Source organism: uncultured Gemella sp. (genome assembly GCF_963537375.1).
Classification (GTDB): domain Bacteria; phylum Bacillota; class Bacilli; order Staphylococcales; family Gemellaceae; genus Gemella.
The window spans coordinates 1-57671 of record NZ_CAUTDQ010000003.1 but is presented as its reverse complement, the minus strand read 5'-3'; the positions used below and the strand labels follow the sequence as shown (position 1 = coordinate 57671).

Sequence of the window (57671 nt, the reverse complement as noted above, 5' to 3'; positions counted from 1 at the left end):
TCTATCTACTGTATATTTTAGCTCATCGCTACCTTCCCCATTAGCCCTATTCTTTAGTCTTAAACCTTGAACACCTAATAGACTATGTAGAATCACCTCATTCGCTTCAGCAACATCACCAATAGTATTAATTCCAATATTCTTAAGTTTTTTTGTAGATGCTTTCCCACAACCGTGCATTTCACCAATATCCAAATTCCAAAGGATATCTTTGTAATTTTTTTTATTTATAATAGAAAATCCTAAAGGTTTTTTCAAATTCGAACCCATCTTCGCGAAAAATTTATTAAAAGATACTCCTACCGATGAAGGCATACCTAATTGTTTATATATTCTTCTTTGTATTATAGCTATTACCTTTATCGGTTCATGAAAATCACTTAAATCTATATATGCTTCATCAACCGAGACTATCTCAATCTTATCTGTATATTCTCGTACTAAATCAAAAATCATCTTTGATTCTTGCTGATATTTCTGCATATCAGGTCGAAGTATTTTTATGTTAGGGTAAATCTTTCTGGCGTCTCCTACACGCATAGTTGTCTTTATCCCTAATTTCCTCGCTTCATAATTAGAGGTTACAATTATTCCATGTCTAGTTTTCACTTCTCCTGCTATTGCTAAAGGTTTCCCTTTCAATTCAGGATTATATTTTTCTTCTACACTTGCATAAAAGCAATTCATATCAATATGAGCAATAACTTTAGACATTTTTTCACCCCTTTTAATAGACTAAAAACGGGAACAATAGGGTTTCTGTCAATTTAATTTCAAAACATTAATTGATCCCACCCTATTTTAATTTCCCGTTATGTTTTCATTATTAAACTAATGAAAAGTTAATTATTATTATTGGTTTTCTCTTAGTATTGTCATATAGTAAGCTAGATAACATACTTCTTATCTCAGCCTTAACAGCTGCACATTCTCTGATACTCTTAATTGGATTATTTTCTAAGTACTCGATTACTTTTTCTTCCGCTTCTTTAATCAGTTCCATACTTTTCTTAACATAGACGAAACCTTTTGTTTGAATAACTGGTTTACCTACTAAAGTTTTCTCTTTTTTACTAATTGCATATGAAGCTACGAAAATTCCATCGTTAGAAAGTAATTTTCTATCTTTTAGAACACTATCTTCTACATCACCAATTCCGCGACCATCGACTAATATGTTCCCTACTGGAATATTATTTTGTAAAGTTTTAGACTTACTTCCATTGATTTCCAAAGTTGTCCCTTTAGATAAGATGTGAATGTTCTCTCCAGCTACACCAGTTTCTGCAGCAATTTCTGCATGTTTGCGAAGGTTTCTAAATTCCCCTTGAACTGGAATAAAATGCTTAGGCATAAGCATGTTTAACATCATTTTTAGTTCTTCTTTTGTTGCATGGCTTGCAGCGTGTAGACGTTTAGAAGCTGTAACAACATTTGCTCCAAGTTTAACTAATAGGTTTAATGTTTGGAATAACATTACTTCCATATTTGGAGATGGTGTCGCAGCAACCATAATCGTATCTCCAGATTCAATCTGAATTCCATTAACTTTTTTCTCAGCGATATTTTTCATCGCTTCGATTGGCTCTCCTTGATCTCCAGATGAAAGAATACATACTTCATTTTGTGGATAGTCTTTTAATTCTTCAATTGAAATTAAGTTACTATCTTCAATTTGTAAGTAATTCATATTTCTTGCAGTATTGATAGATGCTTCAATAGCTTGACCTAAAAGTAAAATTTTTCTATTTTGAGCCAGTGCTGCTCTAACAATATGAGATATTGTTAAAAAGTTAGAAGCATAGCATGTTACAATAATACGTTTATTAGCTTGATAAAATGCATTATCAATTTGCTCAGCAGCTTCATTTTCAGGAACATTATATCCCTTAACATTAGCATTACTTGAATCACTTAGTAAAGCAAGAACACCTTTTTGACCTAGTGTACTAATTTTTACGATATCAGATTTATATTCTTTACTTACTGATTGGTCAAATTTAAACTCACCAGTATAAACGATATTTCCTTGACTAGTTTCAATACAAATACCTAAAGAATCAGGCATTGAATATGTTGTCTTGAAGAATGTAACACTAGCATTATTAAAATCATATTTATTATTATCTTTTACATAGTAAAACTTAATTCTTCTTTTTATTCCTAATTGTTTAAGGTGATTTTTTAATAAATCAATTGTTAACTTAGAACCATAAACAGGACATTTTAGTTTATCGATAATATAAGGAACTGCCCCCATTGAACTTACATGTCCATTTGATAAAAATATCCCTTTAATTTTTTGTTTATTTCTAACTAAGTAACTAATATCAGGTATAACAGCATCAATACCGATCATTTCTGTTTCAGGGAACATTAAACCTGCATCAAGAACATAAATTTCGTCACCGATTTCTACCATATACATATTTTTAGCTACTTCTTCTACCCCACCTAATGGAGTAATGCGAATTTTAGCTAACTTTTTAGATTTGTTTTGTTGAGATTTAGCTTTATTTACATTATTAATTTTCTGTACTACTTGTTTTGAGTTATTTTGTTGCTCTTTAGCCACAACTTTTTTTGAATTTTTAGGTCTAGTATTATTTTTCTTAGACGCTTGATTATTATTTTTCAGGCTATTGTTCTTTTGTAAATTTTTAGCAATACTTATTCCGTTATTACTCATTTTTTCCTCCTTGTAACATTGATTTTATTGGTTCGAAGTCTCTTCTATGAATTGGTGTAACACCATACTCTTTTAGGCCTTCTAAATGTTTCTTAGTTCCGTACCCTGCATTATTTTCAAAATCGTAGTTTGGATACTTTTTTGCATATTCTTTCATTAAATTATCACGATAAACTTTCGCTATTACTGATGCTGCTGCAATAGATACACTCTTCTCATCACCTTTTACCATACTAAAATTAGGTATAGGATAATTTTCAAATGGCATAGCATCTATAAGTAAGAAGTCTGGTTTAACTTCTAACTTTTCAACTGCTCTTTGCATCGCTATACGCGCGGCATTGTAAATATTATATTTTTCAATTTCAATATTATCAACTTCACAAATAGCATAAGCAACAGCTTCATTTTTTATCTGTTCGTATAGTGCTTCACGTTTCTTCTCAGATAATTTCTTTGAATCATTTAATCCTTCGAAATAGCTGTCTTTTTTTAGAATTACCGCGGCAGCAACTACTGGTCCAGCGAGCGGTCCTCTACCTACTTCATCTATTCCACAAATATACTTACATCCATTATTATAACATTTATTTTCGTAAAATGATTTTTTTTCATACTCTTTTTTATAAAAAAGTTTTTTCTCTTGCTTCTTAGCATAACTTAGTAGCAGTTTTTGAACTCCCGATCTTTCATCTTTTTTTAGTTCATTTAATATTTCCTCGGAAATGACTTCTTGGTTTAAGAGTTCTTTTACCTCACTAATTTTCATTTTGTTCCTCATTTTCTAATAAATCATTATAATTATCTAACGTAATAAGCCCAAACTTTTGTGTTCTAAAATCTTGAATTAATAGTTTAATTGTTGAATCGTAATCATAGTCTCCACCAATTTTTTTAAATCTTTTTTCGGCTACTTTTTCCATAATAAATACATTTTCATCATCACTATTAACATTTATCTTATACAAATTATTTAGATTCTCTAAATAATTTTCCTTTAAAAGCTCGATTAAATATAAACTAACATCATCAAGTGGAGTAATATCATCCTTTATAGAACCAATTAGACTTAATTTTTTACCAATTTCTTGATTGTCAAACTTTGGCATAAGTATTCCTGGAGTATCTAATAGTTCTATATCTTTGTTTAATTTTAGCCATTGTTGTTTTTTAGTAACACCAGGTTTATTTGCAGTGTTAGCTACATTTTTCTTAATCAGTTTATTTATAAACGTTGATTTCCCTACGTTAGGAACACCTATTACCATTGATCTAATTGCTCTAGGTTTAATTCCTTTTGCAACTTGGCGAGCTATTTTTTCTGCTAATTCTTCTTTTGCTTTATCGATTACTTTATTTAAGTTATTACTATTTTTTGCATCAGTATATACTACAGTATATCCTTTATTCTCAAAGTAATTTTTCCATTTTGCTGTTTCAGCTCTGTCACATAAGTCAATTTTATTAAATATAATTATCTTCTTTTTATCTTTAACAACTTCATCTAGGTACATATTATGTGAAGAAAGCGGACAGCGTGCATCTACTAACTCAAAAACTATATCTACTAGTTTCAGTTTCTCTTTCACTTCTCTTGTTGCCTTGGCCATATGACCCGGGAACCATTGAATAACCATAAATTTAACTCCTTATCTTTTTATTTTTTTAAATTTCTATTGTTTTATACAGTCTTTACTATTTTACCACATTTTCAAGTTTTTTTAACCTATTTTGATGCTAATTATTCGTAAAACATTAATATTTTCAAATTTTCCAATTCTATAATTAATATTTTATTTTATAGAAATAGAATAAAAATAATGGGAATGACTCAATAAAATCATAACTTCAGAAAAAATGATTTTGTTTGGTCATCCCCATTACAAATATTTATTTTCAAATTTTATATTTTAGTATTATTTAGATAACAAAATTAATACCAAAAACTTTTAGTTTAATATTACTTGTCTTAGGTCTTGTTTCAGGAAACTCAGAGACAAATACTATATAAATTACACTTCCTAATAAGTAGAATATTAAAGATGATTTATACCCCATATGATTTAATACAATACTCCACGTAAAATTAAATAAAGTGTAAATTGCATATCCAAAAGCCCAAAATATTCCGAACATTATAGTTAATCTTTGCGAATTCATCTTAGGTAGTTCGTACGGTATGTTTAAGTATATTGGATACTGAGAATACATGAAGAAACCTGATATTGCAAACATTATATATGAGATGATAGCACTTCTAGAAACACATAGAAGTCCAATCGCCATAAATCCTATCATTAATACTCCATGAATCATTAAAAATGGTTTTCTTCGAAAATCTAATCGTCTTGTAACTAGCAGACTAAAAAGCGTTCCAAACAATCCTCCTATTGTAACAGTTAATATCATTACTTCTGGTTTAAAATGAGTATTGTTCGCATGTTCTGCTATTACTCTAGGTAAAGATACAAGTGGCATAACATATAAGAATAAAAAGCCACCAAATCCTAACGAGAATACATAAATAAATCTATCTTTAAAACCATCAGCATAAGTGTATTTTTTCTCTTCAACTTGATGTATAGCTTCTTTTGATCTCATTAGAGATTCATACACAAAATGATTTGGGTGTTTCCATGTAATTGTTGGTTCAAAGTCTCGAGATAATAACAACCAAAATACAAGTAGTATTATACTAAAAATACTAAATCCTATCATTGTATATCTCCAGTCTACGATAAAGTATTTTTTAAATAATAGGAATAGTATCGCAACTAAAGCAGCTCCAATATTATAAGATGCTGTAATAATTGTACTCGTAATAATTTTTTTATCATTAGGAATGAATTTTGCGACAAATGAGTTAATAAAAACAATTATCATAGAGCCACCAAATCCCATTATCATTCTTGATATTGTATATAACCAATAACTATGTGTAAATATTGCGAAAAATGAAAAACATAAGCAAAATAATGCGATTAAAGCAGCCTTTTTAGGATGTAGTTTTATTAAAATAAATGCAGCTAATAAATTAGCAACAATTCTTGAAATAGTAATAGTATAGTTTACAACCTCAGATATTATGGGAGATACCTTCTCACCATTAAAATAATAGTCTGTAATCTGTTTTGATAAAGTAGAACCCGCCACCCAGTTAGTTGCAAATACTACATAAGCTGTAATAAGAATCGAAAACATGATAATCCCTTGCTTTCGAGTAGGGGAGTTAGATATTGTTTGCATAATATTGTACCTCTTTCTTTATTAAAAAATATTACAGGTCGACCTTGTTATATAACTGTTTTTTGGATGTAACTTTAGTTTATTACAAAAAGAGAAAAAAATCAAGAAAACCTTTTCTTTTACATAGATTTATCATAGAATATTTTCATATTTTCATAGATGAAAACATGAAAATGAATCTTCATAATTACTGAAAATTATTGCATTCTAATTAATTAAATTAAACAATAAAAATACAAACAAATATATAATCAAAAAAAAAATTACAATAATTTTTTATAAAAAACACTTTTAAAATCCCCTAAGTATATTTAACCTCTAAATATATACTTTTAAAATAACTAATCATACAGAAATACATCATTAATTGACAATTTCTTAACTCCTATATTTATAATTTAATAAACAAAATTCCCCTCTTACTAGATAATAATTTATCCAGTAAGAGGGGGACACCTCACTTCTATTGTGAAATTTATTCTTTTATCTTTTATCTACTTTCTTAACAATAGTATCACCAAGAATTTGAAGAGCAAATACTATTATTAATATTAACACTGTCGCAACAAATGTTAAAGTACTGTTATTTCGTTGGAAACCATCTAAATAAGCTAAGTTACCTAGTCCACCAGCACCAATAACTCCTGCCATCGCTGTTGATCCAACTAATGCTATCGCTGTAACAGTTAATCCTGAAATTATTGCTGGTAAACTCTCAGGAATTAAAACTTTCAAAATAATAGTAGTTTTTTTAGCTCCCATTGCTCGAGCTGCTTCAATTACACCTTTATCCACTTCACGTAATCCGATTTCTACTAAACGAGCGTAGAATGGTGCAGCTGAAATAATAAGTGCTGGAATTGCCGCTTGAACACCGATAATCGTACCAATTAAAGCCTTAGTGAAAGGAATTAATAATACAATTAAGATAATAAACGGAATCGCTCTAAAAATATTAACAATTGCTGTAACAACTGTGTAAAATCCACGTCCAAACGTACTCTTACTATTAGATGTTAAGTATAACAGTAATCCTAAAAATAAACCGATGATGAATACTACGATTAATGACTCAAAAGTCATAATAAGTGTTTCAATTGTTTTGTCTTGTACTTTATCCCAATTAACTCTTGAAAAATCAAACATTATAACACCTCCGTTAAAATACCTAGTTCATTTAATCTAGCTATTACTTTATCTGTATTTTCTTTCGAACCAATTAATTGAACGAACAGCGTACCTATATTTGCATTTGCTGTCTTATCAATGTGACCATTAATAATATTAAAATCAAAATCAATTTCTTTTATTAATGTACTAAGAATAGGTTTTTTCGAAGTATTATTGTCAAAGGTAAATTTAATAATAATACCGTCTGTGAATACTTTCTTCCACTCTTCGATGTTTTCTCTCTCTTCAAACTCCGAAGCAAATGAAGTTTGAGCTAAGAATTTCTTCGTAACTTCTTGTGTCGGGTGATAAAACACTTCAGAAACAAGACCATTTTCAGCAATTGTACCACCATCTATAACAGCAACTTTTGTACAAATAGTTTTAATTACATTCATTTCATGAGTAATTAGGACAACAGTTATGTTAGTTTTGCTGTGAATTTCTTTAATTAGATTTAATACCTCGGCAGTTGTTTCAGGGTCAAGTGCACTTGTCGCTTCATCACAAAGTAAGATTGAAGGATTACCCGCTAATGCACGTGCAATACCTACCCTTTGTTTTTGACCACCTGATAATTGAGAAGGATAGGCATTTAATCTATCTTCTAATCCAACTAACTTAGCCAATTCCTCTACTCTTTCTTTAATTTCAGTTTTTGATTTCCCTAAAATTTCTAATGGGAATGCAATATTTTCAGAAACCGTTCTACTCCATAATAGATTAAAGTGTTGGAAAATCATTCCGATTTTTTGACGTTTTAATCTACGTTGTTCTTCAGTTATTTTATTGAAGTCATCACCATCAATAATTACCTCTCCATCTGTTGCCACTTCAAGTCCGTTTAACAGCCTTACTAACGTACTTTTTCCAGCACCAGAATAACCAATTATACCGTAAATATCACCTTTTTCAACTTTTAAATTAATATCTTTTAGCGCATGAACTTTATTATTATAAATCTTATTTACTTTTTTTAATTCAATCATGTCTAGCTCCTTTCTCTTTTTAAAAAATAAAAAACACCCTTACTCCATCTAGGAATAAGGGCGTTATACGCGGTACCACCTTATATTTTACTTATTATAACTACTAACATAGTCTATCCTATAACGTGGATCGCCGAACAAAGTTTACAATTACGTTTACCTTATTAACCACTCGAACCATTTTCACATATTTCATATTATACCTTTTCAGCTTACGGTACTCTCTTTAAATATTACATATATTACTTATACGAGTATTGGTTTTTATTAATTTCTATTAAGTATACCATTATACTTTTATAGTGTCAAGTGTAATTTTTGAAATTATCCTTTGAAAATTCTGAAAATATTCCACTAATTTTCCAATTTAATATCATTCTCAACAAGGTAATCTCTAACTACTCTTGCCATATCATCTAATAGATCATCTAATTCTTCCCAGTTTTTAACTGTTGCACCACTTGCTAATGGATGACCACCACCAGCATATTTTTCTGCTAGTGTATTTATAACTGGGCCTTTAGAACGAAGTCGAACACGTACTTTATTCCCCTCATCTATTGCAAAGCACCATGCATATAGACCTTTTAAGCTTCTAAGTAAGTTTACTCCTGTTGAAACTTCTCCCGGATCAACACCGTATTTATCCATATCTTCTTTTGTAATTTTTAAATACGCAACTCCATCTTGATAAACATCATAATTTTCAAAAATGAACGCTCTAAATCTCATAATATTCTCACTGATAATTTCCATTTTATCTAATAATGCACTCATATTGAAATCATACTTTATAAGTTCTGATGCAACTTTTAGAGTATTATTTGAAGTATTCGGGAATAGAAATCTACCAGTATCTCCCACGATACCAAGATAAAGTAGTTTTGCCGCTTCATCATTCAATTTTACATTATATTTTCCGTTTAAATATGTATAAAAATTATATATTAATTCACTACAAGATGAAACCTCTGTATCAACTAAATTAATACTTCCATAATTATCTAATGGTGGGTGATGATCAATTTTAATTAAAAAGTTATTTTTAGTAAATAGTTTCCCATCAATTCTAGGAAAATTAGCCGTATCTGTTACAATAACTAAAGCATCTTTATAGTCTTCTTCTGTTACTTCTGAATTTTTGAACAAGAAGTCCAATGAAGGAGAATCCTTACCTACAGTTATTAGAGTTTTTTCTGGAAAGTTTTCCTTAATAATTTGATACATTGCCCCTTGAGAACCGTATGCGTCTGGATCTGGTCTTTCATGTCTATGAATTATAATCTTATCATTTTCTTTAATTTTTTGAAAAATTTCCTCATATAAATTTTCGTAGTTTGTATTCATCTAATTTCTTCTTTCTCTAATTTCTCTGGAATACTTGACAAGTTACCATTGCTTTTGCAACTAATTCTGTCTTATCATAAACTTCAACATCAAATTTAGCAGTTTTACGTCCTATATCTAAAATGTTTACTTTTGTTGTTATTGTTCTATCTAATGGTACAGATTTCAAGAAATAAAGAGTAGTATTTTGCATAAGCACTTCACTTCTATTGTAGTTATAGCTTGTAATATGAATAGATTCATCAATAATACTTAATAGAGCTGAGCTAGAGAATGTACCAAATTGATCTAACATTTGAGGAATAACTTTAACCTGTAATCCATCAGCTCTTGGAACTATACCTTTACGCATAATTTCATCAAATGTATCATTATTATGACCTTCTTGGAATCTATTATTCGTTAATAATGAGTTTATAACTATTTTTCTAGTAACCACACCAAGTAATGTATTTTTCGAGTCTATTACAGGCATTAATTCATATCCTTCAGATAGCATAGTATTAGCTACTGAAGATATAGGTGTTTCTAAAGTAGTAGTTGCTACTTTTCTTTCCATCACTTCTTTTATAAGCGCATCTTTTTCTTGTAAGAAAACGTCACGAGCTGTAACAATACCAACTAATTTACCGTATTCATTAATTACTGGATATCTAGTGTGACCTACTTTTAATTGTAAATCATACCAATCTTTTACAGTATCATTTAGATTTATTGTATATAGATTTTCAACTTTCATATAAATACTTTCAACCGTAATTATATCTCTCTTAATAATTTGGTCATTAGTTACACGGTTTATTAAATGAGTTACTGAAAAAGTATCATGTGGAGTAATAATTAAAGGTAAATTTTTACTATCAGCAAGTGCTTTAATAGAATCAGTTGGTACATATCCACCTGTTACTAAAATAGCACAACCTTTCTCCAGTGACATTTCAATAATTTTTGGACGATTCCCTATTATTAACAATGTTCCTTTGCGTATGTGTTGTCCTACTTGTTCAGAATCCATTGCCCCAATTGCGAAGTCTTGCACTATTTCATGAACTCCACCACGTCCTGCGATTAATTGTCCACTTACTATATTTACAATCTCTGAATATGATAATTTTTCTACATTATCACGTTCTTTTTTCTGAATTCTCACTGTACCGACACGTTCTATCGATGATACAAAACCACGATTTTCAGATTCTTTTATTGCACGATATGCTGTTCCTTCACTAACTTTCAGTTCTTTAGCTACTTGACGTACAGAAATCTTGCTACCAATCGGTAAGCTCTTTATATATTCTAATATTTTTTGGTGTTTTGATTTCACAATGATTCCTCCTTATATTTTTATTATAATACAAATAATTTATTTGTAACACATTCTATACATATGTAATTATATACTTTTTATAGAACTATTTCAAGATGAAAGAGGACGAAAAATAACTAATTTTACTTATTTTCCATCCTCTTTTATATTATTTATGTATATTTTCAACTTTGAAAAATATATTGAATATTTTTGAAAAATTTAGTGATACAGTTTATTTTTCATATTTTTACTATAACACCATTTTAATTCTATGATATTAATATTTTACGATTTTCTACCCGCAGGCATTTTTTTAGCATAACCTTCTTTATTTTCTTGCTTCACCCTTGCTATTACTAAAGCATCAGATGGAGCATTTTCTGTAACAGTAGTTCCGGCTGCAACTACAGCACCATCACCAATTTCTAATGGGGCTATTAAGTTTGAGTTACATCCTATAAATGCATCACTACCGATTTTAGTTCGATATTTATTTTTTCCATCGTAGTTAACAGTAATTGTTCCACAACCAATATTTGTATTGCTTCCTACTTCAGTATCACCTAAGTAACTTAAATGAGCTGTTTTAGATCCATCTCCATATGTAGTATTTTTTAATTCTACAAAATTACCTACTCTTACGTGTTGACCTAATTCACAATTATTTCTAATGTGAGAATATGGACCAACGCTAGTATAATCTCCAATTTTTGAATCGCTAATAGTTGAAGATATAACTTTTACTCCATTTCCTATCTGTGCATTTTCCAAGTATGAATTAGGTTTGATTTGACAGTCTTTTCCAATTACAGTATTAGATTTAATTGTAACGTTTGGATAAATTGTTGTATCACGACCAATTACAGCATTAGGTGCAATATATGTATTTGTAGGATCTACTAGAGTAACTCCTGCTAGCATATGTTTAGTATTAATTCTATTTCTCATAACATTTTCTGCATAAGCTAACGCTACTCTATCGTTTACACCAAATGTTTCATCGAAATCGTCACATAAATATGTTTCAATAATTTCTTTTTGTTCACGGATTAATGCTAGTACATCTGGAAGATAATACTCACCTTGATTATTATCATTCTTAACTTTTTCTAACATTTCAAATAATAATTTATTATCAAAGCAATAAATTCCTGAGTTAATTTCTTTTATTTTTTTCTCTTGTTCTGTTGCATCTTTTTCTTCAACAATTTTCACTAACTTTCCATTCACATCACGAATAATACGACCATAAGCAAATGGATCATCAGCTATTGCTGTTAATACAGTTGCTTTTGCATTTGTATTTTCATGGTGATCTAGCATACTATTAATAGTCTCTGGACGAATTAGAGGAGTATCTCCATACATTACAATAGTTGTACCCTCTTTATCTTTTAATTCATCTTTGGCTACTTTTACAGCATGAGCAGTTCCTAATTGTTCTGCTTGTAAAACAAACTTTGTTCTATCTCCTAGCACCTCTTTAACTCGTTCCGCACCATGACCAACTACAGTTATTACCTCTTGCATTTCTAAGTCATTAAGGCTATCTAATACAAGTTCTACCATCGTTCTATCACAAACTTTATGCAATACTTTATATAGTTTTGATTGCATTCTAGTTCCTTTTCCAGCTGCAAGAATTACTGCATATCTATTATTACTCATTTTCAACATCCTCTTTTTCTACTTGTCTTAATTTTTCAATAACATTCCCTAATTTCACATCGAAAGTTCCGTTAAATTCGTCAATATTTTCAATTTTTGAAAGATATAAGTAATCATCTTCGTGTTCTCTTGGCGAATCAAAACACTGTGTGATTATTACTTTACCAACAACATTAACATCAAACTCATTCATAAGACTTTCCATACCTGTAAGGACTCCCCCTCCACGCATGAAGTCATCAACTAATAGCACTTTTGATCCAGTATTTAAACTTCGTTTAGATAAAATCATTGTTTCTATTTTCTTGGTAGATCCTGAAACATAATTTATCGCAACAGTAGTTCCTTCTGTAACCTTATTATCTCTTCTTATGATAATTACAGGTTTATTTAATATTGAAGCTATGGCATAAGCTACTGGAATACCTTTTGTCGCAACAGTTACCACTGCATCCACTTCTTTATTTTTATAGACAGTAGCAACTACTCGGCCTAACTTATTCATTAGACTAGGATCACCTATTATGTCTGACATAAAAATATACCCACCTGCTAACAAACGATTTCCATCATTAATTTTATCAAGAAAACTACTTAGAATTTCTTTAGCATCTTCTTCTACTAAAGTCGGTGTAAAGATAACACCTCCACTTACTCCTGCTAAAGTTTTAACTTCTCCAATATTTTCTTCTTTGAAACCATTTTTTATTATATGTATATCCTCACTTATTGAAGATTTAGCTTGATTAAATTTTGAAACGAAATACGTTAATGGAATTAATTTATTCGGATTATTTAATAAATACTCCGTCATCACTACTATTCTTTCACTTCTCTTTAACTTCATCTTATACTCCTTACATTGTATAAACGGTAACTTTACCACAGATTATACAATCAATATATTTTATTCGTATATTATATGTATATAATACCACTATTGTTCGGAATAGTAAAGGGTATACAATAATTTTTAAGTTGATTTTAATTAACTAAACTTTTTATCACATCACCTATAGTAAAGAGAAGATAGCTTAATTAAACTATCTTCTCTTTTTCTTTTTATTTTTCTTTCCAAACTTCTAAAGTTCGTATTTGATTTTCTTCTACTTTTCTTACAACAAAAGTTAATTTATCAATAGAATATACAGCTCCAACTTTCGCTTCATATTTTTCTAAATAAATATACGCACCTATTGTATCAACTTCTTCATGTGGTAGGTGAGCATGGAATAATGCATTGACATCTTGGATTGGTACCCAGCCATCAATTAAATAATGTCCATTTTTTAATTTTTTAACTAAACTTTGCTCATCTTCATCGAATTCATCTCGAATTTCACCAGTAATTTCTTCAACTATATCCTCTAATGTAACTACTCCACTAGTTCCACCATATTCATCAGTAATAACAATCATATGCTCTCTATTTTGCTTAATAGTTGCTAATACTTGAGAAATCGGTGTATGTTCAAATATTTTTATAGCTGGTGTAATATACTCTTCTAAATCTTTAGTGTTTTCTAGCGGTTTATCAGCAAATAACAGTTTTTTAACATTTAAAATACCAAGAATTTTGTCTTTATCCCCATCTTCGATTACCGGGTATCTAGTATACTCTTCTTGCTTTAATTGTCTCATGATAATTCCTAGAGAGTCACTCATATCTATTGCTTCAACCTCTGTTCTAGGTGTCATAATTTCCTTAGCAATTTTATTATCAAATTCGAATACTCTCTCTACATAACGATACTCTACGTCATTAATTTGACCATGTGCTCTTGAAGATTTCATTATCGTTCTCAATTCTTGTTCACTGTGAATATCATCATGTTCAGATGCTGGTTCATATCCAAACATTTTTGCTATAACATTTGCTAGCGAGTTAAGCAACCATACTAATGGACGCATTACTTTATCAAACATATACATCGGCCAAGCAACTCTCAGACAAGTTGTTTCTGCAGATTGAATAGCTATAGTTTTAGGAACCAATTCACCTAAAACCACATGCAATAACGTCATAAATCCAAATGACACTACTAACGATATCGTATGTGTTACCGCCTCATTTAGATGTAATAACTCGAATATAGGATTAAATAATGAGTGGAATGTTGCTTCCCCTATCCAACCAAGTCCTAACGAAACAATCGTTATACCTAGCTGCGTAGCAGATAAATAATGATCCAATTGATCAACCATTACTGCCAAAATTTTTGCTGTTTTATTTCCAGATTCAACTAATTCATTTACCCTTGTAGGTCTAAGCTTAACAAGTGCAAATTCAAACATTACAAATATTGCCGAAGCAACAAGTAATAATATAATTATTAATATTTTAATTAAGATACTGAGATCCATATGGTTTTAATTTAACCTCTTTCCTTATTTTTTAGTCATTAATAAATAATTTTACTACATATAAACTTTTTTTTCAATTATTATACTATCTATAAGTTCTATCTCTATTTCTAATTTTTTAATAATTCTTATTGGTGGATATTTCCTCTTTCGAGTGATACTATATTAAGTAATTGAAAACGCTAAAATAGGAGATTACTATGAGCAACGAAATAAATTTCAAAAATTTTTGGTCTAAAAAAATAAACTACATTAATAATATTCACATCGACTATAATATAGAGCAGACCAAGTTTTCGAAATTTGAAAATATAGAATATTATAACTTAACTTTTAATAGCTACGATAATTCAAGAATCTACGCTAAATACATAAAAAATATTAAATTTAGAACCAAATATCCAAATAGACCTATCCCTATTCTATTTTATTTCCACGGATACCCCGCTTCGAGTAGAAACTGGTTAGAAAAATCTGCTTTTTCCTCTTTGGGGTATGATGTGGTTGCTATAGATTTTAGAAATCAAGGCGGTTTAAGTAAAGACAATGGAAGTTCCTCGCCTTCAGTGTTTGGTCACCTTACAGTAGGAATCGATGAGAGTATTGAAGATATGATATTTTATAAGAACATTTTAGATACTTTATTACTTTCTAGAATTATTACATCTTTCGAAGGAGTTGATTCTAATAATATTGTTACCTACGGAGCTTCTCAAGGTGGAGCATTTTCAATAATATTTGCTGCTTTAAATAAAAATGTAAAAAAATGTATAAGTCTATATCCTTTCCTTTCAAACTTCAAAGCTATTTATGAACTTGACAATAGAAATAATGCTTATACAGAATTTACCCATCATGCACGATGGTTTAACACAAAAGGAAGCAATACTAAAGACTTTTTAAACAATCTTTATTACATCGATACTATAAATTTTGCAAAACTTTTGAAATGTAATGTATTATTCGGAATTTCTAATCTCGACGTTGATTGTCCTATAGAAACCCAACAAAATATTTTTAATAATATAAAAAGTAATAAAAAAGTTATAGTTTATAAAAAGTACTATCACGAAAATATTCCAAGCTTCAATGATGAAGTAGTTAACTTCTTACTAAATAAATAATGGGAGTATATAATGAAATTAGAGAAATATAGAAAACTAAATTATACAGAACAATTATTGCATGTTAAACATCGATTTGTTCAATATAAAAAAATTAATTTTAAAGGAATAGATAATTCTAACATTGAATTAGATATAGTCACTCCAAATACCGATATCAAGGGAGTGATTATCGACTTTCCTGAATTTAAAGTAAAAAATAAAGATTACTTATCATTAACTAAATACAGTATGTTAGACTACGTTCTAGTGTCTTTACATATTAGAGCCCAAGCTGGAAATAGTGAAAACAATACTCCTTGTTCTCATTTTCCATTTTTAGATAATAGTTATGAGTTTCCATATTATAAGCTGGTATTTCAAGATGCTCTTGATACTCTACAAATTATTGAATTATTATTTCCGAATAAAGATATATATGCAACTGGAGTTGGACAAGGTGCTGCTATTTCCCTAGTATGTGCTAGTTATTACAATTCAATTAAGGAACTATTTATTTCTGATTGTTCTCTCTGTGATATAAAAAATACTTACATTCAAAATAAGAAAAATCCAATCTTTAGAAAATTATATAATTTTGAAATTGATTTTCCAGATCAAATAAACTATCTATATAAAACACTAGACTCAATTGATATACTTGATATTAGTAGCTCCGTCTCACAAAAAGTACACTATGGACTTTCATATCTAAGTCCTAAAACTCCACATTTTGCACAATTAAAATTAATTGAATCACTAAAAAATATTGAGATCCAGCATTATAAATTTTTAGATTATAAAAAAATATTCCAACATCAATTTGATGATTATATACTTGAAATACTTTCAAATAAATAAAAAAAGAATCGACAGAAAATAGAATTCCGTCGATTCATTATTTTTAATACGATTAGCTTAATCTACCTTTTAACTTCATGTTTTTAACAATTTTTTCAATAGAATTCACATAAGCAGCTTTTCTCATTGGGATATCAAATCTTTCTTTCACTTCCCAAATATCATTAAATGCTTTTGTCATAACTCTTGCTTGTTTTTCTACTACTTCTTCTTCTGTCCAGTAGTAACCTTGTAAGTTTTGTACCCATTCAAAGTAAGATACAGTAACACCACCACTATTTGCAAGAATATCAGGAATTACAACCACACCTTTTTCTCGTAATACTTTATCACCTTCTAATGTAGCAGGACCATTGGCTCCTTCTGATATAATTGGTGCTTTAATTAAACTTGCTTCCTTAGCATCAATTGCGTTTTCTAAAGCACATGGACAAAGAACATCTACATCTAATGCCCAAAATTCATCTAAAGTTAAACGTTTTGTATTTGGTAATTTATGGAATCTAACTTTATTATCTTTACATTCTTGAAGTTCAGCATATGATAAACCATCTTCACGATATACAGCATATTGAATTCCATCGTCATCACGTTCAGTTACAGCAACTACTTTAGCTCCAAAGTTTACAGCAGTTTTTACTGTATAGCTACCTACATTACCAAATCCTTGAACAGCAAACTTAGCTCCTTGTGTAGATTTCCCTAATTTTTCTAATGCCAATTTCGCAGCAAGAGCCACCCCATATCCAGTTGCTTGCGTTCTTCCTAATGAACCACCTAGTTCTAATGGTTTACCTGTTAAAGTACCAATTCCTTGCTCACCAGTAAGAACATTAAATTCGTCAATCATCCATGACATTATTTGACCATTTGTATTTACGTCTGGTGCTGGGACATCTTGTTTTTCACCTAGATACTTGTAGATTCCTCTAATGTATCCTCTAGAAAGTCTTTCCAGTTCACCTTTAGACAATTCTTTTGGATCTACGATAATACCACCTTTACCTCCACCGTATGGTAGGTTAGCAACAGCACATTTGAATGTCATCCAAATAGACAATGCTTTAACTTCATCACCTGTTACAAGTGGGTGAAATCTTAAACCACCTTTTGTAGGTCCGATTGCATCATTATGTTGTGAACGGAATCCTTTGAAGTATTTTACCTCACCATTGTCCATTCTAACTGGAATAGATATTTCAAAGAATCTTTGTGGATCTTTTAGTGATTCATATACCTCTTCTTTGTACCCTAAAACTTCACAAGCACCTTTAATTTGTTCTCTTGCATTAACCAATGGATTGTTATTCATAATTACTACATCTCCTTAAATTGTTATTTTACACTTTCAATGTAATTTCTTCTTAGTCAATTATATCAAATACAACATATTTTTGTAAACGTTTTTGTTCTTCGTTTTTCTTATTTATATTTTCAATTTCCAATGTGAATTTCTCATGAAAAAAGCTAGTGATAACAATATGTCTATCGTTATCACTAGCTTTTTATAACATTCAAAAAAACTATATGGAGAATGTTACTGTAAATTAATATAAGCTACCACTCTATTTTGCATCATACCATGAAGATCCGCTACTCGCTTCAGCTTTAAGCTGAACATCTAAATTAGCCGCTTCTTCCATAATTTTAATCATTTCTTTTGTAAACTCTTCTTCTATATCTTTATTTACATCGAAGATCAATTCATCATGTACTTGTAATAATAATTTTGCATCTACATTTGTTTTTTCTAAATACTCAAATACATTAACCATAGCTATCTTGATAATATCTGCAGCAGTACCTTGAATCGGTGAATTCATCGCAATACGTGCATTTAGATTGGCTACAATCTTATTTTTAGCATTAATATCCGGTAATGCTCTTCTTCTATTGAATAATGTTTCTACATAACCGTGTTCTTTTGCAAAATCTACAATATCAGTCATATATTTATCAACACCTTTAAATGTTTCTAAATATTTATCGATAAATTCTTTCGCACGTTTTCTAGTAATACCTAAATTATTAGATAAACCAAAATCAGAAATTCCATAAACAATACCAAAGTTAACAGCTTTAGCTTCTCGACGCATTGAAGATGTTACTTCATCAAGGCTCACTCCATTAACATCACTAGCTGTTTTAGTATGAATATCCACATCATGCTTGAATGCATCTATCATTCCTGCATCTTGAGCAATATGAGCCAATACTCGAAGCTCTATTTGAGAATAGTCAATAGATAAAATTACTCTATCATCAGAAGCTGGAACAAATGCTTTTCTAATTTTTTTACCTTCTTCGATTCTTGTAGGGATATTTTGAAGATTAGGATTTACTGAAGATAAGCGTCCTGTTTGAGCTAATGTTTGCTCATAACGTGTGTGAATTTTCCCTTCACGAGTGATATCTTTAACTAATCCTTTTGCATAAGTTGAGTTCAATTTTGTAATGGTTCTATATTCCATAATTAGTGGAATAATCTCATGACTATGTTGAAGTTGTTCTAACACTTCTACAGCTGTAGAATATCCAGTCTTTGTTTTCTTAATTGGTGGTAAACCTAAATCTTCAAATAACACAACACCTAGCTGTTTAGGTGAAGCAATATTAAATTCAGAACCAGCTAAAGTATAAATACTAGATTCCAATGTTTTAATTCTCTCGTCAAACTCAGCACTCATTTCCTCAAGAGCTTTCTTACTAACATGTATTCCTTCAAATTCCATATTAGCTAATACTTTAGCAACTTTAATCTCTATATCTTTATATAAGTCCACCATATTTTCTTCAGAAAGTTTTTCTTCCAGCAATGGTTTCATAAGTGAAATACTCTCTGCAATTTCTGCTATATACGGATTAATAACTTCTTGAACTGGCAAAGTTCGTTTCGCTCCCTTACCATATACTTCTTCGTCACTACTTATTATTTTCCCAAGATAGTTAAAGATGATTTTATCAATTTCAGTTTTTGCATTTACATCAATTAGATAAGACACTATTTTAACATCGAAAACTTCTCCGTTAATATCAACACCATTTCTCTTCGCTATAAATAAAATCTTTTTAAAATCATAGACAGTTTTAGCCAATTCACTTTGAAGATACTCTACTACAAATTCATTAGTGAAAAATTGTTCTTCACTAAAAATATAAGCTGTTCCTTCTTTGTAAACTACTATTCCTACCACATCTGAATTATGATAATCCTCTGTATAACACTCTACATGTAGAGCACTATCGGTAAAATCTATTTTCGTATTTTTATCCGCTAAAATAATATTAACTTCTTTTTCGGGAGCAGTCTTTCCTTCAGCTACTTCATCTGACTCTTCACTAAGATTTTCTTGAGATAATTTTCTTAAAAATGAAACAAATTCAAGTTTTTCAAACAGCTCTCTTTTAAGCTCTATATTCTCACTATAAGTTAAATCTTCTAACTTGTTATCGACTGGAACTTCTGTATAAATAGTTGCTAATTTTTTACTTAACAGGGCATCTTCTCGACCTTCTGTTAAACGCTCTTTTAGTTTTTTTCCACTAATATTGTCAATATTTTCTAATACATTTTCTACAGTTTTATATTCAGTTAATAGTTTTATGGCAGTTTTTTCTCCTACTCCAGCAATCCCCGGAATATTATCGCTCTTATCTCCCATAAGACCTTTCATGTCAACGATTTGTTCTGGAGTTAAACCATATTTCTCAGCAATAAATTCTGGCGTGTAATAATCAATATCTGTAACTCCGCGTTTAGTATAATAAATTGTTATATTTTCACTAGCAAGTTGCGTTAAGTCTTTATCTCCAGTTACTATTATTACTTCCAAACCAGCTTTCTCTGCAATTTTTGCATAACTACCAATAATATCATCCGCTTCATAATCAAAGTGTTCTTCATACTTTATTCCATATGAATCTAGAAGTTCTCTAACATAACCGAATTGCTCTACTAACTCACTAGGAGTTTTGTCTCTAGTACCTTTATACGCTTCATAACTTTGGTGTCTAAAAGTTTGTTTTCCTTTATCAAAGGCAACTAATGCATACTTCGGATTAGTATCTGCTAATATTTTTTCTAACATTAATGTAAATCCATAAACACTATTAGTATATAGACCTTTTTTGTTTTTTAAAGCTGGCATAGCATAAAAAGCACGATAACTTAAACTATTTCCATCTATTAATATTATCTTATCCATTTAAATCTCCTAATTTTAATTCTAGAAATTATAAAGAAGTACGAAACAAAAATCACATTTTTAAAAAGCGATGTTTGAGTCGCCCTCATACTATTCTTCATATATCACTATTATATATTTCTCTTTGTACTTCTACATGTATTATCTAATTATTGATTTTACAACAATTTATAAATTGTTTCTATCTTTTTCTTCCAAGAATGTCGCTCAATTTCTTCTAGTAAATAAGCTGGAATCTCTCGATCTTTTCTTGTTCTTTTTATCATAACTTCTAAAGCCCCTACTAGCCTTTCTACAAAAGCTGGTTTTTCTTTTTCTACAGCCTTATCTGTATCATAAATAGTTGGCATTTTTACATACTCAATTATCTCAGAATTATTTATTTTTTCTCCAAGAAATTCTATAAGCCCCTCTATCTCAGTAGCAACTACTCTAAGCCCGCTTCCTAATGCTTCTACTGCGATTAATCCCAGTCCCTCAAAATAAGAAGGTAGTATAAATATGTCTTTATCGCGCATAATTTCACCCAGATGAACTTGATCAACAGCATTATAAATTCTTATTCTCTTAGAATCACCGACTAGAGCTTCAACTCTAGGCTTATCTTCATCTTTTAAATTTCCTATTAATTCTAATTCTACATTATCATCTTTTTTTTCTAACAATCTAAAAGCTTTAATTAATTCGTAAAAACCTTTTGATTCGTCAAATTTTCCTGCATATAAAATTTTTACATTATCATGTTTATCATATTTTTCCTCAGGATAAAAAATTTTCTCATTATAACCTGCACCAATATTAACAATTTTTTCTACAGGATAATTATAGATATTAGATATTCCATCTATAACTCCACTACTTAATGCTAATATTTTATCTAGCTTCCCAAGACTTTTTACATATTTATCTTTCATTACAGGATTTTTTTCAGCTTGTCTTATATCCGTATTGTGACATACCCCTAGAACTTTTTCATTTTCAAAAACATCACAAACCATAGAACTCAAAATCCATAAATGATGTGTAATTACTACATCTGGTCTAAATTCTTCTCTAGCTTGTATTAACTTTTTACGAAATGTAGCTTGCCAAGATTCCATCATTTCATCAGTCATATTTTTATATAGTGTATTGTCATACGGCATAATATCACTCATACCAACAATTGGAAAACTAATATCTTCTCCTTGGAATTCAACCTCAAATTTTTCTTCTACAAAGTTAAAATTATACTCTGGTGTCGTAGCATAAATAGCTGCTTGCTCTACGTTAAATCCCTTTAATCCATCTATAACATTAGTAAAATATACGCCACTTCCTGTTTTTATCGGAAGCTGAGCTAACACATGTAAAATCCTCATAATTATTGTCCTCTGTTTCATATTTTCCATCATCTCTATTATAACCTAATTTATATATTTTTTATAGTAAACGTAATAAATAAATATAATAATACAAAAAATAAAGAGTAACTCATAAAATAAGATTTATTAAAAATCTATTTTATCAAGTTACCCTCAAGTTTGATCGAAAATTATTATAAACGATAACCTATCGTTTTAAAATCTCTATCCTCAAGCGCTACACGTTGCGGCTTCTTTTTCGTCTTGACTTTCGATATAATCATTTTTGTTATAAAATGCATTTCTATAACTAGTAGTACTAAACGGTTCAACTAAATTAATAATTGTATATCCATCTAAACCAAGTTTCTTACATACCGCTTTACTTAATTCAGGTTTATCACTATAAACAAAAATTTCTGAAGATTTATCTAATCTATCTAATACACTATCTATTTCCTCAGGTGAAACTTTAATTTCTTCATCACTTAACACTTCAGAACCAAGATTTAATAATTGTTTATTTTTACTTGCTGAAATACGATATTTGAATTCTGATAATAAGGCGTTACTATAAATAGCTTTTCCATAGTCATATTGTTTTATACCATCACCGATATGAAGTTTTGTGAAACCACGTTCTCTAAGCAATTTTTCAGTATTACGTGAAGTAACATCAACGACACAATATAAGATTATATCTTTATCTTTATAATCATCTAATACATCACTACCATTTTTGAAAAGTTTAATTGGAAGATTCACAGCATTTATAGCATGACCTCTTGCATATTCTTTTTGCCAACGAACATCAACTACTAAAGCTTCTTCGAATGTTTTCTTCTCAACATCAACTCCAGCAATTCTTCCTGGTTTTCCTTTTAGCAATTTAAGCCAAAATGCATATGCAATAATTAATAATACAATTACTATAATTAAGAATATTTTCATTATGTTTACTCCTTTCATCATATAATTATATTTTAGCATACATTTTGTATTTTTAATATTAAATTGTATTAATAAAATATTTTTTTGATTTTTTTTATAATAAGGAGTAAAATGTTGATATAGACAAAATTTTCGAAAGGAGATCTGGATGAGAATATCAAAAATTAGTAAAATTGAAAATAAAAATTTAAAAATTGAATCATCTTTATTAATTGATGGAATTTTAGTAGGTTTAGCTGCTGGAATTGTCGGTGCTAGTTACAGACTTCTTATTGGTTATAGTGAGAAACTTGTTCATTACACAGCCGACTTTATTAAAACTGGATTTATATATAAAATAGGTCTTTTACTAATTCTAATCTTACTTGCCTTGTTTTCTGGCTTTTTATTAAAACGTGAACCAATGGCTAGTGGAAGTGGAATTCCTCAAGTTTCTGCAGAAATTACAGGTAGATTGAATTCTAATCCTCTACGCGTTCTAATTTATAAAATAACTGGTGGATTAACGGCAAGTCTAGGTGGTTTATCACTTGGACGTGAAGGACCTTCAATTCAGCTAGGAGCAATGAGTGGTAAACTAGTATCTAGAATATTAAAAAAAGATAGTGTAAAAGAAAAGTATCTTATTACTTGTGGCGCTAGTGCTGGTCTATCCATTGCTTTTGGTGCTCCACTTGCTGGTGTTTTATTTTCTATTGAAGAAGTACATAAACAAATAACTAAAAAAATCGTTATTTGTTGCTTTAGCGCCGCTGTAGTTGCAAATATAGTTGGGCAATATATTTTTGGACTTACCGCTATATTCAAATTTCCCGAAATACCTTATGTTGAAGTAAGTATTTATCCTTGGGTTGTTTTATTAGGAATCTTATTAGGTTTATTTGGAACATTTTATAATGTTACTATAAAAATACTTTTCAAAATTTATGAATATTTCAAACTTAATATAGTATTTAGACCTCAAGTAGCATTTATAATCTCATTTGGACTATTTATTTTTTATCCAATAGTACTTGGTAGTGGTCATAGTCTAGTAGAATTTCTGATAGAGAATAAATTTAGCTTTATGTTTTTATTAACCTTATATTTCATAAAAACTCTATTTTCACTTGTTTCTTTTACATCAGGAGTCGCAGGTGGTATATTTTTACCAATATTGATACAAGGTGCAGTACTTGGAACATTGTTTAGTAACTTTTTTGACGCTAAATATACTGCATTATTCGTAATACTATCTATGTCAGGTTACTTAACTGCAATTGTACGAAGCCCAATTACTTCAATAATATTATTATTCGAAATGACTCAAAAACTAAATTACTTCCTACCCATCGCTCTTTGTTGTCTATTCGCATATATCACAGCAAATATACTTGGAACAAAACCTGTTTACGAATATTTACTTGAGCGCATTTTAACTAGTAATAAACTAGGAGACGATGAACTAGAAATGGAAGTAGAAATTCTAACTACTATATCAAACGATAGTTCATTAATAGGAAAAGAAATACGCGAAATCGATTGGACAAAAGGTGCTCTTGTTTCTCATATCGAGCGCTCTGGTCGTGAAATCGTGCCAAAAGGAAGTACAATTTTAGAAGCAAACGACAAACTTACCGTCATTATGCCAAAAGAGTGTGTAGATTTATTTTTAAAGCAATTTAGTGATTAAAAAGAAAATGAGCTAACTAAGATGCTCTAAATTTAAAATAGTTTATATAAAAATTCAAATATACCGTAGTTTATCGATATCTAATAAACTTTAAAGGAGTGACTCGACAAAATAACGATTTTGTCGAGTCACTCCCGTTTTTATCCTTATAATACATTAAAATGTTTTAGAGCATGAGTAATTCCATCATCATCTACACTAGTTGTGATATAATCAGCTATTTCTTTAACATTATCACCGGCATTTTCCATTGCGATACCAATTCCTGCATGTTTTAACATATCTATGTCATTTCCACCATCACCAAAAGCCATAGTTTCTTCTAATTTAATACCAAAATGAGAAATAATCGCATCAATTCCAGTATTTTTTCCCCCATCTTTTGGAATAACATCTGTAAAATGAGTTGTCCACCGAGCTGCTTTTGAATTAGGCATATAAGCTAAGAATCCCGCTTCTTCCTCTTCAGAGACAAATACATTAAGTTGATATATTTTTTCACTAACAGCCTTATCGTAAGCTAGTGGATCCTCTTTAAATCTTTCTGGATCTCCTAATTCATCTTCCAACCATTTAACTCGTGAGTTTTTCAAATTCATGAAAGCTCCATCTAATAAAGCAAAATCACAAGCTATATTATTCTCCTTAAAATAAGGAAGAACATTTTTTATATCATCTTTTGATAAAATCTTATCATTTAAAACTTCTCCAGATTCTAAATAGCAGTACTGTCCATTTATTGTAATGTATCCATCAAATTTAAAATCTAACAAATCATTTAAAAATGTCGTATGAAATGGTGCTCTTCCTGTAGCTATAAACATTTTAATCCCTTTTTCTTTTAACCTTCTTAAAGTATTTGCAGTATTTTCCGGAATAGTTTTAGTTTTAAAACTTCTTATCGTTCCATCAATATCAAAAAAAATCGCTTTTATATTCGTCATTCTTATTCTCCATATTTATTTAAATCAACTACACTATTTCTTGTTTTCAAATCATAACCAATTAATAGTTTCATTGCTGTCTCTTCTTTTTTTATAACATTAAGTAACATGCTAACTGTTTGCTTCGCTGCATCTTTTAAATCAAATTTTATAGTTGTTAACGGGGATTTCAATAAAGCAGATGAAGTATAATCCCCAAATGCAGCAACTGAATAATTTTCACCAACACTTAAACCTTCTTCTTCAAGAGCCTTCATAGCACCATAAGCTAGATTGTCAGTGGCACAAATTAAACAACTATCAGCCTTCAACTGTTCTATATTCTCTTTTACAACATCGTATGCTTCTTCCATACCAAAATTACTGATAAGTATATTTTTAGGACTTAAACCATACTTTTCTAAAGTTCTTACTACCCCTAATTTTCTATAGTAACCTACAGCAATATCATCTTCACTTACCCCTAAGTAAGCAATTTTCTTATGTCCACTAGCTAGAACATAATTTGTTAAATCTCTAGCAGCATTAAAATCATTATATTCAACACTATAAGTGTATTCCCCTTCCTGTCCTAACATTACAACAGGAACATCTACAGATTTTATTGTATCTTCATATGTTTTGCTCATCGTTGTTGGTAATAGGATTATTCCATCAACGTTCATCCTCGCTAACTTCTTAATATATTCCAATTGTTTATTTTCATCAAAATTAGCATTCATTATTAGTGTTTCATAATTATTTTCTTTTAATTCTTTATCTAGATATTTTAAAGTATTTCCACTTACAAAAGAATGTAAACATGGTACTATCACACCAATAATTTTGCTATCCGTACTTTTTAACGCCTTGGCAAAAGTATTCGGTGTATAATTGTATTTATCAACTATTTCTTTAATTCTTTCATGAGTTTCTTTTTTTAAATTTCCACCATTAAAATATCTAGAGACAGTAGTAGTACCTACTCCAGCCATTTTTGCTATATCTACTATTGTCAAATTCCTCATAGATTACCTCCTTAAGTCACAACTTTAATTATATACGATTAGAGTAAATAAATAAAGAATTATATAAGAACAATTTTAGAAAATATCTTCTATTATTTTTTATTATTTTATTGAATAGTACTTTATAAAACAATGAACAAAAAAATACAATAATCAAATTATTCTAATACAATTTCACTAGAACAAAACTCTGTATTTCTTATAAACATTGCTATGATAATGGTTATCTTTTCTAAAAATAATCTCCTAATTTATACCATAACATCTACAATATTAAACTGTACCATTACAGTGTTGAAGATTTTTGTTAACAGATTCACAAACACTATCAAACAAGCACTGAACAATATAAACATTTTTTTTGAAAATATTAAACAAAGCTCTTGAAATCCTTTTCCGAAAGTGGTATAGTTTACCTTGGAGGTATATTATGATAGTTCAATTAAAAAACGTATCAAAACAATATAAAGACGCTAACTTCAAACTAGAAAATATATCATTTGATATTAATAAAAAAGAAGTTATTGGAATTATCGGTAGAAATGGTACAGGTAAAAGTACAATTCTTAAAATGATTAATGGTATTGTTTCATATGATAGCGGAGATATTCTTTATAAAAACTCTTCTATTAAAAATATGGATGCAAGTACCCTTAGAAATACAAGAAAAAATCTAGCCTATATATTCCAACACTCTAATCTTATTGATAACAAAAGTGTATATTATCATTTAAGCTTAGTGTACAAATTAAATAAGGTTTCTGTTGATAAAAAGAAAATAGATGATATTCTTGAATTCATGAATATTACAAGACTTAAAAATAGTCTTTGTGGTAGCCTAAGTGGTGGAGAACAACAAAAAGTTGCTATCGCTATGGCACTGTTACAAGAACCAGAAGTTCTACTTTGTGATGAAATCAGTTCAGCATTAGATACTAATAGTGAAAAAGAAATATTTGCACTATTAAATAAATTGCGTACAACAACTGACATTTCAATAGTTATGATTTCACACAGCCTATCTTTACTTAAGAACTTTTGTGATCGTGTAGTAGTTATTGATGATTCTACAATAAAAGATATTGTCGTACCTAACAAAAATGCAAAAGACGATTACGACAGTAATTACTATAACTACGTAAAGGAGTTTTTATTAAATGATTGATTTATTTAAAACCAATTACGATGGTATTATGAAAGCATTTTGGGAAACAAACTATATGATGCTTTACTCAATGTTAACAGTATTTTTCATTTCCCTACCATTAGGTATTATGCTTTTTGCTTTCAGTCGTGATTATTTACTAAAAAATAGAGCAGTTTATGAAGGACTTAGCATTTCTCTTAATGCCCTACGTAGTGTTCCATTTCTAATATTTGTATTCATATTAATCCCTGTAAATAGATTTCTATTTAAAACATCATTTGGGAATATTGCAGCAATTCTACCTCTTACACTAGTTGGTGTAAGTATTTATGCTCGTTTCGTTGAACAAGCATTAATAAATGTTCCTAAAAAAATTGTAGATAGAGCTATAAGTATGGGGGCTACAAAAATTCAAATTATTAGATATTTCTTATTACCTGCCACAATGGATAACTTAATTTTATCATTTACCTATACTACTATTAGTTTATTAGCTTATACTACTGTAATGGGTGTAATTGGAGCTGGTGGTCTTGGAGAATTTGCCTTTAGATACGGGTATCAGGAGTACAATTATGATCTAATGTATTTAATAGTAATAATATTTATTATATATGTATTTATTATTCAATCTATAGGTTATGGATTAGCTAAACGTTTTACAAACAAGAAGGAGAAATAGATTAATGAAGAAAGTATTATCTATTGTTGCTAGTCTTTTAGCGCTTGTGCTTGTGTTAACAGCATGTTCAAGTAAAACTAGCGATAAAAAAGAAGAAAAACAAGAAAACAAAACAATTAAGGTTGCTGCTCATGTCCCACCATTTACTGACATGTTAGAATTAGTTAAAGAAGATTTACAAAAAGAAGGATACACTCTTGAAATTGTAAAAGTATCTGATAACGTTCAAGCTAACGTTGCTTTAGCAAACAAAGAAATCGATGCTAACTTCTTCCAACACGAACCATTCATGAAACAGTACAACGAAAAAAATAAAACTAACTTAGTTGCTGTGGCGAAAGTTTATAATTCTATCCCAGCATTCTACTCAAAAACTGTCAAAAACATTAAAGATCTTAAAGATGGTGCTGATGTAGCTATTCCATCTGATGCATCTAACATGGCTCGTGCATTAAGATTATTAGCTCACGGTGGATTAATTACATTAAATGATCCAAACAGCTATAACGTTACTGTAAAAGACATTAAAGATAATCCAAAACATCTTAAATTTACAGAAGTTGGTCTTTTAAACTTAAGTGATGCATATGCAGAAAAAGATTTAGTTTTCAACTACCCGACTTACATTGCTAAATTAAACCTTACACCAATGAAAGATGGACTTCTAATGGAAGACAAAGCTGACTTTACATACGCTGGTGTACTTGCTGCTCGTGAAGATAACAAAGACGACGCTAAAATTCAAGCAGTTAAAAAAGCTTTAACTAGTCAAAAAGTTAAAGACTTCTTACAAAAAAATTATGAAGGTAAAGCTACTGCAGCTTTCTAATAAATATATATTATTACTAATCCAAAATCTATATTATACAATCAACAACCTTACCTCTAAATAAAAAATATACTTAATAGGAGATATATAATGAAGAAAATAATTTCATTTATCGCTAGTTTAACAGCATTATTATTAGTTTTAACAGCTTGTTCAAGCAAAACTGAAACTAAAAAAGAAGAGAAGAAAGAACCTGTTACAGTAAAAGTAGCATCTCACACTTCTCCAATGACAGACATGTTAGAAATGATCAAAGAAGATCTTAAAAAAGACGGTTACAACTTAGAAATCGTTAAAGTTTCTGATAACGTTCAAGCAAACGTTGCATTAAACAATAAAGAAGTTGATGCTAACTTCTTCCAACACAAACCATTTATGGAACAATTTAACCAAAAAAATAATGCTCACCTTGTAGCTGTTCAACCTATCTACAATGCAACTGTAGCATTCTACTCAAAAACTCTTAAAGACATCAAAGATCTTAAAGATGGTGCTGATGTAGCTATCCCTTCAGATCCAACAAACTTAGCTCGTGCTTTACGTTTATTAGATCACGCTAAAGTTATTACTCTTAAAGATCCAAACAGCTTTACAGTAACTGAAGCAGATATCAAAGATAATCCAAAACACCTTAAATTCACTAAAGTGAGCTTACTAAACCTTAACGAAGCATACAACGAAAAAGATTTAGTATTTAACTACCCAACTTATATTTCTAAATTAGGATTAACTCCTGATAAAAACGGTCTAGCACTTGAAAAAGCTGATGATTTAACATTCGCTATCTCACTTGTAGCTCGTGAAGATAACAAAGACGATGCTAAAGTACAAGCAGTTAAAAAAGCATTAGCTAGTGAAAAAATTAAAGATTATATCAACAAAGAACTTAAACCAAAAGGACACGCTACTCCAGCGTTCTAATATAAAGTAAAAACACTTGGTAGACAATGTTTACCAAGTGTTTTTTTGATTTCACTATATATCTATATATTAACATAATTCCCCTTTTCAATACTGTTCTATCAATCGATAATACATATTTTACTATACTCTCAAATATCTATAATCCTTCTCTTGAACCCAAGTAAGATCAATATTTAATAACATACTACCATGTATGATTCTATTCGTTCATAAACAAAAAAAGAAACTGACTTTTACATCAGTTCCTTTTTATTAATTATCTTATTTGTGTAATTCTTTTTCGAAAGCTTCTCTAACTTGTCCTACTGAGAACCCGATGATTACTTGAATAGCTTTACCGTTACGAGAAACTCCAAGAGCTCCAGAACGTTTTAAGAATGCATCATCTTTAACTAAGCCTTCATCTTTAACATTAACACGTAATCTTGTTACACAGTTAGTAACGTCTACGATGTTATCTTTACCACCTAAACCTTCAAGAATGATAAGAGCTTGATCATCATGAGTAGCTGCATCATCTTTAACTTCTGGTTTAGCTGCTTCTTTACCTTTTTCACGGTACTCTTGTTTAGAGTAAAGTTTAGTTTCAGCATCTTCAGCTTCACGTCCAGGTGTGCTTAATTGGAATTTAAGGATTAAGAATCTAAATACTAAGAAGTAGATTACAGAGAATGCTAATCCAATTCCGATTTGAACGAACATTTGTGAAGAGTGGTGTTTGAACATTGGTAACCAGTTAAGAGCTAAGAAGTCGATTAATCCACTTCCGAAGTTACCTACAACTCCAAATTGATACATAGTTGCTGACATTAATGCACCTAATACTGCGTGAGTAGCGAATAACATTGGTGCTGCGAATAAGAATGTGAACTCGATTGGTTCAGTGATTCCTGTTAAGAAACCAGTAAGTGCTGCTGGGATTAATAACCCTGCTACAACTTTTTTCTTGCTGTCTTTAGCTGTTACATACATAGCTAAAGCTGCTGCTGGTAATCCAAATACTTTAGAGTTACCGTGTAATGAGAATCCACCTTGAGGGAATAACTCTTTTAATGGAGTTGAGCTTTGAGAGAACTCTTGAATGTGTTGTACCCAGTAAGCTGTGATTCCATTTTCTACTACTGCTGGTCCAAACATGAATGGTCCATAGATGAAGTGGTGTAATCCTGTTGGAATTAAAATTCTTTCTAAGAATGTGTAAGTGAATACTCCCGCAACTCCAGAAACTTTTAAGAATCCTTGTAAAGCAGCGATTCCTAATTGAACTTTTGGCCATAATAGAGCTGTTAAGAAAGCAGCTGGAATCATGATTAAGAATCCTACTAAGATTACGAATGTTGACCCTTGGAAAATTCCTAATAATTCAGGAAGTTTTTTGTCAAAGTATTTGTTGTGAATCCATACTGAGATAGATGCAATAACGATAGAACCGATGATTGAAGTATCTAGAGTGATTGCTCCAGCGATTCTTGTAATACCTGTAGGTAATTTAAGAGCAGGCGTTACATCTACACCAAAGAATTTGAATTGAGTTAAGAATCCGTTGATGAAGTAGTTATAAACCATGTAGATTAAGAACGCTTCTAATGCTGCACGACCATTTGCTTTTTTAGCAAGACCGATTGGAATACCAAGTGCGAATACTACTGGCATTTGGTTAAAGATAGTCCATCCTCCTTGCTCTACTACGAACCAGAAGTTGTACCAAAGAGTACCTTCTGTCGCGATGCTCCCTACTAGGTTAGGGTTTTTTAAGATTGAAGTTAATCCAACTACTAATCCGAAGAATGCGAATAAAATAGATGGCATTAACATCGCGCCTCCAAAGCGCTGAATTTTTTGTAACATAACATTTTTCCTCCTTTTTTTATTTTTCTGCTAATGTTACTTCTAAGCCATTATGATCAGAAATAATTGGATAATTTTCATCATTAAATATAACAAAACTTTCTTTTACATCTAATTTTCTATTAATAAATACATAATCCAATTTTTTCTGACACATAGAATCTTCCCAACCACTTATATTTTTATATACCGTAACTCCCCCGTCTTTTTTCTCGGCTAATTCATAAGTATCATATAATCCTTTATCAAGTATTCTCTTATAATCGTCTACTTGATGGAAATAATCTGTATTGAAATCTCCCATGAAAACTTTAAGATTCTTGTTATCTGTATAATTAATTAGGTTGCTAAGATTTTGATCTATGTCTTCCCCTTTACAAGTTGGCAAATTCATATGACAACTGTAAAATTCTACGATCTCATCATTTATTTTAAGATCGACTTTTAAAATTTTTCTCGATTCGATAGAAGTTACGGTTTGTTGTGCCGTACAGTAAAAGTCCTCTACGGCAACAACTTCACCTTTAGCAAGTATTGCTAAACCTTCTTCGAATTTATCAAATCCTATGTGAGAATAAGTCCAGTAGTAACTGTATCCTTCTTCTCCATATTCTCTAATTTTATCTAGTAATAATTTTCCGAAGTTATCTTCTTTAATTCCTTGGTAAACATCCTCACTATTAATCAATTGATTTACTTCTTGCATAGCAACAACATCGTATTTTTTCTCCACAATAGTTTTTGCCAAAATATTTAATTTTTCAAGTTGATTTTCTTCTAACCAACTATGTACATTAATTGTTAATAGTTTCATGCTATGTTCCCCACTTTTTTGTTTATTATTTTTTGTTCCAAATATCTTCGTTATATTGAGCTATTGTACGGTCAGATGAGAAGAATCCAGCTTTTGCGATATTCGCAATAACTTTTTTCAGCCATAATTCACGGTTTTCGTAATCTGCTAACATTTCTTCTTTCTTAGCGTAATATTCTTCAAAGTCAATAAGTGTCATGAACCAGTCTTTGTTAAGTAGTTCATTGTACAGTCTTTCTAATCTTTCTTTATTTCCTAGTTTAACTAAGTCTTTAGAAACGATGAAGTCTACAACTTCTTTAACACCATCTTTTTCATAGTATTCTTTAGACACATATCCTGCAGTTTCGTAAAGTTTAATGATTTCATCACTTTCTTTACCGAAGATGTAGATATTTTCACGTCCAACTAACTCGTCGATTTCCACGTTAGCTCCATCTAGAGTTCCTAGAGTTAAAGCTCCGTTTAACATGAACTTCATGTTACCAGTTCCACTTGCTTCTTTAGAAGCTAATGAGATTTGTTCAGAGATATCAGTTGCTGGAATTAATTTTTCTGCAACACTTACATTATAGTTTTCAACTAAGAATACGTTTAAGTATTTGTTTACTTCTGGATCATTGTTAATTAATTCTGATAGACATAGAATTAAGTGAATGATATCTTGAGCTATAATATATGCTGGTGCTGCTTTACCACCGAAGAATACTGTAATTTTTCTTTCAGGTAATTTACCATTTTTGATATCTAAGTATTTTTTAATTACATATAAAGCGTTCATTTGTTGACGTTTATATTCGTGGAATCTCTTAATTTGAGTATCGATAATACTGTTTTCATCTAATTCGATACCTTGAGTTTCTTTTAGGTATTCTTTAAGAACAAGTTTGTTCTCGTGTTTGATTTCTTCTAATTTAGCTGCTACTTCTTTACTATCAACAAATGCTAGTAATTTTTCTAATTTAGTTGCATCAGTTAAGTACTCGTCACCAATTAGTTCTTTTAAGTAAGCTGCTAATGGTCTGTTAGAAAATTCTAACCAACGTCTGAATGTAATACCATTAGTTTTGTTATTAAATTTCTCAGGATATAATTCATAGAAATGTTTTAATTCAGAGTTTTTAAGAATTTCAGTGTGTAGGTATGCAACCCCATTTACACTGTTAGAGAAGTGAATATCCATGTTTGCCATGTGTACTCTATCGTCTTTGTCGATGATTTGAATATCTTCACCTTCATATTTTTCTCTAATAACAGCATCTAATTGTTTGATGATTGTTACTAAGTGTGGCACTACTTCTTCTAAGTATGCTAATGGCCATTTTTCTAATGCCTCAGCTAAGATAGTGTGGTTAGTGTAACCAGTCATTTTTTGAACAATTGTGTATGCTTCTTCAAATTCAATTCCGTGTTTTTCAGTTAATAAGCGAATTAATTCAGGAATTACCATACTTGGGTGAGTATCGTTAATTTGAACATATGCATATTCGTATAAGTCGTGAACATTACTTCCTTTAGCAATTGCTTCATCCAAAATTAATTGAGCAGCATTTGATACCATGAAGTATTGTTGGTAAATACGTAGTAACTCACCATTTTTATCACTATCATCTGGATATAAGAATAATGTTAAGTTTTTCTCAATTTCAGTTTTATCAAATGAAATTCCTTTTTCAATGATACTGCTATCAATTGAATCAATATCGAATAGGTTTAGATAGTTTTTAGTATCTTTTTTGTACCCTAATACATCAATTCTTTTTAGTGTTGAAGTTAGGTTAAAGTTTTTGAAAGGTACTGTATATTTAACATCAGTATCTCTTAGCCATGAAGTATCTTCAATCCAGAAGTTTGGTTCTGCATGTTGTTCATTTTTAACAAACACTTGTCTGAATAAACCACAGTGGTAGTTTAATCCAACTCCATCACCATTGATTCCTAATGATGAAATTGAGTCGATGAAGCATGATGCTAAACGTCCAAGACCACCATTACCTAATGAAGGTTCTAATTCAGCTTCCTCTACATCACTAAGACGTTTGTTAGCTGCTTTTAATTCTTTTTCGATTTCTTCATAAATACCTAAGTTGATTAAGTTGTTTGATAAAAGTTTACCAATTAAAAATTCAGCTGAAATATAGTAAACTTTTTTCTTATCACTATTTAAAGCTTTTTTGTCAGCTTCATCTTTAACATAGTTTAATAATTGTTTATAAATTTCTTTGTTATCTAATGTACTAAGTTCTTTATTTGTTTTATCCAATACATATTTAGTAAATGTCATTTTATGCCCTCTCTCTCGAATATCTTACTGTAATATTTTTTAAAAATTCTTTTCTTTCGTCTGTTAAATCTTCTGCAAGCATTCTCCACTCCCAGTTTCCGCCAACTGTTGATGGAACATTCATTCTGCTTGTTGCATCTTTATCTAATAAGTCTTGCATTGTTACGATTGCATAATCACTTACTGAAGAGTATATTCCTCTAATCATCGCTTCAGTAATTGTTTCATCATCACGACGATTTAAGTATTCAGAAACTAGTTCTTGTTCTGATTCACTTAATTTTTCATACCATCCATTAACTACATCATTATCGTGCGTACCTGTGTAAGCAACACTATTTTGAGTATAGTGATGTGGACGATCTAGATTATCATCACCTGGGAAAGCGAATTGAAGAATCTTCATTCCAGGATATCCAGAATCATCTAATAATTTTTCTGCTTTCGCATCGATAAATCCTAGATTTTCTGCGATGATTGGTAAGTCTCCTAATTGTTCCTTGATTTTTTGGAATAATTCAATTCCAGGACCAGCTTCCCAAGTACCATTTACTGCATTTTCAGCATCTTTATCAATTTGCCAGAAATCAGAGAATCCTTTGAAGTGGTCTATACGAAGTACATCATAGATTTTAAAACTTTCTTGTACTCGATAAATCCACCATGAGAAACCTTGTTCTTTGTGTTTTGCCCAATCATAAATTGGATTACCCCAAAGTTGTCCAGTTGGACTGAAGTCATCTGCAGGACATCCAGCTACATAAAGTGGTTCATTGTTCTCATCAACTTTAAATAGTTCTGGCATTGTCCACATTTCAACACTATCAGCACTTACATAGATTGGCATATCACCAATGATTTTAACGCCTTTACCATTAGCATATTCTTTTAATGCTAACCATTGTTTAAAGAAGAAGTATTGTGTAACTGTGTAGTATCTTATACTATCTTGAAGCTCCGTACGATATTTTTCGCGTGCGGCTTTTTCACCTTTTTTAATATCTTCATCCCAGTGAATAAAACTTTGATATCCAAAACTTTCTTTAATTGCCATATATTCAGCATAATCAGCTAACCAACTTGAGTTATCTTTTTCAAATTTTTCTATTTCAGCTAATACATTGCTATATTTTGCAGTGTTAGCAACGGCTTTTTCTAAAATTGGTCTTCTAACTTCAAATAATAAAGCATAATCTATTTTTTCAGGATTTTCTCCAAAGTTAACATTTGAGTAATCACTTTCTTCTAATAATCCTTCTTCTTTTAATAAAGAAAAATCAATTAGATTTAAGTTTCCTGCTACTGCTGAAAAGCTTTGATATGGTGAATCTCCATAACTAGTTGTCGTAAGTGGTAAAATTTGCCAATATGTTTGTTTTGTTTCTTCTAAGAAGTCAACAAAATCATAAGCACTTTTACCGAATGTTCCTATACCAAACTCACCTGGTAATGATGTGATATGCATCAATACACCACTTGAACGTTTTGTCATCCTAATTCCCTCCGTCATACTTTTAACTTGTATTTACAAAATAAGTTTTTATAACTTAACAATAATTATTATAATAAAACACTTTCATTTTGTCAATAACATTTATGTACTTCTTTTTATTTTTTTCTACTACATATACGTAAATGTTACAATATGTATATAAGATGTACTTAACCCTTGCAATTCTTATCAACTACATTTATAATTAAGTAGGTAATTTTTAAAAGGAGATTAGTAAAGGTAAATCATATATGAGTAAATACAAACAGGTCTATAATGATCTCAAGGAAAAAATAGATACTCGTTTTTATAAGCGTAATACAGAATTGCCAAGTGAAAATGAGTTAGTAAAAGAATACGGTTATTCAAAAGATACTATTAGAAAAGCTTTGTCTTTATTAGAAATTAATGGTTATATCCAAAAGATTAAAGGTAAAAACTCTTTAATTCTTGGACACGGAAGAATAAAAAATAACTATTTAGGAAATATTAAAACTTCTTCTGAATTAAACATCGACGGTAAATACGAAATTAAAACTACACTTGAATCTCTATATATTGTTCAAGGCGAAAAGAAAATAATGGATATTTTTGATGCAGATGAGAATAATGATTTTTATAGAGTTAGCCGTAGTAGAACGATAAACGGAGAAAAATTAGAGTATGAAGTATCTTACTTCGATAGAAATCTTGTTCCATTTATTAATAAAGAAATCGCAGAATCATCTATTTATAAATACTTAGAAAAAGAATTAGGTTTAAATATCACCCACTCTCGTCGAGAGATATCTTTTAGACACGCTACTGACGAAGAAAGACAACATATGGATCTTGGTGAATATGATATGGTCGCAGTCGTCGAAAGTATTACTTATTTATCAAATGGAAACATACTACAATATGGAATACTTAGCTACAGACCCGACAAATTCACATTTGTAACAATGGCAAAAAGATAAACACGACTCATAAATTACGATTTTATAACAATCAAATTTATAGAGTCGTTTTTTTTATTTGCTGTTAATTTTACTTTTCAAATATTTTTAGTATGATGGCAGACGGTTTCATCTAACTTTAATTGTCGTTTAGACAATTAAAGTGGATATTACACCTTGAAATTAGGCCTGTAGTCCTAATTTCACCGATGGAACTTTGTTAAGTTCCATTTTCACCATTACAAAATATTTGAGTAAAATTAATAATAATAATTAAGATTTAATCATTATATTCTATATTTTTCTTACTGTTTTGTAGTAGCTGAAGTAAAACACACTTGTGTTTTACTGCGAGAAAATAAGACTACAGGCTTATTTTCTAACCGGAATATCCTTTTGAGATAACAAAAGATATGGAGGTGTCGCAAGCTACACTTAAAACAGGAAAAAGAAAAATATAAGAATTTACTTGCAGTTTCCATTTGAATATAAAAAACTGATAAAGGAAAGTCATTCCTCTATCAGTTTTTAATTTATTTAAGATTATTTTAATCTTTCTTCTAATTCTGCTTTTAATTCTTCAAATCCTGGTTTTCCAAGAAGTGCAAACATATTTTTCTTATATGCTTCTACTCCTGGTTGGTCGAATGGGTTTAATCCTTGCATATATCCAGAAATACCTACAGCTTTTTCGAAGAAGTATACTAAGTATCCGAATGTGAACTCGCTCATATCAGGAAGTTCTACTACAAAGTTAGGTACTCCACCATCAGTGTGAGCAAGAAGAGTTCCTTCAAATGCTTTAGTATTTACGAAATCCATAGTTTTCCCTGCTAAGTAGTTTAATCCATCAAGATTGTTATCAGCTTCTTTAAGCTCGATATCTTTATTTGGAGATTTAACTTTTAAGATAGTTTCAAGTAAAACACGACGTCCTTCTTGAACATATTGTCCCATAGAGTGAAGATCTGTTGAGAAGCAAACACTTGAAGGGTATAAAGCTTTTCCATCTTTACCTTCAGATTCACCATAAAGTTGTTTCCACCACTCATTGAAGTAAACCATTGATGGTTCATAAGATACAAGAATCTCAATTAATTTACCTTTTTGTTGTAAGATATTACGCATTACAGCATATTGGTAAGCAATATTTTTACTTAGATCTGGTGTTGATAGTTCATCTTGAGCTAATTTAGCACCAGCCATCATTTTATCAATATCAACTCCACTTACAGCAATTGGAAGTAATCCTACAGCAGTAAGAACTGTGAAACGTCCACCTACATCATCAGGTACTACAAATGTTTCATATCCTTCATCATCAGCTAATGATTTTAATGCTCCACGAGCTCTATCAGTAGTAGCAAAGATTCTTTCTTTTGCTCCTTCTTTACCATATTTTTCTTCAAGTAATTCTTTGAAAATACGGAATGCAATAGCAGGCTCTGTAGTTGTTCCTGATTTAGAGATTACATTTACAGAGAAGTCTTTTCCTGTAGTTTTTAAGTAATTTACTAATTCTTGAGTATAAGTTGATGAAATTGTGTGACCAACGAAGAAGATTTTTGGAGTTTTTCTTCCTTCTTCATAGAAGTTATAGAAGCTATCATTTAGCATTTCAATCGCTGCACGAGCTCCAAGGTACGATCCTCCAATACCGATAACAACTAGTACATCAGAATTGCTTTGGATTTTTTTACTAGCTTCTTTAATTCTAGCAAACTCTTCTTTATCATAGTTAGTTGGTAATTCTAACCATCCTAGGAAATCATTTCCTATTCCAGTTTTATTGTGTAATTGATCATGTGCAACTTTCACATAACCTTCCATATTTTTTACTTCTTGTTCGTTAAAGAAGTTTAGTGCTTTCGAATAATCAAAATTTAAGTGCATTTTTGTTCTCCTTTTTTTATTTTCACCTTTTATTATAAATCATTGTTGGCTTGTCGTCTATAATATAATCGTAAATTAATTCAGAAACTTTTTCTGCATTATGTCTAATCGTGTTATTATCAACGATTCCGACGTCATTATTTTTTATCAATTTAATTCCAAGTTCTTCTATTTTCTCATGATCGATTTTGACCGGTTCTTGTTTTTCTTTGTGATATTTCGATAAAATACTATCATCAAACTCACGAGAATTAGCAATAACCAAATCAAAAATATTCTCTCCTACATGCTTATTGATAGCTGTAATGTGTTCAGAAACTGTATAATTATCCGTCTCTCCATGTTGGGTCATAACATTACAAACATATATTTTCTTAGCTTTACTTTCTCTGATTTTATCAGAAACCTGAGAAATTACTAAATTGGGAATAATCGAAGTATACAAACTACCTGGCCCCATTATAATATAATCCGCTTCTTCGATAGCTCTTAATACATCTTCATTAGGTTTTACTCTAGAAGGTGTAATATACACATGATCTATTTCTCCACCAGCTTCAGTAATTGAAGATTCTCCTCTTATAATTTCACCTGTAGAAAGTACAGCATTTAAAGTCGCTATATCGTTGGTTGTCGGTAATACCGTTCCACGAACATTTAAAATTCTACTCATAACTTTTACTGCAGTTGAAAAATCCCCATGGATATCTGTCATTGCAGCAATCATTAAATTACCTACCGGATGACCTTTAACTTCACCACTATCAAAGCGATATTGGAACATTTTTTCTAGATACGGCTCTACATCAGATAATGCAGCAATAACATTTCTAATATCTCCTGGTGATGGAATATTCATATCACTTCTTATCTTTCCTGAACTACCACCATCGTCAGCTACCGTTACCACAGCTGTTATATCAAGAGGATATTTTTTCAACCCTCTTAAAAGAACAGATAACCCTGTTCCTCCACCTATAGTAACTACTCTAATTTTAGTTCTCATTCTTCTACCTACCCTTATTAATGTCGCGATGCTCTAGATAAACTCTATAACCAAGTTTTGAGATATCCTCATGCAATTTTCTCGCTATACTCACTGAACGATGTTTACCACCAGTGCATCCAACAGCAATTGCGACCTTGTCCCTTCCTTCATATTGATACTTATCTATCATATAAGTCATTAATTCTAGATATTTATCGTAAAACTCTTTAGTGACTTCATCATCAAAAACATAATCAAATACTTCACTATCTTGCCCTGTTTTTTCTCTAAGTTCATTTAGATAAAATGGATTTCTTAAAAATCGTACATCTACAATGTTATCCGCATCTATAGGTATACCATATTTATATCCAAAACTAGAAATTGTAATATGATAACTATCTTTTTTCTCAATACCAAAATCTTCTAAAATTTTCTTTTTAAGATCTTTAACCGTTGTATTTGTAGTATCGTAAATATAATTCGCTATACCTTTAATAGCATCCATATCTCTTCTTTCTTGAGTAATCCCCTCAAGAAGACTAAATTCACTAGATAAAGGATGATTTTTTCTGGTTTCTTTATATCTATTTACTAATACTTGGTCTTCACTATCTAAAAATATTATACGAACATCAAAATATTCATTTTGTTGTATTTTTCTTAATACTTCTTTTAAATCAACAAACAAAAGCTTGCTTCTAATATCTATGCTTATAGCTGTTTTATCTATTTCTTTTTCTTCAATAATTCTTAGAAAATCTTCTACAACAAGTCCCGGTAAATTATCTGTACAAAAATACCCCTGATTTTCAAAGACCTCTAACGCTGTATTTTTTCCTGCTCCACTTATTCCTGTAATTATGACTAATTTTTTCTTCATAGCTTCACATCCGTCTTTATAATAATATAAGTTTTATGGAATGATTTTTTTCAGTTTAACAAAGAATAAATAAACTGCTCCATTTCTATATTGTACACCATTTCTAAATATTTGTGTAGTATTTTAAAATTATAAAAAATAAACCTACCGTACAGATTTCCCGTACAGTAGATTTATTACTAATTATCTATTACCTCTACTAGCGTTGTTATTGTTATTGGTTCCTGAATTCCTTACACCTGGTTGTGCTCCATTAGAGTTACCTCCTCGTGATTGGGAATTACCGTTGTTGCCATTTTGTTGGCCATTTTGATTTGATAAATTACCATTATTATCTTCAGAGTTACTTCCATTACGATTATTATCATCGTTACCGTTATTATCGTTATTATTGTTATTGTTATTTCTATTTTTTTCTTTTTCTTCTTGGTTACGTTTATTTTGTTCTTCAATTTCTCGACGTTCACTATCAGAAATAACTTTAACTCCACCATTTATAGATCCAACGTTTTCTGGTACTTTAAATCCTTTAGGTGGGTGAATACGCACTATGTTTTGCATATTAATTCGATATAACGCTTGAGTTTTTTGAGTATCGTCTTGAGACAGATACTTCGTTGGCCCGTCAATAGCATCAAATCCTTGCCATACAGCCATCGTGTAATTACTCGTGTAACCAATTGTCCAAGAATCTTTAGCTGAGTCATTTATGTCAAATCCAAATTTTTGTGCTTCACCTTCACCAAATGTAGTTGTCCCTGTTTTCACCGCCATATCTGCTCCACTTATACGAGCGTTAGATGCAGTACCATTTACTACATTTCTTAACATTGAGGTCATAATATAGGCAGTTGATTCTTTGATAACACGTTTCCTATCATCTTTACTGAAACTCTTCACTTCAGAACCTTCACTATCATAAACCTTCTTAATAGCTTTCGGTGTTGCATAATATCCTCCGTTACTAAATGGTACATATGCTCCTGCCATTTGCAATGGTGAGAACCCATCTCCACTACCTCCAATTGGAGTAGTAATAGAATCATCTGTAAGTTCCATACCAACATTTGCAGCATATTGTTTTACCCTATTAAATCCAACTTCTTGGTATGTTTTAATGGCTGGAATATTATATGACCAAACTAAGGCATTATTTATAGTAATATTACCATGGAATTGTCTATCCCAGTTTTGAATTTGTGACCCTTGAAGTTTAGAGTCATTAACCGTATGATCAGATCCCCAATTTAGATACTCTACAGCAGGTCCGTAAGCTAGTATTGGTTTAATTGATGAACCAGGTTGTAATTTAGCTTGTGTTGCAATATTAAATCCATGGAATGTTTGTTTTTTACCTCCATAAAGAGCAGCTATTCCACTATTTTCGTTATTCAGTACAACCATAGCAACATTACTTGCTTGTTTTATTCCTGCATAGTTAGCATTTACACTTTCTGTTAAAGTATCTTGAATTTTTGAATCAAAGTTAGTATAAATTTTAAGACCTAAGTTTAATACATCACCTTCATAATCTTTAAATTCTTTACTATTTTTTAATTCATTTACAATTTGATTCATATATGAAGTATATTTCGAATCAAATTCACTTGATAATAGTACACGTTCACTTTCATCACGCTCTATTAATCCGTCTAATACATTAGTTTTTTGAGCTGCTGTTGATTCGGCTTCTGAGATTTTCCCATGATATTGCATTAAATATAGTACAGTATCACGACGAGCCTTAGCCGCTTCAGGATTATCATATGGATTATATGTATTAGGGTGTTGAGGTAAACCTGCTAAAAGTGCCATCTGTGGAAGTGTTAATTGATTTAACTCTTTTCCAAAGTAGTACTTAGAAGCTGTTTTTAATCCATATACTCCATCTGAATAATAAATTCTATTCACATACATTGTGAAAATAGATTCTTTATCATAGTTTTGTTCAAGTTTATATGCAAGATATGCTTCTTGAACTTTACGCTTCATACTCTTATTATCATCTAAAAATGTTCTCTTAATTAACTGTTGGGAAATTGTTGACGCACCTTGAGATCCAAAACCACTCGTAAGGTTTGAAAATACCGCTCCTACTAAACGTCTGAAGTCAACTGCTCCATGTTCGAAGAATCTATTATCTTCTGTAGCTAAAATTGCATCTTGCATTTTTGTTGGGATGTCTGATGTATTTAAATTTTCACCAATTTGGTTCCCTAATTTTGCTACCTCATTATTATTAACATCATAAACGATTGTTCTTGAGTTATTGTCTAATATCTTAGAGTCAAATGCAGGTGCTTGATAAATCCAAAATACACATAGTAGGAATAGTGATATAATAGCAACACTTGCTGCATATAACCCATATCTCAATATTTTCATCCATAAAGTTTTATTGGATTTTTTAGAATTTGGATTACTAATTCTATTTGGACCTAATGGGCGTCTTGACCCTCCTGGTCTTCCAGTTCCTGCTGATTGTTGAGCATTTCTTGGTCTTACAGGTGGAACTCCTTGTCTTTGATTAACATTACCTGCTCTTTGTTGTTGATTAGAAGATCCTGAGTTTTGTGCATTTCTTCTCATTATTTCTTCATTTGTTAATGGTCTTCTTTGTTGTCCATTATTCATCGGATTATTATTTCCTCTAGATATATATCCACCTGGCATAACACTCTTTCTTTCCTGAGAGTGTCTATCTCTTCTCGATAACCGACTATTATTATTTTCTGCCATAGTATATCCTCTCTTTTTCAATATTTAAACTTTCATTTAACTTTCATTTTGATTTGAACCCTTTTTTCGATATAAAATGGTACAATATACTACACTAATTTTAATGTATAATGAAAAAAAAATCAATTTACTTTGTATAATATTAACTATTATTTAATAATTTTGTAACATTTACAAAGATTCTTCTAATTATAATTTAGTTAATTAATACTTAATTTAAATTTTTTACTAATTAATATTACTAAATATAATTCAAAAAAGGGTAATTCATTGAGAATCACCCTTATATTCTGCTAATATAATCATTAATTATTATAGAAAAGTCTTAATATTTAAAATTACTAAATAACTCTATTTCTTCTTTAACATTTTACTTAGTTAACGCTACTTCTATATTACTAATAGCTGCTTTAGCTGCTGCAATTCTCGCAATAATAACTCGATATGGTGAACAAGAAACATAACCTAGACCAATTTTTGAACAAAGTAGAATTGATTTTTCATCTCCTCCATGTTCACCACAAATTCCTAGTTTAATATTAGGTTTTACAGCTTTTGCTTTATTAACAGCAATTTTCATTAATTCTAGCACTCCACTCTCATCTAAATGAACAAATGGATCTGACTCTAAGATATTTTTTTTCTTATAAATGTCGATAAATTTCTCAGCGTCATCTCTTGAATAACCAAATGTCAATTGGGTTAAGTCATTTGTTCCAAAACTGAAGAAATCTGCATGTTCTGCAATCTTATCAGCTACCACACAAGCTCGTGGTATTTCAATCATAGTTCCAACTTTATAATTAAAGTCGGCATTATATAACTGTATTTCTTTTTCAACTAATTCAACTATTTGCTCACGTAAAACTGCAAGTTCTTTTTCTAAACCTACTAACGGAATCATAATTTCTACATTAACTTCAATTCCTTCTTTACGTGCTCTAATCGCTGCTGAACTAATCGCTTTAGCTTGCATTAAATATATTTCTGGATAAGTTATTCCTAGACGACAACCACGGTGCCCCATCATTGGATTAAACTCAGCAATACTAGCAATTTTAGCTTCTAATTGACTAACACTTACCCCTATTTCCTCGGCAATAACTTTTACAGTTTTTTCATCTTTCGGTAAAAATTCATGAAGTGGTGGATCTAATAATCTTATGTTAACAGATTTACCTTTTGCTTCTTTAAAAATTTTATAGAAATCATCACTTTGAATTGGTTGTAATCTATCTAAGAATCTTATTCTTTCATTTGTATCTGAAGCTAGTATCATTTTTCTAACTAAGCTAATTCTATCTTCTTCAAAGAACATATGCTCTGTTCTACATAATCCAATTCCTTCAGCCCCGAACTCGAAAGCAACTTTTGCATCAACTTCATTATCAGCATTTGCTAATACTTTTAGACTTCTAATTTCATCTGCCCATCCTAAAAGTTTATTGAATCTGTCACTGAATCTAGCATCTATTTTATCAACTTCTCCTAGATAAACCTTACCACTACTTCCATCAACAGAGATTACATCTCCTTCTTTTAGCGTAATACCAGCAATTTTTAATGTTTTTTCATCATAATTAATAATCATGTTTTGGCAACCACATACACAGCATTTACCCATTCCACGCGCTACTACCGCAGCATGTGATGTCATTCCTCCGCGTAGAGTTACAATGGCTTCTGAGCTAACCATACCTTCAATATCTTCAGGTGATGTTTCTTCTCTTACTAATACAACAGGTTTTGTTTTCGCCGCTTCAACCGCTTCATGAGCAGTAAAATAAATTGCTCCCACAGCCGCACCTGGTGAAGCCGCTAATCCTTGAGTTAATTGTTGCGCTTGTTTCAATGATTTATCTTCAAATGTAGAGTGAAGAAGTTTGTTAATTTCTTCTGTACCTACTCTTAGAATAGCCTCTTCCTTACTAATAACCCCTTCTTCTACTAATGAAACTGCAACTTCAACAACAGCATTTGGTGTTCTCTTAGCATTTCTTGTTTGAAGAATATATAACTTACCATCTTCAATAGTAAACTCAATATCTTGCATATCTTTGTAGTGTCCTTCTAACTTCTTAGAAATCTCCACAAACTCTTTATATAAATGTGGCATATCTTCAGCAAGCACACTAATGTTTTTCGGTGTTCTAATTCCTGCAACTACATCTTCTCCTTGTGCATTAATTAGATATTCTCCGAATAATTCATCTTCACCAGTTACAGGATTTCTACTGAACGATACCCCAGTACCACAATTATCTCCCATATTCCCGAAGACCATGGCTTGAATATTTACAGCAGTTCCTAATTTATCACTAATATTATGAAGTCTTCTATATACTTTAGCACGATTATTATTCCAAGATTTAAATACCGCTTCAATAGCTAGCATAAGTTGTTCTTTCACACTCATCGGGAATTCACGACCTACTTCTTTTTTGTAGATTTCTTTGAACTCCTCAACAACTTTAAATAAATCTTTTTCATTCATATCGCTATCTTGTTCATAGCCATTTTCATTTTTCACTCGTGTTAAAACTTCTTCAAATTTATATTTCTCTACATCCATTACTACATCAGAGAACATTTGAATAAATCTTCTATAACTATCATAAGCAAAACGATAATTATTATTTTTCTTAGCTAAGGCAATAGTTGTTTCATCATTCAATCCTAGATTTAAAATTGTATCCATCATACCTGGCATTGAGAATACAGCACCACTTCGTACAGATACTAATAATGGATTTTCTATACTTCCCAACTCTTTACCAATAGTTTTTTCTAATGTTTCTAATTGTTCATTAATTTGTTTTAAAATCTCAGGTTTAATTCTTTCTCCATTTTCATAATAACTATTACAGCTTTCTGTAGTAATAGTAAAACCAGGAGGTACATTAATCCCTAATCCCTTCATTTCTGCAAGATTCGCACCTTTACCTCCAAGTAAAGATCGCATATCTTTATTCCCTTCACTGAAATTATAAACATATTTTTTTGTCATTTTAAAATTCCCCCATCACATTTTGTTACAGTATATAATTATTTCTTAAATGTTAAACTTCTAAGCCGCGTTCTCTCATTATCCCAATTATTAATTCTGCAGTTTCCTCAATAGCCTTATTTTGAACATCTATTATCGGACAACCAATTTTCCCCATAATTTCTAACGCGTACTCTAATTCTTCAAATATTTGGATTTCATCTGTGTAATCAGTATTTCCATCCACTCCTAAAGTTTTTAGTCTTTCTTCCCTCAACTTATTAAGTTGTTCTACTGAATTTGTTAAACCAATAATCTTTCTTTTTACTTCATATAATTGCTCTGGTAGTATTAAATCTTGAACAATAGGAACATTCATAACTTTAATGTTTCTATTTGCCAGATATAAGCTTAATGGTGTTTTAGACGTTCTTGATACCCCCAAAATAACAATATCCGCCTCTTTAAGACCATTGATATCCTTTCCATCATCATACTTCACAGCAAATTCCAATGCATCAACCCTTTTGAAGTACTCAGTTCCCATTTTCCTGTTTAAACCTGGATTCCCCTCAGATTTTATTCCAAGTTTATCTTCAAAAGTATTTAGCATTTCACTTAACAGATCTATAACTTTTATATTTTTTTCTAACCCTTTTTTCTTCACGTATTCGGCTAAGGCACTATCCACCAATGTTTGAACTATTACATCCCCATCATCTACATTCGACATAATACAATCTATTTTTTCTATCGTACAAACATTTGAATTCTTCAATACCTTAAAATCAGCTTTTCCATAAGAGAACTGCACTAAAGCTGCATCTACAACATCCTTCGCAGTATTCCCTATTGAATCTGAAATTATATGTACAGTTAACATATTATCCCTCCAGTATCTCTAATAATAATTTAATTAATGTAGTTTTTGAAATTTTTCCGACGATCACCTTGCCACCATCCTCATCTCTTACGACAGGTAAGCAGTCAATTTCATGTAAAATTAACTTCCTTAAGGCATCGCTAACTAATTCATCTTCATATATGTATATTACATTCGGTACACGTGTCATCGCTAGTACTATTGGAAGATTTTGACCGTCAGCATTCCTTGATAATTTCAACATATCTTTTCTAGATGTTACACCTGCAAGGTGATTATTTTCATCGACAATAAAGATTGTTCCTACATCATATATAAACAATTTAGATAATACATCTGAGAAATTCGCTGTACTTGTAGCCGTTATTGCTATCCCCATAACATCTTTAACTAATTTATTTTTTATTTCTTCACGTTGTTCTCCTGGTGAAAAGTTATAATTGTAATAGTACCCCACATTAGGTTTTGCTTCTAAAATTTCCAACATCCCTAATACTGCCAAATCATTTCTTAAAGTAGATTTCCCTATAGATAGCTTCTCGGCTATCTCATCACTTGTAATTGGCTCGAAATTCTTTACTATTTCAATTATAGCTTTATGTCTCTCAGTAAGTTTCATTGTTCCTCCTTCTTGTATTATATTTTTTATTATACAATATATTACACACTAATTCAATAGTTATATCGTATTAATGTGTAATAATAAATTCTATTATGTATAATTATTTCATTTTAAATGATATTTTTCCTACATTCCTATCCTACTTTATTACCAATATATTAAAATAGAGTTACTCATTGTCTATTTTATTTAAATTTAAATGTTTATATGATATAATTAATCTAATAATATATCGAGGTGAAAATTGTATGTCAAAATTATCAAAATTATTTGCAATCGGTACAGGTATAGCCGTTGCTAACTATTACTCAAAAAATCCAAACAAGGTTGAAGAACACGCTGAGTATGTTAAGAGAAAATCTAAAGATTATTACGGATACACACGTTGTATGATTCGCTACACTAAGAAAAATGGTGTTGAAGAAGCGGCAATCTACCTATATAACGACCTAGTAAAAAATCTTAAAAAAGCTAAAAACGCTTTAGAAAACAAATACAATAATGCTGTTGATTACGGAAAAGAATTATCTAGTAATGTAACAGACATTAAAGAACACGTATCTAGCGTAAAAGAATATACTTCAGAAGTTAAAGAAAACTTAGGTGACGCAAAAAAAATCGTTGAAGAATTAAAACCTTCAGTAGAAGCTTACAAAGAAAAAGCTCTTTCTTCTTTCGAAAAAATTAAAGATCAAGTATCAAATATTAAAAAAGACGTTAATGAAGCAAATGTTCAAGAAAAAGTTGAAGATTTCACTAACAAATCAACTGAAACACTAGATTCAGTTAAAGAACGCGTTGAAACTGAAGTTCTAAAAAATACTCCTGAACAAAAAGAAGAAAAATAATATAACGAGGATTTAAGATGAATCTATTATCCCTAAGTACTCTTCCTAATACAGGAGAAGCAGTTAAAAATTATGGTGCATACATTGGTATAATCATTATAATTGCAGTAATTTTCTTACTAATCTGGAGAAAAAAGAATAATAAAGATGATTAATAAACTCTAAGCTAGGTAAAACTAGCTAGAGTTTTTTTATTATAATTAATCTACATCTATTTACTACATAATGAATAAGAGAGTGACTCGATAAAATCTATACAATTTTCGAATCACTCTCTATTTTATTTTATACTATTTTAAATTATCTAATGCAGCTATTCTTTCTTTGACACTATCATATTGTTCTTGATATGTTGCTTGTTTTTCTTTTTCTTTAGCTACAACCGCTTCTGGAGCAGAACCTACAAATTTTTCATTAGAAAGTTTTTTGTTTACTCGATCTAATTCTTGTTGTAATTTTTCTAATTCTTTACCTAGGCGTTCTTTTTCTTTGTCTACATCGATTAAATCACTTAATGAAACATAGATTTCAGCACCTGGTAAGATACGACTAATATCAGTTTCACTTGCTTCTACTTCGCGTTCGATAATAAGTTCGCTAGGACGAGCAAATTTTTCTAAGTACGCACTACCACTTAATAGTACTTCTTTTACGCTATCTTGTGAGTATTTAATTTTAATAGGAATCTCACGAGACATTGGCGCATTCACTTCACTACGGATATTACGTACTGCAGTAATTACATCTTGGATGAATTGCATATCTTCAGTTTCTTTTTCGAACACTAGACTTTCTTCAACTTTAGCAAATTCACTAGTCACAATACTATCTCCTGTGTGAGGAATGTGTTGCCAGATTTCTTCAGTTACAAACGGCATAAACGGATGTAACATTTTTAGAGAAGCATCAAGTACATATACTAAAATAGATTTAGTTGTTTTCTTCGCAGTTTCATCTTCACCATTTAATGAAATCTTAGCAATTTCAATATACCATGAACAGAATTCTTCCCATACAAAGTTGTATAAAATACGGCTTGCTTCACCAAACTCATATTTTTCGAATAATCTTTCGAAATCTTCAATAGTTTTAGCAAGTTTTGTTAAGATATATTTATCAGCTAATGTTTTTTCTCCAGTTAAATCAATATCACTATATTCGAAACCTTCAAGGTTCATGATTACGAAACGAGAAGCGTTCCAAATTTTATTGATATAGTTCCAACTTGCTTCGATTTTCTCAGTTGAATAACGTAAGTCTTGACCTGGTGTTGAGTTAGTAGCTAAGAAGTAACGTAAGCTATCAGCTCCATATTGTTCGATTACTTCCATTGGATCTACACCATTACCAAGTGATTTACTCATCTTGCGACCTTGTTCATCACGTACTAAACCGTGGATTAAACAATCTTCAAATGGACGAGTACCTGTAAATTCTAATCCTTGGAATACCATACGAGCAACCCAGAAGAAGATGATGTCATATCCAGTTACTAGACAGCTATTTGGATAGTAACGTTTGAAATCTTCACTTTCTAAATCTGGCCATCCTAATGTAGAGAATGGGAATAATGCTGAAGAGTACCAAGTGTCAAGAACGTCTTCATCTTGAACATAGTTTTCAATATCTTTTGGTGGATTTACATCAACATAAACTTCACCAGTTTCTTTGTGATACCATGCTGGAATACGGTGTCCCCACCATAATTGACGAGAAATACACCAGTCCTGGATATTTTCCATCCAAGTATTTAATGTATTTTCAAAACGTGGTGGATAGAAGTTAACTTTTCTATCTTCATCTTTTTGATTTTCTAAAACTTTATCAGCAAGAGGTTTCATATCAACGAACCATTGTTTAGAAAGGTATGGTTCAACAACAGCACCACTACGCTCAGAGTGTCCTACTGAGTGAAGGTGTTTTTCAATCTTGAAGCATACTCCACTTTCTTGTAAATCAGCGATAAGAGCTTTACGACATTCGAAACGATCCATACCATTATACTTATCAGCGTGTTCATTCATAACAGCACCTTCATCCATAACGATGATGCGTTCTAAGTTATGACGTTCACCTACTTCAAAGTCATTTGGATCGTGTGCAGGAGTTATTTTAACTACTCCACTTCCGAAATCTTTTTCTACATATTCATCTGCAATAACAGGAATTTCTTTGTTTGTTACTGGTAAAAGAACTGTTTTACCAATATATTTTTGATATCTTTCATCTTCAGGGTGAACAGCAACCGCAGTATCTCCGAATAGAGTTTCAGGACGAGTAGTTGCTACTTCTAGATAATCCCCACTTCCATCAGCTAAGAAATATTTAAGGTGATAGAATGCACCTTCTACGTCTTTGTGAATTACTTCGATGTTAGATAATGCAGTTCTTTGAACTGGGTCCCAGTTGATAATTTTCTCACCGCGGTAGATTGTACCATTATTGTAGTGATCTACGAAAATTTTTGTTACAGCTTTGTTTAATCCTTCATCTAATGTAAATCTTTCTCTTGAGTAATCTAAACCTAATCCAAGTTTAGCCCATTGTGCACGAATATATCCAGCATATTCTTCTTTCCATTCCCATGCACGCTCTAAGAATTTTTCACGACCTAAGTCATAACGACTTAATCCTTCTTCACGCATTTTAGCTTCTACTTTAGCTTGTGTAGATATACCAGCGTGGTCCATTCCTGGAAGATAAAGTACATCAAATCCTTTAAGACGTTTGTAACGTGTTAACATATCTTGTAAAGTTGTATCCCAAGCATGCCCAATGTGTAATTTACCAGTTACGTTTGGTGGTGGAATTACGATTGTATATGGATTCTTTTTACTTTTATTATCAGCTTTAAAAACTTCTTTTTCCAACCACCAGTTGTAGCGATTATTTTCTACTTCGGTCGGATTATATTTTGTAGACATTTCAGTCATGACTGTTCCTCCTAAATTTTTATTTTATTATTAATTATTTCTACTTTTACTAATTTTATATTGGTGATATTTTTTTCTAGGTAAAAAAAAATAACCTCCATCCTTACATAAGGACGAAAGTTTCCGTGGTACCACCTTTATTCTAATTATAACATTAGCACTTAATAAGATTAACGCTCTAACCACGTTTAAAGCTACTTACTTTCACTCTAAATGCTCACCGGCTACTTCAAAGTCCTGCCTAGGAGAAATCTCTCAACCACTGATTTCTTTTCTGTATCCTACGGTACGCAAGAACTTTTACTTATCGGCTCATCGCATATATTTTATAATTAAAATATGTTTAATATAATAACATACTTTTTTTTATAATGCAAGTGAAATGAAAACTTTGTTAATACATATTAATTTATATCTCCCTTACCTATAATAAATTTGATATTTTAAAAAAATAATAGTACATTATCTTTAGATTAGAGGAGGTGCTAATATGCCAAACATTAAATCAAATAAAGAATTATGTAATAATTACAATGAAATCTCTTCGTTTTGTCATGAAACAGGTGAACCTATCTTTATCACCAAAAATGGTCGTGGAGATCTTGCCGTTATGAGTATTGATTTATTCAATAAATTCATGGGAAGATACGAACTATATCAACTTCTTGAGCAAAGTGAATCTGATTTTACAAACGGTCGTACCCTTACTTTTGATGATTCTATTAAAACCTTAAGAGAGGAACTAAAAAAAGTACTTCAATGACAAGAAATTTAATTCCATCATTGAAGTATTTTTTTAAATATTAATCTTCTTTTTTATTTTTCCATGCAGTTGCATTATCTAACTTAATTGGTAAGTTATCTAGGTAAAACTCTGGATCTTTTCCTTGTTTATGTTGTTTCACATAGTCTTTTAATACTACATAAACTACACCAGAAAGTCCGATAATCGCGATTAAGTTAAGTAAACTCATAATCCCCATCGATACGTCAGCGATTCCCCAAACTAGGTTTAAGTCCATTACACTTCCCACATACACGAAGATACATACGATAACACGATAAACATTTACAGCCCATTTTTTAGGAAGTAAGTATTGAATGTTTGTTTCTCCGTAGTAGTAGTTACCAATTACAGAACTATATCCGAATAAGAAGATTGCAACGATTAAGAAAATTGTTCCGATGCTTCCTACTTGTGAAGTTAAAGCAGCTTGTGTAAGTTGGATACCTTGTAACTTACCAGCTCCGTATTCAACACCAGGATATAGTAAAATTAAGAATGCTGTTGCTGTACATACTAAACATGTGTCGAAGTAAACTCCTAGAGTTTGGATAAATCCTTGTTTAGCTGGGTGTGTACTATCAGCTGTAGCGGCTGCGTTAGGAGTAGACCCTAAACCTGCTTCGTTAGTGAACATACCACGTTTAATTCCTAAAAGAATTGATGTTCCCATACCAATTACTCCACCACCTACTTGTTCAAGACCGAATGCTGATTTCACGATTTGAGCAAGAACACCAGGTAATTTGTCGATGTTAATAACCATTATAACTAATACGATAAATAGGTACGCTACTGCCATTACTGGTACTAACCATTGAGTAATTTTAACAACTTTTGTTACTCCACCAAAAATTACGAAAATAGTAAGAATTAATAAAGCAATCCCCGCAACATTTGAATTAATGTCATATACTTGTAAAGCTTGAGCAATAGTGTTAGTTTGAACAGAGTTAAATGCTACACCATATGTTATAGAAATAACAATCGCGAAAAGCACACCCATCCATTTTTGACCAAGACCTTTTTCCATATAGTAAGCAGGTCCTCCACGATAAACACCTTTTCTATCACGAACTTTATATACTTGGGCTAATGTTGATTCAGCAAAAGATGAAGCTCCACCAAAAAGAGCCATTACCCACATCCAGAATACTGAACCAGGTCCACCCATTGCAATCGCAATAGCTACCCCTGCAATTGTTCCAGTACCTACTCTTGACGCAGCTGAGATTGTGAACGCTTGAAAAGCAGAAACACCTTTTTGTTCTCCGTCCTCACCTACTTTAGGTTTTTCTGTAATAAGTCTGAACATTTCTTTAATGTAAGTAAATTGAACAAACTTAGTACTAAATGTAAAATAAATACCAGTTACCATTACCAACCCTATTAGGAAATAAGTCCATATAAAGTCATTAATGTTAGTCAATAATTCTAAAAATCTATCCATTAAGAGTCAACTCCTCGTTTTATTTGTTTTATTACGCTACCTATTATACTTTAAAAAACACTACAATTATAAATATACGTTAGAAAATCTAACATAAGACTATCTTAAATCAACTTTACTTTCAATATTTACTAAAAAACTATAGAAAATACTTAAAATCTTACATGAAAAATCCAGGAGCTTTAAACATTACATTCAAATCACCTGGAATTTTTCTCATTAGACATATTCAATTCTATTTATTTCTTCATTGTTGCTCGGTTGATAATCGCTGAAGCCATTATTCATGTTAGGAACAACTAATCTTCTACCTCTCGCTTTTAATATAGATTTTATTTCATAACTACTTAGCATGTTATAATCTAATTTTTCCTGAAGTACATATTCTCCACTTCTAATTCTAGCTCTAATGTCTGTTGCAGCAGCAAAATAAACAACCATAAAGACAATAGAGAATATAAGTTGCACTATTGAAAAAGTACTACTTAATGTGCTATTACTAGCTCCTTGAAATATAACACCACTAAAAGAAGATAAAATTGTCAGTGCTGCTTGGATTTACTATGCTACTCGTCTACCTTTTGTATCAAAGATTGGTAAGTACATTATAAATAACATAATAAAGTTAAATATATATGCAATTAATCCCGCGACTACTAATAATCCAAGTCCAGTAAATAATATGCCGGCATACTGTTCTGAAAAAACTTCAGTGGTATATCGCAACTCCACTAGTACCAACAGTAAAGCTCCTATTACAACTGAAGGAAGTGTGAATGTTAATAGATAAGCAACTCCCCAATTCCTCTTCCAAACACGCCCTTTATACTCTTTATAAATCCTATAAGTATTATAATATGGTATAAATGCAAGCCCTGATTTAACCCCAAGTATATCAAACATAATTTTTGAAAAAATAGCTGTAATAATATAACCGACTAAAACAAATATAAATAATACTATTCCAACAATAGCTAATACTTGACCTATCACATAATTATCTAAATTAAACATAAAAATCCCTCCTTTATTTCTTTCACCTTTATTATACTAAAAATCTTTATAAATTAATAGCAAAAAAAGAATGAAATTGTCTGAAAATACAACCTCATCCTTTACAATTATTTATGATAACTTGCTCCTGTTATTATACGGTAAGCTCTATACACTTGTTCAAGTAAAACAACACGCATCATTTGATGTGGAAACGTCATTCTACTAAACGATAATGCAAAATCACTACGTTTTTTCACACTATCAGTAAGACCGTAACTCCCACCAATTACCAATGCAACATCACTCTTACCTGTAAGCATTAAATTATCAATTTTTGATGCAAATTCTTCACTTGATAAATTCTTACCTAAAATTTCCAAAGTAATAACATATTGATTATCTTTAATTTTTGAAAGTATGTTATTCCCTTCTTTTTCCATCGCAAGAGCTATTTCTGAATCATTTTCTACCTTTACTTTTTCATCTGAAATTTCTATAGTATTTAACTTAATATATGCTCCAAGACGTTTTTCATATTCTTTTATAGCATCTCTATAAAATTTCTCCTTAACTTTACCTACACAAATCAAAGTTACTTTCATCAGAACCTCTTTCTATCTACACATCTTTGCCAAGAACAAATTTTTCAATAGCATAAGCGAAACCATCTTCATCATTTGACTTAGAAATAAAATTCGCCGCTTTTTTTAAAGTAGGATTAGCATTATCAACCGCAACTCCCATGCCAGCGAACTCAATCATGCTTAAATCATTAAGCCCGTCACCTAATGCCATTACATTCTCATTTGTTAAACCAAGTTTTTTACATAATGAATCTAATGATACTCCTTTAGAAATACCCTTATCGTTAATCTCGATAAAGAACGGTTTAGACATAGCAACCTCATACTCATCACCTAATTCAAGTACTAGTTTATCTTTCACTGCAACAGCTTCATCAGGATGTTTAAGAATTATTACCTTAGCTGCACCTTCTTTAATATCATCTTTCATATTTTCACTAATTACTAATTCTGCACTTACTAAACCAGACTCAATTCGTGCATATTCATTATCACGATTCGTAAGAACTTTCCCACCTTGATAAGTAAGAATATCACAATCATTCTCCAAAGCAACATCTATTAAGAACTTAATTCTCTCAGGAGATAAAAACTTCTCATAGATCACTTCATTCGTCTTAAGATTAGCAATTCTAGCCCCATTAAATGAAAGTAAGTAGTTATCATAACTATCAAGTTGTAAATCTTCTACTATACTCATCATTCCAAAATCAGGTCTACCCGATGCTAAAATAACTTTAATATCTTGTTTCTTACACTCTTCAATTACTTCTCTATTTTTCTTAGAAATCTCACGATCACTATTTAATAGCGTATCATCAATATCTGTAACAACTAATTTTATCATACAAAAGCTCCTTTAGTAGATTTCAATAAATCTATAATCTTATCAATTTATATATTTCACTTCTATACATTATATCAGATTACACTACTCTCTCATAGTGAAAAGGGAGTGACTCAAAAATCGCGATTTCGAAGAAATCGATTTTGACGAGTCACCCCAGCACAGTTTATTAGATATCTAAAAAGCTTTTATAAAGCGCATTTAGATATCAATAAACCACTGCATCTATGGATTTTCATATAAACCTTGTTAAAATTTAGGACTTTTGGGGCAGCCCCCTTCATTTTCCTCATTAAATCACTCTAATATTAGGTTTTTTCTAAAATTAACATAAAAAATAAGACTCAAAGCATTTTGTACCGACCCCAAAAAGTTAGACCAAAAAATCTAACTTTTTGGAGGTCGGTAT

The 57671-nt window shown here is 30.7% G+C and carries 46 protein-coding genes and 1 other annotated feature (1 of these 47 running past the window's edge); of the genes, 11 read left to right on the top strand and 35 right to left on the bottom strand.

Annotation, left to right across the window (positions count from 1 at the left end; genetic code table 11):
- The 12 genes from RYK99_RS01380 to RYK99_RS01325 all read right to left on the bottom strand — a co-directional run.
- Positions 1-714, bottom strand: partial view of a DNA polymerase IV gene (locus RYK99_RS01380; RefSeq protein ID WP_314989456.1) — the 5' portion only. The gene continues 495 nt to the left of window position 1, outside the view; 714 of the gene's 1209 nt are visible here — the first part of the coding sequence; its start codon is at positions 712-714; its stop codon lies beyond the left edge, outside the window.
- 112 nt (positions 715-826) lie between these two features.
- Positions 827-2689 carry a ribonuclease J gene (locus RYK99_RS01375; RefSeq protein WP_314989455.1) on the bottom strand — a complete coding sequence of 621 codons (1863 nt, stop codon included), beginning with the start codon at positions 2687-2689 and terminating at the stop codon, positions 827-829.
- A complete protein-coding gene (locus RYK99_RS01370) occupies positions 2682-3458 on the bottom strand; it encodes a ribonuclease HII (protein WP_314989453.1) in 777 nt (258 codons plus the stop codon). The genes RYK99_RS01375 and RYK99_RS01370 overlap by 8 nt, the downstream gene beginning before the upstream one ends.
- Positions 3448-4326: a ribosome biogenesis GTPase YlqF gene (gene ylqF / locus RYK99_RS01365; protein WP_271965400.1), complete on the bottom strand. Its 879-nt coding sequence runs from the start codon at positions 4324-4326 to the stop codon at positions 3448-3450. The genes RYK99_RS01370 and ylqF overlap by 11 nt, the downstream gene beginning before the upstream one ends.
- A gap of 283 nt (positions 4327-4609) precedes the next feature.
- Positions 4610-5935: an MFS transporter gene (locus tag RYK99_RS01360; RefSeq protein WP_314989451.1), complete on the bottom strand. Its 1326-nt coding sequence runs from the start codon at positions 5933-5935 to the stop codon at positions 4610-4612.
- A 483-nt stretch (positions 5936-6418) separates the two neighbouring features.
- Entirely contained in the window at positions 6419-7081 is a 663-nt protein-coding gene (locus RYK99_RS01355; RefSeq protein ID WP_314989449.1) for a methionine ABC transporter permease, read from the bottom strand.
- Entirely contained in the window at positions 7081-8094 is a 1014-nt protein-coding gene (locus RYK99_RS01350) for an ATP-binding cassette domain-containing protein (protein WP_314989447.1), read from the bottom strand. Before RYK99_RS01350 ends, RYK99_RS01355 begins: the two co-directional genes overlap by 1 nt.
- 354 nt (positions 8095-8448) lie before the next feature.
- Positions 8449-9441: a bifunctional oligoribonuclease/PAP phosphatase NrnA gene (locus tag RYK99_RS01345; protein WP_314989445.1), complete on the bottom strand. Its 993-nt coding sequence runs from the start codon at positions 9439-9441 to the stop codon at positions 8449-8451.
- Between the two features lie 16 nt (positions 9442-9457).
- Positions 9458-10765 (bottom strand): DRTGG domain-containing protein, encoded by a 1308-nt coding sequence (locus tag RYK99_RS01340; RefSeq protein ID WP_314989443.1) that lies wholly within the window; start codon positions 10763-10765, stop codon positions 9458-9460.
- Between the two features lie 270 nt (positions 10766-11035).
- Positions 11036-12418 (bottom strand): bifunctional UDP-N-acetylglucosamine diphosphorylase/glucosamine-1-phosphate N-acetyltransferase GlmU, encoded by a 1383-nt coding sequence (gene glmU, locus RYK99_RS01335; protein WP_314989442.1) that lies wholly within the window; start codon positions 12416-12418, stop codon positions 11036-11038.
- Positions 12411-13265 carry a pur operon repressor gene (gene purR / locus RYK99_RS01330; protein ID WP_003146651.1) on the bottom strand — a complete coding sequence of 285 codons (855 nt, stop codon included), beginning with the start codon at positions 13263-13265 and terminating at the stop codon, positions 12411-12413. The genes glmU and purR overlap by 8 nt, the downstream gene beginning before the upstream one ends.
- A gap of 215 nt (positions 13266-13480) precedes the next feature.
- Positions 13481-14782: a hemolysin family protein gene (locus RYK99_RS01325; RefSeq protein ID WP_314989439.1), complete on the bottom strand. Its 1302-nt coding sequence runs from the start codon at positions 14780-14782 to the stop codon at positions 13481-13483.
- A 200-nt stretch (positions 14783-14982) separates the two neighbouring features.
- Here RYK99_RS01325 and RYK99_RS01320 point away from each other — a divergent pair, with 200 nt between their 5' ends.
- Together RYK99_RS01320 and RYK99_RS01315 are read left to right on the top strand one after the other, a co-directional pair.
- Positions 14983-15906, top strand: coding sequence for an alpha/beta fold hydrolase (locus RYK99_RS01320; protein WP_314989438.1), 924 nt, complete (start codon positions 14983-14985; stop codon positions 15904-15906).
- A 12-nt stretch (positions 15907-15918) separates the two neighbouring features.
- A complete protein-coding gene (locus RYK99_RS01315) occupies positions 15919-16746 on the top strand; it encodes an acetylxylan esterase (RefSeq protein WP_314989436.1) in 828 nt (275 codons plus the stop codon).
- A gap of 52 nt (positions 16747-16798) precedes the next feature.
- On the opposite strand, the gene RYK99_RS01310 is transcribed toward RYK99_RS01315, so the two are convergent.
- The 4 genes from RYK99_RS01310 to RYK99_RS01295 form a co-directional block, all read right to left on the bottom strand.
- A complete protein-coding gene (locus tag RYK99_RS01310) occupies positions 16799-18058 on the bottom strand; it encodes a Glu/Leu/Phe/Val dehydrogenase (protein ID WP_314989434.1) in 1260 nt (419 codons plus the stop codon).
- Between the two features lie 253 nt (positions 18059-18311).
- Positions 18312-20951, bottom strand: coding sequence for a DNA polymerase I (gene polA / locus RYK99_RS01305; protein WP_314989432.1), 2640 nt, complete (start codon positions 20949-20951; stop codon positions 18312-18314).
- Between the two features lie 158 nt (positions 20952-21109).
- Positions 21110-22312 (bottom strand): glycosyltransferase, encoded by a 1203-nt coding sequence (locus RYK99_RS01300; RefSeq protein WP_314989429.1) that lies wholly within the window; start codon positions 22310-22312, stop codon positions 21110-21112.
- A gap of 213 nt (positions 22313-22525) precedes the next feature.
- On the bottom strand, positions 22526-23245 hold the full coding sequence (locus RYK99_RS01295) for a rhodanese-like domain-containing protein (RefSeq protein WP_314989427.1): 720 nt from the start codon (positions 23243-23245) through the stop codon (positions 22526-22528).
- 148 nt (positions 23246-23393) lie between these two features.
- Here RYK99_RS01295 and RYK99_RS01290 point away from each other — a divergent pair, with 148 nt between their 5' ends.
- Positions 23394-24917, top strand: a complete 1524-nt coding sequence (locus RYK99_RS01290) for a chloride channel protein (protein WP_314989425.1) — start codon at positions 23394-23396, stop codon at positions 24915-24917.
- 146 nt (positions 24918-25063) lie between these two features.
- Here RYK99_RS01290 and RYK99_RS01285 read toward each other — a convergent pair whose 3' ends face one another.
- Together RYK99_RS01285 and RYK99_RS01280 are read right to left on the bottom strand one after the other, a co-directional pair.
- Positions 25064-25861, bottom strand: coding sequence for a Cof-type HAD-IIB family hydrolase (locus RYK99_RS01285; RefSeq protein WP_314989423.1), 798 nt, complete (start codon positions 25859-25861; stop codon positions 25064-25066).
- Positions 25862-25863: 2 nt separating this feature from the next.
- Complete coding sequence (locus RYK99_RS01280) at positions 25864-26868, bottom strand: LacI family DNA-binding transcriptional regulator (protein WP_314989421.1); 1005 nt, start codon at positions 26866-26868, stop codon at positions 25864-25866.
- Between the two features lie 430 nt (positions 26869-27298).
- On the opposite strand from RYK99_RS01280, the gene RYK99_RS01275 reads away from it, so the two are divergent.
- The 4 genes from RYK99_RS01275 (at position 27299) to RYK99_RS01260 (ending at position 30447) form a co-directional block, all read left to right on the top strand.
- Positions 27299-28033 (top strand): ATP-binding cassette domain-containing protein, encoded by a 735-nt coding sequence (locus RYK99_RS01275; RefSeq protein ID WP_271987569.1) that lies wholly within the window; start codon positions 27299-27301, stop codon positions 28031-28033.
- A complete protein-coding gene (locus tag RYK99_RS01270; RefSeq protein WP_314989416.1) occupies positions 28026-28697 on the top strand; it encodes a methionine ABC transporter permease in 672 nt (223 codons plus the stop codon). The genes RYK99_RS01275 and RYK99_RS01270 overlap by 8 nt, the downstream gene beginning before the upstream one ends.
- A gap of 4 nt (positions 28698-28701) precedes the next feature.
- The gene (locus RYK99_RS01265) at positions 28702-29526 is read left to right on the top strand and encodes a MetQ/NlpA family ABC transporter substrate-binding protein (RefSeq protein ID WP_314989414.1); all 825 of its coding nucleotides are present in this window, start codon (positions 28702-28704) and stop codon (positions 29524-29526) included.
- A gap of 90 nt (positions 29527-29616) precedes the next feature.
- Positions 29617-30447: a MetQ/NlpA family ABC transporter substrate-binding protein gene (locus RYK99_RS01260; protein WP_314989412.1), complete on the top strand. Its 831-nt coding sequence runs from the start codon at positions 29617-29619 to the stop codon at positions 30445-30447.
- Between the two features lie 264 nt (positions 30448-30711).
- Here RYK99_RS01260 and RYK99_RS01255 read toward each other — a convergent pair whose 3' ends face one another.
- From RYK99_RS01255 to malQ, 4 genes are read right to left on the bottom strand one after another with little or no spacing between them, the layout of a single operon-like run.
- A complete protein-coding gene (locus RYK99_RS01255) occupies positions 30712-32298 on the bottom strand; it encodes an alpha-glucoside-specific PTS transporter subunit IIBC (protein ID WP_314989409.1) in 1587 nt (528 codons plus the stop codon).
- Between the two features lie 19 nt (positions 32299-32317).
- Entirely contained in the window at positions 32318-33112 is a 795-nt protein-coding gene (locus RYK99_RS01250) for an endonuclease/exonuclease/phosphatase family protein (protein WP_314989407.1), read from the bottom strand.
- 25 nt (positions 33113-33137) lie between these two features.
- The gene (gene glgP, locus RYK99_RS01245) at positions 33138-35396 is read right to left on the bottom strand and encodes a glycogen/starch/alpha-glucan family phosphorylase (RefSeq protein ID WP_314989405.1); all 2259 of its coding nucleotides are present in this window, start codon (positions 35394-35396) and stop codon (positions 33138-33140) included.
- A 1-nt stretch (position 35397) separates the two neighbouring features.
- Positions 35398-36888 (bottom strand): 4-alpha-glucanotransferase, encoded by a 1491-nt coding sequence (gene malQ, locus RYK99_RS01240; RefSeq protein WP_314989403.1) that lies wholly within the window; start codon positions 36886-36888, stop codon positions 35398-35400.
- 251 nt (positions 36889-37139) lie between these two features.
- Here malQ and RYK99_RS01235 point away from each other — a divergent pair, with 251 nt between their 5' ends.
- Complete coding sequence (locus RYK99_RS01235) at positions 37140-37847, top strand: UTRA domain-containing protein (RefSeq protein ID WP_314989401.1); 708 nt, start codon at positions 37140-37142, stop codon at positions 37845-37847.
- Positions 37848-38369: 522 nt separating this feature from the next.
- Here RYK99_RS01235 and RYK99_RS01230 read toward each other — a convergent pair.
- The 7 genes from RYK99_RS01230 to RYK99_RS01200 form a co-directional block, all read right to left on the bottom strand.
- Positions 38370-39719: a glucose-6-phosphate isomerase gene (locus RYK99_RS01230; RefSeq protein WP_271964580.1), complete on the bottom strand. Its 1350-nt coding sequence runs from the start codon at positions 39717-39719 to the stop codon at positions 38370-38372.
- 22 nt (positions 39720-39741) lie between these two features.
- Positions 39742-40725, bottom strand: coding sequence for a YvcK family protein (locus RYK99_RS01225; RefSeq protein ID WP_314989397.1), 984 nt, complete (start codon positions 40723-40725; stop codon positions 39742-39744).
- A 4-nt stretch (positions 40726-40729) separates the two neighbouring features.
- The gene (gene rapZ, locus RYK99_RS01220; protein ID WP_314989396.1) at positions 40730-41590 is read right to left on the bottom strand and encodes an RNase adapter RapZ; all 861 of its coding nucleotides are present in this window, start codon (positions 41588-41590) and stop codon (positions 40730-40732) included.
- 183 nt (positions 41591-41773) lie between these two features.
- Positions 41774-44329, bottom strand: coding sequence for a transglycosylase domain-containing protein (locus tag RYK99_RS01215; RefSeq protein ID WP_314989394.1), 2556 nt, complete (start codon positions 44327-44329; stop codon positions 41774-41776).
- Between the two features lie 370 nt (positions 44330-44699).
- Entirely contained in the window at positions 44700-47336 is a 2637-nt protein-coding gene (ppdK, locus tag RYK99_RS01210) for a pyruvate, phosphate dikinase (RefSeq protein WP_314989392.1), read from the bottom strand.
- A 52-nt stretch (positions 47337-47388) separates the two neighbouring features.
- On the bottom strand, positions 47389-48198 hold the full coding sequence (locus RYK99_RS01205) for a pyruvate, water dikinase regulatory protein (protein WP_314989390.1): 810 nt from the start codon (positions 48196-48198) through the stop codon (positions 47389-47391).
- A 1-nt stretch (position 48199) separates the two neighbouring features.
- Positions 48200-48817, bottom strand: a complete 618-nt coding sequence (locus tag RYK99_RS01200; RefSeq protein ID WP_314989388.1) for a CBS domain-containing protein — start codon at positions 48815-48817, stop codon at positions 48200-48202.
- A gap of 251 nt (positions 48818-49068) precedes the next feature.
- Between RYK99_RS01200 and RYK99_RS01195 the strand changes: the two genes are divergently transcribed.
- Complete coding sequence (locus RYK99_RS01195; protein WP_314989386.1) at positions 49069-49668, top strand: hypothetical protein; 600 nt, start codon at positions 49069-49071, stop codon at positions 49666-49668.
- Positions 49669-49685: 17 nt separating this feature from the next.
- Entirely contained in the window at positions 49686-49823 is a 138-nt protein-coding gene (locus tag RYK99_RS01190) for an LPXTG cell wall anchor domain-containing protein (RefSeq protein ID WP_314989384.1), read from the top strand.
- Between the two features lie 135 nt (positions 49824-49958).
- Here the strand turns inward: RYK99_RS01190 and RYK99_RS01185 are convergent, their stop codons facing one another.
- Positions 49959-52601, bottom strand: coding sequence for a valine--tRNA ligase (locus tag RYK99_RS01185; protein WP_314989382.1), 2643 nt, complete (start codon positions 52599-52601; stop codon positions 49959-49961).
- A gap of 106 nt (positions 52602-52707) precedes the next feature.
- Positions 52708-52926: a binding site (T-box leader), on the bottom strand.
- A gap of 165 nt (positions 52927-53091) precedes the next feature.
- Between RYK99_RS01185 and RYK99_RS01180 the strand changes: the two genes are divergently transcribed.
- A complete protein-coding gene (locus RYK99_RS01180; RefSeq protein ID WP_314989380.1) occupies positions 53092-53364 on the top strand; it encodes a type II toxin-antitoxin system prevent-host-death family antitoxin in 273 nt (90 codons plus the stop codon).
- Between the two features lie 40 nt (positions 53365-53404).
- Here the strand turns inward: RYK99_RS01180 and RYK99_RS01175 are convergent, their stop codons facing one another.
- The 5 genes from RYK99_RS01175 to RYK99_RS01155 form a co-directional block, all read right to left on the bottom strand.
- A complete protein-coding gene (locus RYK99_RS01175) occupies positions 53405-54835 on the bottom strand; it encodes a sodium:alanine symporter family protein (protein WP_314989378.1) in 1431 nt (476 codons plus the stop codon).
- 219 nt (positions 54836-55054) lie between these two features.
- Entirely contained in the window at positions 55055-55303 is a 249-nt protein-coding gene (locus tag RYK99_RS01170; RefSeq protein WP_314989376.1) for a hypothetical protein, read from the bottom strand.
- A gap of 93 nt (positions 55304-55396) precedes the next feature.
- On the bottom strand, positions 55397-55849 hold the full coding sequence (locus RYK99_RS01165) for a hypothetical protein (RefSeq protein ID WP_314989374.1): 453 nt from the start codon (positions 55847-55849) through the stop codon (positions 55397-55399).
- A gap of 107 nt (positions 55850-55956) precedes the next feature.
- Positions 55957-56433 (bottom strand): 23S rRNA (pseudouridine(1915)-N(3))-methyltransferase RlmH, encoded by a 477-nt coding sequence (rlmH, locus tag RYK99_RS01160; RefSeq protein ID WP_314989372.1) that lies wholly within the window; start codon positions 56431-56433, stop codon positions 55957-55959.
- A gap of 16 nt (positions 56434-56449) precedes the next feature.
- Positions 56450-57262: a Cof-type HAD-IIB family hydrolase gene (locus tag RYK99_RS01155; RefSeq protein WP_314989370.1), complete on the bottom strand. Its 813-nt coding sequence runs from the start codon at positions 57260-57262 to the stop codon at positions 56450-56452.
- Positions 57263-57671 lie beyond the last annotated feature (409 nt).

Coding starts and splice junctions, on each gene's coding strand:
- RYK99_RS01195 (WP_314989386.1), top strand. CDS start 49,069: ATGTCAAAATTATCAAAATTATTTGCAATCGGTACAGGTATAGCCGTT.
- RYK99_RS01270 (WP_314989416.1), top strand. CDS start 28,026: ATGATTGATTTATTTAAAACCAATTACGATGGTATTATGAAAGCATTT.
- RYK99_RS01185 (WP_314989382.1), bottom strand. CDS start 52,601: ATGACTGAAATGTCTACAAAATATAATCCGACCGAAGTAGAAAATAAT.
- RYK99_RS01265 (WP_314989414.1), top strand. CDS start 28,702: ATGAAGAAAGTATTATCTATTGTTGCTAGTCTTTTAGCGCTTGTGCTT.
- RYK99_RS01235 (WP_314989401.1), top strand. CDS start 37,140: ATGAGTAAATACAAACAGGTCTATAATGATCTCAAGGAAAAAATAGAT.
- RYK99_RS01370 (WP_314989453.1), bottom strand. CDS start 3,458: ATGAAAATTAGTGAGGTAAAAGAACTCTTAAACCAAGAAGTCATTTCC.
- RYK99_RS01255 (WP_314989409.1), bottom strand. CDS start 32,298: ATGTTACAAAAAATTCAGCGCTTTGGAGGCGCGATGTTAATGCCATCT.
- RYK99_RS01285 (WP_314989423.1), bottom strand. CDS start 25,861: ATGACGAATATAAAAGCGATTTTTTTTGATATTGATGGAACGATAAGA.
- RYK99_RS01350 (WP_314989447.1), bottom strand. CDS start 8,094: ATGATTGAATTAAAAAAAGTAAATAAGATTTATAATAATAAAGTTCAT.
- RYK99_RS01375 (WP_314989455.1), bottom strand. CDS start 2,689: ATGAGTAATAACGGAATAAGTATTGCTAAAAATTTACAAAAGAACAAT.
- RYK99_RS01180 (WP_314989380.1), top strand. CDS start 53,092: ATGCCAAACATTAAATCAAATAAAGAATTATGTAATAATTACAATGAA.
- rlmH (WP_314989372.1), bottom strand. CDS start 56,433: ATGAAAGTAACTTTGATTTGTGTAGGTAAAGTTAAGGAGAAATTTTAT.
- RYK99_RS01225 (WP_314989397.1), bottom strand. CDS start 40,725: ATGAGAACTAAAATTAGAGTAGTTACTATAGGTGGAGGAACAGGGTTA.
- RYK99_RS01320 (WP_314989438.1), top strand. CDS start 14,983: ATGAGCAACGAAATAAATTTCAAAAATTTTTGGTCTAAAAAAATAAAC.
- RYK99_RS01250 (WP_314989407.1), bottom strand. CDS start 33,112: ATGAAACTATTAACAATTAATGTACATAGTTGGTTAGAAGAAAATCAA.
- RYK99_RS01280 (WP_314989421.1), bottom strand. CDS start 26,868: ATGAGGAATTTGACAATAGTAGATATAGCAAAAATGGCTGGAGTAGGT.
- glgP (WP_314989405.1), bottom strand. CDS start 35,396: ATGACATTTACTAAATATGTATTGGATAAAACAAATAAAGAACTTAGT.
- RYK99_RS01315 (WP_314989436.1), top strand. CDS start 15,919: ATGAAATTAGAGAAATATAGAAAACTAAATTATACAGAACAATTATTG.
- RYK99_RS01310 (WP_314989434.1), bottom strand. CDS start 18,058: ATGAATAACAATCCATTGGTTAATGCAAGAGAACAAATTAAAGGTGCT.
- RYK99_RS01275 (WP_271987569.1), top strand. CDS start 27,299: ATGATAGTTCAATTAAAAAACGTATCAAAACAATATAAAGACGCTAAC.
- RYK99_RS01300 (WP_314989429.1), bottom strand. CDS start 22,312: ATGAGGATTTTACATGTGTTAGCTCAGCTTCCGATAAAAACAGGAAGT.
- RYK99_RS01345 (WP_314989445.1), bottom strand. CDS start 9,441: ATGAATACAAACTACGAAAATTTATATGAGGAAATTTTTCAAAAAATT.
- RYK99_RS01260 (WP_314989412.1), top strand. CDS start 29,617: ATGAAGAAAATAATTTCATTTATCGCTAGTTTAACAGCATTATTATTA.
- polA (WP_314989432.1), bottom strand. CDS start 20,951: ATGGATAAGATAATATTAATAGATGGAAATAGTTTAAGTTATCGTGCT.
- ppdK (WP_314989392.1), bottom strand. CDS start 47,336: ATGACAAAAAAATATGTTTATAATTTCAGTGAAGGGAATAAAGATATG.
- ylqF (WP_271965400.1), bottom strand. CDS start 4,326: ATGGTTATTCAATGGTTCCCGGGTCATATGGCCAAGGCAACAAGAGAA.
- RYK99_RS01175 (WP_314989378.1), bottom strand. CDS start 54,835: ATGGATAGATTTTTAGAATTATTGACTAACATTAATGACTTTATATGG.
- RYK99_RS01295 (WP_314989427.1), bottom strand. CDS start 23,245: ATGAAAATATTCTTAATTATAGTAATTGTATTATTAATTATTGCATAT.
- RYK99_RS01165 (WP_314989374.1), bottom strand. CDS start 55,849: ATGTTTAATTTAGATAATTATGTGATAGGTCAAGTATTAGCTATTGTT.
- RYK99_RS01360 (WP_314989451.1), bottom strand. CDS start 5,935: ATGCAAACAATATCTAACTCCCCTACTCGAAAGCAAGGGATTATCATG.
- rapZ (WP_314989396.1), bottom strand. CDS start 41,590: ATGAAGAAAAAATTAGTCATAATTACAGGAATAAGTGGAGCAGGAAAA.
- malQ (WP_314989403.1), bottom strand. CDS start 36,888: ATGACAAAACGTTCAAGTGGTGTATTGATGCATATCACATCATTACCA.
- purR (WP_003146651.1), bottom strand. CDS start 13,265: ATGAAGTTAAAGAGAAGTGAAAGAATAGTAGTGATGACGGAGTATTTA.
- glmU (WP_314989442.1), bottom strand. CDS start 12,418: ATGAGTAATAATAGATATGCAGTAATTCTTGCAGCTGGAAAAGGAACT.
- RYK99_RS01230 (WP_271964580.1), bottom strand. CDS start 39,719: ATGCACTTAAATTTTGATTATTCGAAAGCACTAAACTTCTTTAACGAA.
- RYK99_RS01190 (WP_314989384.1), top strand. CDS start 49,686: ATGAATCTATTATCCCTAAGTACTCTTCCTAATACAGGAGAAGCAGTT.
- RYK99_RS01290 (WP_314989425.1), top strand. CDS start 23,394: ATGAGAATATCAAAAATTAGTAAAATTGAAAATAAAAATTTAAAAATT.
- RYK99_RS01215 (WP_314989394.1), bottom strand. CDS start 44,329: ATGGCAGAAAATAATAATAGTCGGTTATCGAGAAGAGATAGACACTCT.
- RYK99_RS01155 (WP_314989370.1), bottom strand. CDS start 57,262: ATGATAAAATTAGTTGTTACAGATATTGATGATACGCTATTAAATAGT.
- RYK99_RS01355 (WP_314989449.1), bottom strand. CDS start 7,081: ATGTTTGATTTTTCAAGAGTTAATTGGGATAAAGTACAAGACAAAACA.
- RYK99_RS01200 (WP_314989388.1), bottom strand. CDS start 48,817: ATGAAACTTACTGAGAGACATAAAGCTATAATTGAAATAGTAAAGAAT.
- RYK99_RS01205 (WP_314989390.1), bottom strand. CDS start 48,198: ATGTTAACTGTACATATAATTTCAGATTCAATAGGGAATACTGCGAAG.
- RYK99_RS01325 (WP_314989439.1), bottom strand. CDS start 14,782: ATGGATCTCAGTATCTTAATTAAAATATTAATAATTATATTATTACTT.